This window comes from Candidatus Magnetaquiglobus chichijimensis, from assembly GCF_045865675.1.
Taxonomy (GTDB): domain Bacteria; phylum Pseudomonadota; class Magnetococcia; order Magnetococcales; family Magnetaquicoccaceae; genus Magnetaquiglobus; species Magnetaquiglobus chichijimensis.
This window is the reverse complement of the sequence record NZ_BAAFGK010000004.1, coordinates 403,700-461,370: the sequence shown is the minus strand read 5'-3', so window position 1 is coordinate 461,370 and position 57,671 is coordinate 403,700. Positions and strand designations below refer to the sequence as shown.

Genomic DNA, 57,671 nt, shown 5'->3' with positions numbered 1-57,671 from the left:
CGAGTTCGACCTCGCGGCCCGAATGAGCGTCGCAGAGGGCCTATCTCCTCACCCCCTTTTCCACCTTGGCTTAAAGCCGTTCGTGGATTAGCGGACACTACCCGTCTTCCAGCCTCGACCAGGCTCAAACAGGCCATCCTTCATATCCGGCAATCCATGCACGGATTCGTATTCAGCACGACAACCCAAAAATGTAGGGATTTCATGAGATCCGGCGAGGTGTGGCATGGATTTTGTCAAGGGCACGACTGAACTGTCCCTTGCGATTCACGCTGGACCAACCCAGAATGTCTCGCATTCAACCGTTCCATGGCAACGGCGGCATTGTTTCAGACTAACTTGCATGATGGGGGGGAGCCCCCCTCACCCCCCGTACCATGGCCCTCCCTTTGGGAGTTCCACGGTAAAAGAAGCGTCGCCGACCGGAAAGATGTCCGTCAGGGGCTCGCAAAATTGAATGTCTGGCTGAAAAGCCCGCAACGCAACGGGAGTTGCGTCCGTTGAAAGGTGGTCCACAGGCGTCGGATGGCGCGGAGGAGAAGTTCTGATGGCCATTTGGGTACATCACCAAAATCCATGATCAAAATCATCACCACCGCCGACGACTACGGCCTGACCACCAGCATGAACCAGGCCATGCACGACCTGTTCGAGAAGGACGCGCTCTGTCGCGCCTCGGCCATGGCCACCGGCGAGGCGCTCGAAGCGGGGCTGGCGCAAATCGCACCCGCATACCGCTCCAGGCTCGGCGCCCATCTCTGCCTGATCGAAGAGCCCCCGGTTTCCCCACCCGAACACATCCCCACCCTGGTCACCGACGCAGGACGGTTGATGCCCCGATGGGGATTGATCCGCGCCCTGCTGCTCGGCCAGATCGATCCGGAACAGGTCGCCCGTGAAATCCGGGCCCAGATGGGGCGACTGCGCGACCTGGGGCTATCCATCGGCCATGTGGACAGTCATGCCCACCTGCATGTCTGGCCCACCCTGGCACCCATCATCCGCTCGGTCTGCCTGGAGTTCGGGGTCTCCGCTTTCCGCCTCCCCATCGAAAGCCTCTCCCTCTCCTGGCCGGGCGCGCTGCCACCCGGCAGGGTGCCGATCGCCCTGGCGATCTCGGCCTGTGCCCGGTCATGCCGCCGACACTACGCCACCCCGCCGGCTCGGGTCACGGACCGCTTTCTGGGCCTGCTGCACAGCGGACACATGAATGAACAGGTGGTCGAAAGCTGGCTGATCGCACTCAAACGGCAAGGAAACGACAACCTGACCGTGGAGATCATCTTTCATCCCGCCTACCCCGAAGCCCTCCCCAAACGCATCCGGCTCGATCCCCAGCACGGCCAGTATGACTTCCTGGCCGAAACCCGCGCCCTGGAACGGTTGCCCGCGCTGCTGGCCGAAATCAACGCCCGCGAACCGGGTCCGGAGTTGCGCCTCGACCTTCCGGACACCCTGGATTGACCCTTCCGCGCGCCACTTCCCCTTGGGATCGCGCCCCGATTCAGGAATGCGATTGCACTGACCGGGAAGAGCCGGCTATACTGACGGCGGCGCAAGCGCGATAATGGCATGAAATCCTAAAGAGAACGTTTTCCAAGGCATGACACATCCATCCGACATGACCGCATCCGTCTCCCCGCCCCTGCTTTCGATCGTTGTGCCGCTCTACAACGAAGAGCAGAACATCGAGCCCCTCTATCAGCGCTTGAAAGCCGCCTTGTCGCCTCTGGATCTCCGCCACGAATTGATCCTGGTGGACAACGGCAGCCGCGATCACACCCTCGCCATCCTGAAACAACTGGCCAGCCTCGATCCGTGCGTCACCTACCTGACCCTCTCGCGCAACTTCGGTCACCAGGGGGGGCTGGTCGCCGGTCTGGAGCATGCCCGTGGCGAGGTCGTGGTCTCCCTGGATGGCGATCTCCAGCATCCGCCCGAGTTCATCCCCTCCATGATCGCCCAGTGGCGGCTCGGCTTCGACGTGGTTTACACCCTCAAACGCGATGACCGTTCGATCTCCTTTTTGCGCAAGCAGACCAACATCCTCTTCTATCGTCTCATGAGCCGTCTGTCGGGGTTGAACATCACCGTCGGACAGTCCGATTTCCGCCTCATGAACCGCGCCGCCCTCGACGCCATGCTCGCCCTGCCGGAGAGAACCCGCTTCCTGCGTGGTCTGGCCCAGTGGATCGGCTTTCGTCAGATCGGGCTGGAGTTCCAGGTGGAACGACGCCACGCCGGCAACTCCAAATACCGCTTCAAGGATCTGGTCAACTTCGCCATCAACGGCATTTTCTCCTTTTCCATCCTGCCGCTGCGTCTGTTCACCCTGATCGGCTCCGGGGTATCCCTGCTGGCTCTGGGCTATGCGGCCTACAATCTGCTGATCACCTGGTACAAACAGTTCATGGACATCCCCACCGTGGCCGGCTACCCCACGCTGTCGGTCGGGATCTTCTTTCTGGGCGGAGTGCAACTGATCGGCATCGGACTGTTGGGTGAGTATCTGGGCAAGGTGTACGACGAGGTGAAACAACGACCCACCTACATCCTCCGCGAACGCTCGACCCCCCGGGAAGCCCCCGAAGAGAGGCCCGCATGAGTCTGGAACACGCCGATAACGCCCTGGAGGTGGTGATCCTGTGCGGAGGTCGGGGGGTCCGGCTGCGTCCCATGACCGATCACGTCCCCAAGGCGCTGGTGCCGGTGCATGGTCAACCGATGCTCGACCACATCATCCAGTTCCACCGCCGCCACGGAATGACCCGCTTCACCCTGTGCGTGGGTTACCTGGCCGAGCGGATCCGACAGCACTTCGACCAGCGCGCCGATGCCGACTCCATCCGCTTTTCGGATGCCGGGGAATCGGCCAGCATGCTCGCCCGTCTGCTGGCGGTGCGCGACATCACCCGCGAACGGCTCCTGGTGGTCTACGGGGATACCTTCATCAACCTGGATCCCCAGCGACTTCTGGATCATCACCGCCAAAGCGGCGCCCTGGCCACCCTGGTCACCGCGCCCATCCAGAACCCGTTTGGCGTGGTGACCTTCGACGCGCGCCAGCGGGTGCTCTCCTTCGTGGAAAAACCCATCCAGAACCACTACATCGGCTGCATGATCATGGAACGGTCGGCCTTCGACCTGATGGACGCGACCATGCTGGCCCAACCGGACGGATCCGGCTTCGTGGCGTTCGTGCAGCACCTGACGCAACGGCAACTTCTCTCCGCGTTCGTGCATGACGGCCTGCAAATCACCTTCAACACCGAGGGCGAATGGCAGCGGGCCGAACGGGATCTTGGACTCTACTACACCTTTCCGGAGCAGACATGACCTCTCTTTCTCGGCAACGCGTCCTGATCACCGGCGGATCGGGTTTCATCTTCTCCCATCTGACCCGCCGACTGGTGGCCATGGGGGCGGAAGTGGCCGTGCTGGTCCGCTATGGGAGCGTCATCGACAACGTGCGCATCGCCGATGTCTGGGATGACGTGCATGTGATCGAGGCGGACATCCGCGATCTGGATGCCCTGCGCGCCATCCGCGCCTTCGCGCCCCAGGTGGTCTATCACGCTGCGGCATACAACCATGTGGGGGGCAGCTTCGGCAAGTTCAACGAGGTGTTGGACGTCAACGCCAAGGGAACCGCCAATGTGCTGGAGAGTTGCGAGAATTTCGAGCGGTTCATTTACATCTCCACCTCCGAAGTCTACGGCCATCAGACCGAACCGATCTTCGCGGAGAGCATGGAACCCCATCCGGTCTCGCCCTATTCGGTGGGAAAGTTCGCCGGTGAGCTTTACTGCCGCATGAAGATGGAGCGGATGGATCAGCCGATCGTGGTGTTGCGTCCGTTCAACGCCTTTGGCCCCTATCAGACGGTGCGGGCGGTGATTCCGGAGATGATCGAGGCCTGTCTGTTGGGCCGGACGGTCCGTTCCACCGAGGGACGGCAGACCCGTGAGTTCAACTTCGTGGAGAATCTGGTCGATGGTTTCGTGCTGGCCGCAGAAAAAGAGGCCGCCATCGGTCAGGTGATCAATCTGGGCTCCGGCGAAGAGATCGCCATCCGCGATCTGATCACCCGCATCCACGCCGAAACCGGCTCGACCTCCAAACTCGAGATCGGCGCCCTGCCCAACCGTCCCACGGAGATCTGGCGCATGAGCGCGAGCAACGACCGGGCCCGCGAACGGCTCGGCTGGAGCCCTCGGGTCTCCTTCAACGACGGGCTCACCCGTACCATCGCCTGGTATCGGGAGTATCTGGCCCAGTTCAAGGATCGCGACTCCCGGCTATGCCGGTTGTGCCGGATCTGAAGCGTGTTCTTCCAGGCAACCGGCGATCCCCTGCTCCAGGGTGATCGCCGGCGACCAGCCCAACGCCTGTCGGATGCGGTCGATGGCGGCGATGGCCTGATCGGTCGCGGGAACGATCGACTCCGGTTGAACGATCTGCAAGGGGGTGGCGAGCCGTTTTTGCAGCGCGGCAACCACATCCAGAACCGAACGCGCCACACCCGATCCGACATTGCAGATCTCGACCCCCGCCAAAGGGGTGAGCGCCGCCAGAAGGATCGCCCGACGCACATCCGCCAGATGGACGAAATCCCGACGCGCCTGGGGGGTCAGCAGCCGGATGGTCGCGCCATTCATGGCCTGTCGGACCAGATAGCCGATCAAAAACCGCTCCGACTGGCCGGGTCCGTAGACATTGAACAGCCGCAAGATCCGCACCGGAACCCCATGCGTGTCGGACCAGGCGCGACACGAAAGCTCCTCCTGCCATTTGCATTGACCATACGGATGGGGCGGATCGATCCTGCCGGACTCCTCATCCAGAACCCCCGTCGCATCCCGAGCGTAGACGCCTGAAGTGGAGATGAAGACCAGCCGCGCCCGGTTGCGCGCTGCGGCATGCAGGGCGTTGCCGATCCCGGCCCGGTGCATGGCGACGGAGGCCTCGGGATCGGCCAGGAAGGCCTCCCGGCTGGCCGAGGCCAGATGGATCAGCACATCGAACGCCGCGTCGAAGCTCTCCGGCGTGCGCATGTCGCCATCCAGAACCAGCGGATCGGCCCCGTGCGCCTCAAGCATGGGCGCCAGGCCGGCTCCGATCCAGCCTCTCGCCCCGGTCAGGGCAACGCGGATTTTCATGGGAATCGTCGCCTCACCAACGGATCGGGTGGTCTCTCATGGATCGATCGCCCCGACGATGCGCAGCGCCTCACGGCCCATCGACTGTCGCAAGGGGAGTTGCTCGCGGGCGAGCAAGAACAGATGCACGGCCACGGCCCAGACAGGTTTGCCATCCCGCTCCACCCACCCCACATACCAGCCGTGCATCTCCCCCTTTTCGGGAGCGAAGCCGGTCTTGCCCAGCAAGCGCGCCGCGCCGAAACTCTCGGTGGGCAGCAGCCGTTTCAAGGCGGCGCGGGTCTGATCCGAGAAGGGCGCCTGACCCGACGCCACGCGCCCGAGAAACGCGACCTGCTCGATGGGGGAGATCTTCAGCGGGCCATCCAGCCAGAAACGATCCACCTGGGAGCCGATTTCACGATTGCCGTAGTCGATCCGGGTCAACCACTCGGCCATGCGCTCCGACCCGATGCGCCGGGCGATCTCCTGGTAAACCGGCACCGCCGACACCGCCATCGCCTCCTGGAGGTTCAGATCCTTCTCCCAGGTCGGCAGATGGCGCGGCTTGCGGTCCCAGGGAAAAATCTCCGTTTCGCTGGTCACGCCGATCTCCAGGGCGATGAGGGCGTTGGGAATCTTGAAGGTCGAGGCCGGCAGGTGGCGTTGGCCACACGCGGCCTCGTTGGAGTGGATGCGGGTGTGATCGGCCAGATTCAGCACCACCACGCACCCTTGCAGATTCTCGGCCTCCAGCAGGCGCGCCAGACGCGCATCATCCCCGGCCCAGGCCAACGAACCACTCAAGAGCAGCCCAAACACAAGCCAGAATTGACAAAAAAAACGCAACGACATGATCCAAACCCCGCGACACGATGACCGGTTGGTTGAAGAGGATTGACCAGGGAGCAAGAATAGCTTATTTTTTCAATCGTTGCAGCGATTGTTTCTCTCTGCGCACCGTTTTTGACCTTAAATTCTCCACCGCCACGGTCAACCTGTGTCCAATCCGAGGCGTCCACGTTGTCAATGGATACGCATGGCCACGGCAGTTTGTCATGATGCGCTGTTGGCCAGCCTGGATCAGCCACTTCATCACCACCCGGACTTGGCTGGACGCTTGATCCCCAGCAAGGAGAGCCTCGTGATGTCCGCCCCCCCTACACCTTCCACGTCTGGTTGACAAAAAAATGTGTCTGGCCATTCCCATGCAGGTAAGCGCCATCCAGGAGGATGGATTCGGCATCGTCGAAATCGACGGGGTGCGGCGTCTGGTCGGGCTGACGCTGGTGGATGAACCCCAGGTTGGCGATTATGTGATCGTGCATGCCGGTTTCGCCATCGAGATCCTGAAAGAGGCGGATGCCCTGGAGCGGATCGCCCTGTTCCGGGAGATGGCCCGGCTGTGGGACGAACAACAAGGGGGGGGCTCGGGTCTGGAGCCTGCTGCGCCATGAAGGGATTGAGCGATCCCACCCTGGCGGGCGCGGCGCGCCGGCTCAGCCAAGCCATCCAGGATTTGGCCGCGCGCCTGGCCAGCGACGGACGCACCGTGCGCATCATGGAGGTATGCGGCACCCATACCATGGCCATCGCCCGATCCGGCTTGCGTCATCTGCTCCCCGCCAACGTCATCCTGACCAGCGGACCGGGCTGTCCGGTCTGCGTCACCGGTCCCGGTTACATTGATGCCGCGCAGGCATTGGCCGAACAGGGGGCGGTCATCGTCACCTTCGGGGATCTGCTCCGCGTGCCGGGTTCGCGGCTCAATCTGGCCGAGACGCGGGCGCGCGGCGGGGAGGTCCACGTCTGCTACTCCCCCATGGAGGCGTTGAAACGCGCCCAGGCGTCACCGGATCGCCAGGTGGTCTTTCTGGCCATCGGCTTCGAAACCACCGCCGCGCCGATCATCGCCATGCTCGATCTGGCGCTGCGCGCCGGCGTCGAAAACCTCTCCCTGTTGACCGCCTTCAAGTGCGTTCCGCCCGCCTTGACCGCCCTGATCGCGGATCCCGAAATCCGCATCGATGCCTTTTTGTGTCCCGGTCATGTCAGCGCCATCATCGGCGCGGATGCCTACCGCTTTGTGGCCGAAACCCACCGCATCCCCTGCGTGGTGGCCGGATTCGAACCCCTGGACATCCTGCTGGCCATCGAAGGGATCCTGAACCAGCTGGTGACCGGAGAGTCCCGCGTGGAGAACCAATACCAGCGCGTGGTCCGTCCGGAAGGCAACCTGAAAATCCAGCGTCTCATGGATCGCCATCTGACCCCGGCGGATGTGGATTGGCGCGGCATCGGGGTGATTCCGCACAGCGGTCTGGCGTTGCGACCCGAATTCCGGACCTTCGACGCCGAGGCGCGCTTCGATCGGGTGGTGCAACCGGGCAGAATCCATCCGGATTGCCAGTGCGGAGAGGTGCTCAAGGGAAAGATCACCCCGCCCGAGTGCCGGCTGTTCCGACGCGGCTGCCATCCGGATCACCCCATCGGTCCCTGCATGGTCAGCTCCGAGGGGAGCTGCGCGGCCTGGTTCCATTACGACCCGCCCGGCCAAACGGAGGACAACCATGGATGACGAACGGCGCGTGCTGCTGGCCCACGGCGGCGGCGGGCGTCTGTCGCGGGAGTTGATCGACCGGGAGATCGTGCCGCGCTTCGGTCGCGAGGCGTTGCAAGGGCTGCCGGATGCCGCCACCCTGGCGATGGATGGCACGGCGCTCCGCTTCACCACCGACAGCTTCGTGGTTCAGCCGCTCTTCTTCCCCGGCGGCTGCATCGGCGATCTGGCGGTGCGCGGCACCCTCAACGACCTGGCGGTGAGCGGCGGTCGCCCGCTCTACCTGAGCCTGGGGATGATCCTGGAGGAGGGACTGCCCTTGTCCACCCTGCGCCGGGTGCTCGACGCCATCCGCGCGGCGACGCGCCAGGCCGGCGTGTCGATCGTCACCGGAGATACCAAGGTGGTGCGACGCGGGCAGTGCGACGGGATGTATCTGGCCATGGCCGGCATCGGCGCCGGGTTGCCGGAGTTCGCGCTTTCGGCCTCTTTCATCCGCCCCGGCGATGTCGTTCTGGTGAGTGGCACCCTCGGCGATCACGGCATGGCGGTGCTGGCCGCCCGCGAAAAACTGTTTCTGGAGAGCGCGCTGGTCAGCGATACCGCCTCGGTCTTTCCGCTGGTCGAGGCGATCCTTCCCTGGGCGTCCGGCGTTCGGTTCATGCGCGATCCCACCCGTGGCGGAATCGCCGCCTCGCTGCACGAGGCTGCCGTGGCCTGCGGCTTCGCGATCGACGAGGCATCCCTGCCCTTCGCGCCCGCGGCCATGACCATCGCCGAACTGTTGGGCATCTCCCTGTTGCACGCCCCCTGCGAAGGGCGCATCATGGCGGTGGTGGACGAAACGGTGGCCGAGCCGATCCTGACCGCCTGGCGCACCCTGCCCGAGGGGGTCGGCGCCGGTCGCATCGGACGGGCCGAAGGCGCGGCGGACCGGGTGACGCTCAAGACCCGCATCGGCGGGGTGACCCTTCTGGACATGCCCCACGGCGAACTTCTGCCCAGGATCTGTTGAACACGCCATGCATGAACTCTCCATCGCCCTCTCCCTGGTGGATCAGGTGCGCCGCATCGCCGAAAGAGAGTCCGCGACACGCGTCGTGTCGGTGCGGGTGCGCGTGGGGACGATGAGCGGAGTGGATGGAGAGTCACTCACCTTCTGCTTTCCCATGGCCGCGCGGGAGTTCCCGATCCTGGAGGGGGCGCGGCTCGAGATCGTGGCCGAACCCATGCAATGGTTCTGTCTGACCTGCCGGAAGATCTTTGCCGGCGAATCGACCCAAGAGCGCGCCTGTCCCCAGTGTGGTGGCCTGGAGCACCATCTGACCGGCAGCGACGTCCTGACATTGGAATCCCTGGAGGTGACCTGATGTGTGAAACCTGCGGTTGCGCCGAAGCCCTGAATCACGCCCATCCTCCTCATCCGGAGCATGATCACCCCCATGCCCATCCGGATCACGCGCATGGCGACCCTTTCCACGGCGAACACACCCACGATGGCCATACCCACACCCACCCGCCATCCCCGGCGCGTACCGTGCGGGTGGAAAACGACCTGCTGGCCGTCAACCATGCCCTGGCCGAGGCCAACCGCCGCTGGCTGCACCACTATCGCATCCACGCCATCAATCTTATTTCATCCCCGGGTTCCGGAAAAACACTGCTGCTGGAGAAAACCCTGCGCCGCCTGCAAGGTCGCATTCCCACGGCGGTGATCGTCGGCGATCTGCAAACCGATCTCGACGCCCAACGGTTGCAAGGGTTGGGAGCGCGGGTCAAACAGATCGAAACCGTCAACGCCTGCCATCTGGATGCCGAACGGGTCAGTCAGGCCCTGCCGGGGGTGATCGACGCAACCACCCGGCTGTTGTTCATCGAAAACGTCGGCAACCTGGTCTGTCCGGCGGCTTTCGATCTGGGCGAGTCGGAACGGGTGGTGCTGCTCTCCACCCCCGAGGGCGAGGACAAACCGTTGAAATACCCGGTGCCGTTCGTCAAGGCGTCGCTGGTGCTGGTGACCAAGACCGATCTGACCCCGCACCTGACCTGGAAGCGCGATGTCTGCCTGGATGCCCTGCGCCGGGTCAACCCGGCGGCCTCGGTGCTGGAGTTGAGCGCCCTGACCGGAGACGGGATGGAGGGCTGGATCCACCATCTCGAACGAATGGTGCAAAAAAACGGATGAACGACCCGGAGACTCCCGTCCGCTGGCACCTGCTCATCACCGGCGTGGTCCAGGGGGTTGGATTCCGGCCCGCGCTCCATCGCCTGGCCACGGCGGCGCACCTGGGCGGCTGGGTGGAAAACCGCTCCGGCGGGGTCCATCTGGCGTTGATCGGCGCCGAATCCGCCCTGCAAGCCTTCCTGACCACCCTGCCCGAACGCATCCCCGCCCAGGCGCGCATCGACTCGATCGACCTCCTCGCCCAGGAACCGGCAGATCCCGACGCCGCGCCCGAACCGTTCCTCATCCGCCCGAGCCAGGCATCCGCCGCGCCGCGCATCTCCATCCCGCCGGATCTGGCGGTCTGCCCGGAGTGCCTGGCGGAGATCATGGATCCGGCCAACCGGCGTCACGGTTACCCCTTCACCAGCTGCACCGCCTGCGGGCCGCGTCATACCGTTCTGGAACGTCTGCCCTATGATCGGGCCAACACCTCGCTGCGCCATTTTCCCCTCTGTCCGGCCTGTCAGGCCGAGTATGACGACCCCGCCGACCGCCGCTTTCATGCCGAAAGCACCGCCTGTCCGCGCTGCGGTCCGCGCCTCAACCTGACCGATGACCACGGACACCCCCTGCCCGATCCGCCCCTGTCCGCCGCGCGTCGCGCCCTGGCCGAGGGCAAGATCCTCGCCGTGCGCGGTCTGGGCGGGTATCAACTCATGGTCGATCCCTTCAACCGCTCGGCCATCGATCGTTTGCGGGCCCGCAAGAACCGTCCGGACAAACCGTTGGCGGTGATGGCCGCCTCCCTGGAAATCATCGCACGATACGCTCACCTAAGCCCCGCCGAGGCCGACCTGCTGCGCCATCCCAGCCAGCCGGTCGTGATTCTGGATACCCGCGCCGAGGCCACCGGTCTCCCCCTGGACCGCCTCTCCCCGGACACCGCCACCCTTGGGGTGATGCTGCCCACCACCCCCTTGCATCATCTCCTCTTCCACCCCCTGCCCGAGGATCCCACCCCGCCCTTCGATCTGCTGGTCGCCACCAGCGGCAACCCCTCGGGAGAGCCGCTCTGCATCGACAACGACGAAGCCGTGACCCGCCTCGGAGAGGTCGCGGATCTCTTCTTGCAGCACGATCGCGACATCATCCGCCGCAACGACGACTCGGTGGCCGTGGCGCTGGAATCCGCGCCACAAATCTGGCGGCGTGCGCGCGGCTTCGTGCCCGACACCGTGCGTCTGGCCTCCCCCCTGGGTTGCGACGTGTTGGCCATGGGCGCGGATCTGAAAAACACCTTTGCCCTGGGATTCGACGACCGGATCCTGCTCTCGCCCCACATCGGCGATCTGCGCGCCGCCAGAAGCGTCGATGCACTGGAATCCACCCTGCGTTCGCTGCTGGCCCTGTGGGGACGCCGACCGGACGTGGTCGCCATCGATCTCCATCCGGACATGCAGTCGAGCCGATTGGGGGAGCGGCTGGCCGATGCGTTCTCCGTTCCTCTGGTCCGGGTGCAGCATCACCACGCCCATGCCCTGGCCTGCATGGTCGAACACGGGGTGGAAGCGGGGCTGGCGCTGGTCTTCGATGGGGTGGGACTGGGCACGGACGGGTTGGCCTGGGGCGCGGAGCTGTTGCACGTCACGCCGGTTGATTTCAAACGTCTGGCCACCTTCGCGCCCGCCCCGCTGCCCGGCGGGGATCAGGCGGTCTCCAGACCGGTCCGGCAGTTGATCGGACGTCTGGCAAGCGCTCATCCGGAGTTGTCCCCCGAACGTCTGGCCGCGCTCGGCATCCGTCCCGAGGAGGCCGGGATCTGGACCGAGCAGGTCCAGCGCGGACTGAACGCCCCCCTGTCTCATGCCGCCGGACGGTTGTTCGACGCCTTTGCCGCGTTGCTCGGAGTGGCCCCGGAGCGGATCACCCACGAAGGGCAGGCCGCGATTCGGCTCGAATCCCTGGCGCGCACCTGGCGGGATGAAACGGAAAGCGCGCCGTATCGCGTCAGGCTTCGTTCCGAGGGGCTGATGTTGGTGGATTGGGCGGAAAGTTTCAAATGGGGAATCGACGCGCTGGCCATGGGCGCACCACCGGCGCGGCTCGCCCTGGGTCTGCATCGTGGCGTGGCCGAGGCGGCCTGTCGCATGGCCGAGCATGGCGCGGCGACAACCGGGGAGAGGACGATTTATTTAAGCGGCGGAGTATTCATGAACCGGCTGCTGAATGCGCTGTTGCTACCCCTGTTGCGTCGGGCGGGTTTAAGCCCGCGCGTCCATGGGCGCATTCCGCCCAACGACAACGGTGTTTCGCTCGGACAGGCGTTGGTGGCAGGGAGAGGGTGACGCGATCCAGCCCCCCACTGTCGCAAGGGTCCGGGAACCGCGACGATCCCCGGCTTAAAGTGCGCAACAGGCCGCCGAAGGCGGTCTGTTGCTGATGGACCCCGCCTGTTGGAATCCGGTTCTCCCCACCGAGGAGCATGCCTACCCGTCGTAACCCGTGGCCAGTTTGATCATCTCAAGCCGCTCCAACAACAGCTTCACCGCCTGCTGCTGAATCTTGACGAGGATCTCCGGAGGAAGATCGGAGTAGTGCTTCTCCTCGATCTGAAACACCAACGACTCCTCCAGGGCGATGACGCTGGTGGAACGTACCTGACGGGAGACGAATTCGATCTCGCCAAAGATCGTGCCCGGTTTCAACAGGGCCAACACCTTCTCCGGCGCAAACCGTCGGATCACCTTGGCCGCGCCGGTGATCAACACGAACATGGTTCGATCCACGTTCCCCTCGCGGATGATGGTTTCACCAGCCTTGCAGATCTCGAAATGACCGTTATGATAGACATGCGCCATTTCGGCATCGGTGAAATCGCGAAAGAAATCGATGCCGGCAACCGCTTTTTTCAAGGATTGCAGCGCGTCCAACGCCTCCATCGTCCATCACCCCACGCCCGACTTGATTGTTGAAGGAACCGCTCTTGGAAAACGACTGGATTGCCCTGCCTCGGGAACGACGCGCCATTCACCGTCCGACCGGATTGATTTTGGAATTCAAGGCCAACACCGATGGTTCCGGGAGTATGCGCGTCGATAGCCCCAATCCGCAAGTACTGCCGGAGTCGTGGCTGGCGAATGCCGAAGCGTTGGTGCGGGAAGGATGGCTGGCGTATGCATCGGCATCGGAGGTGGCCCTGACGGAAGAGTGGGCCGCCGAAGCCGAACAAACCTCAAAGCCGGTCACTCCGGCTTGACATAGGCGGGACAGGATACCTGGGTGATCGGCAGATCCGGGTGATCGACCCGCATGGCGGTGAGTTTTCCACCGTAGACGCAGCCGGAATCCAACCCGATGAAACGCCCGTTCCGGCTCAATCCCGCGATCGCCCAATGGCCGTAAACGATCCGCTCGCTCCCCGGCCAGTCAAGCAGGGCATGCCAGGGACGATACGGGGAGTCCGGCTCCAGCTTGAAGGCCGCGCCACCCGAGGCGCCCGGAATCGACCAGACCACCCGGCCATCCGGCTGACAAATCCGCAACCGGGTCATCACCGCCATGGCAAAATGCAACCGGGCGGTCTCGTCCATGTCCGAGGATTCGATTTCGGGGAGATTGGCCGGATAACGGGCCAGAAACGCACGCAGGGTCGCCTCATCGCGAAGGATCACGCCCAGGCGACAGGCGTAGTCCATGGCCTGGTCCAGGCTCCATCCCGAATGAAAACCGGCATGCACCAGGCGCAGGTTCAGCTCCGGTTCGTGATGCACCAACGGGCGCTGCCGCATCCAGTCCAGAATGTCGTCCCGTTCCGGACAGGTGGTCAAGAACCCGAGATGTTTCAAAAACCCCTTCTCCGGAAACCCGAGAAGACCGTTGATGGCGCGCAACTCGTGGTTGCCCATCAAGGCAACGGCGCGCTCCCCCTGATCGCGCACGAAACGGATGGTGCCCAACGAATCCGGACCGCGACTGATGAGGTCGCCGACAAAAAGCAGACGATCCCTGCCTGGCCGGAAGCGAACCGCTTCGAGCAGGGTCAAAAGCTGCGGCAGACACCCATGGACATCGCCAATGGCATAAACAGCCATGCCACCACCCTCGAGATCAACGGGTCAATCGAACATATCGGGGCTGCCCCAGAGCGAAAACGGGGTGTGCACCAGATTGGCGTTGAAAAAGCGCGCATCGGTGGAGACCTCCCGACCGATCCAGTCGGGCAGATCGACCACCTGGTTTTCGTCGTGCAGCTCCACCTCGGCCATGATCAACCCCTGGTTGGCCCCGCGGAACTCATCCACCTCCCACACCACATCCCCGATCGGGATGCGATGGCGGGTCTTTTCGATCCAGGGACGCTCGCAGAGGTTGTCGAGGATCGACCGGGCCTCCTCCCTGGGGATGACGTATTCGAACTCCAGACGGGAGATCCCCTCGGAGATTCCCTTGATGGTGAGGGTGGCCTTGGGACCGGCGACACGCACCCGCACCACCCGTTCCTTGACCGTGGACAAAAACCCCTGCTGAAAATCCACGCCCTCGCCCAGTCCGCGCCAGCCGTCGCCCTTGACCAGAAAACGGCGTTCGATCTCCTTGCCCATGCTCTTTTGCGCCCCTTGATATCAAACCATATCGTAACGGCTCAGGCGTCCCATGGTTGGCGGGAGCCCCCTGTCGTTCCCAACCCGGCCAACCGTCAGGCGAGCAGATGGAAAAAGCCTTCTTCTGCGGCCCGTTGGCCAAATACCAGTTGTTCCCAACCCGGCCAACCGTCAGGCGAGCAGATCCTCGCTCCACGGATCATCCATGCCCATCACCGGATCCTCGCCGCGCAACACCGAGGCAAAGGCGAGCATCGCCTTGCGGGCCGAGCCGATCGGGTAGTAACAGGCATCCCAGTTGTCGTTGCCCTCGCCGTCGTGCAGGGTGATCACATGATCGAACTTCCAGGCCTCGCGCATGTCGGTGAGGGCGCTGGCGCACCGTTTTTCGATCTCCTCCAGGTCACGCAGCGACAGGTGCATCTTCTGGCGGACGGCGCGATGCAGCAGCTTGCGGCGCTGCACCTCGGAGATGAACTTGTTCATATCCACGCCCAGAGGCAGGGATTTGAGATAGAGGATTTCATCCCGCGAGAGCGGGGAGAGAAAAACCGAAACCGCTGGGAATTGATCCAGCAACCCCACCTCGCGCAGGCGGGCCGGCAGGAAGGGGTTGCCTTCGAAAAAGGGGATCTGGCCGGCATCGAAGATGCGTTGCACCTGGGCGATTTCGAGTGCCTGCAACTCGCCGCGCACGTCGGCGACGATGTAGCCGTCCTTGCCGCGCAGGGCTTCGATCTCGCCACGGGGACGGAAGAAGCAATCGACCCCCTCCTCCTCGCCGGGACGGGGGGTGCGATCGTTGAAGAGCACCAGTTGCTTGAAGCGGCCCATCAATTCCGGGTAGAACATCCGCATGCCGCGGATCAGGGGGGCCTTGCCGACACACGAAGGGCCGGCGAGCAAGACGATACGCTGCATCTTGGGTCAGAACTCCTTTTCTCGATACGACTCCAGCCGGTCGAGGATGACCGACCGGACCTGTCGGGCGCACCGGAAGGGTCCGACACGCACGACATGACAAACGCGCCATGATCCGCCATCCGGACAGGCGACCGGGCATGCGCCACGGACCGCGATCCGGATCAAGGCCAACCGGGCGGTTTTCGGCAAACGCTACAGATTGAGTTCGCGCTTGAAGATCGCCTTGTGGATATCGCCCAGGCTGACGATGCCCACCAGTTTATCGCCATCCTCGACCACCGGGATGCGGCGGAAGCGGTGCAGGTCCATTTGCGAGGCGGCCATGAGGATCGGATCCTTGGGCGACACGGAGAAGACCCGCGCGGTCATGAGATCCTCGACCTTCTTGGAGAGGATCTCTTCGTAGGACTCTTCCATGGACTCGAAATCGCGCTGTTTGAGCGGATCGTGCAGGAAGGTGCGATAGCCGGGCAGAAGACCGTTCAGGATATCCTTTTCGGAGATGATCCCCACCAGTTTGTTGTCTTCCTCGACCACCGGCAGGCCGCTGATCTTGTTGGTGCAGAGGATGACGGCGACCGAGCGAACGGAGTCGGTTCTTTTGGCGGTACGCAGATTGCGGGTCATGACGTCTTCGACAAGCATGGCGATTCCCCTCGTTGAATAGTTCTCGGGTTGTCGGGATGGCATACTCCCGGTACGGCCTCAAGCGTTGCCCATAATCTGAAATTTGTCAAGCAAGAATTAATTTTTCCAAGACAATACCGGGTTTTATCTCGCATCGCAACATGCCATCACCAGCGCATCCTCGGGGCCACAGGGGCCATGACGGTAATAACCGCGCCGGACCCCGATACAGGTGAATCCCAGGCTCTCGTAGAGCCGGCGGGCCGGGACATTCGAGGCCCGCACCTCCAGCAACACCGTTCCGCCGGTTCGGGCTCGCGCCTCCCCGAGCAGATCCGCGACCAGAGCACGCCCCAACCCGCGCCGCCAGAACTTCGGCGCGACGCCGAGGATCAACAGGTGCCATTCATCATAAATCAAGCGCGCCACCGCATAACCGACCACGGTCCGTTCCGGGGTGAGCAGCACCTTGCGCCAACCCTCCAGGGTCAACTCCTCGGCGAGCATTCCGACGCTCCATGGCGCGGGAGCGATCTCCGCTTCGAGTGCCGCCACGGCAGCCAGATGATCGGGCAAAAAAGCCTCCAGCCACAACCCGGCCATTTCAGCTGGGGTCAATGACCGGGCTCCCTGGCGTCGGCCTTGCGCACATAGACCGGTTCCAGGGACTCCACCAGCCCGATCGCCCCGACGGGGAGACAGGCGCCCATTTCGGCCAACCGTCCCACATCCAGAGACCAGCTTTCCGGCGGAAGGATGACGACCCCCTCGGTTTCGAGGCTGCGCCACGCCTCCGCGTGATGTTCCAGGGCGTTGCCGGTCAGGTGCAGAGGACCGTCGCACATCGGCATCCAGGCCCGCAAGCGCGCCAACAGCGTCTCCGGGTCGCACACCAGCAACTCGGAGCGCAACCGGGGTGCGGTCTGCTCCTGAATTTCATAAAGCGCAGCATACACCTCTCCCCGCCGTGCGTCGAGCGTTGCCGCCACCCACCCCGAACAATTCGACCCGGCTGCCACCACCTCCAGGGTGGAGAAACCGGCCACCGGCACCCCAAGAGCCGCCGCCATCCCCTTGGCCACCCCCAGGGCGATGCGCGCGCCGGAAAAACTGCCCGGACCCAGGGTCACGGCGATCCGATCCAGATCGCCCACCCGCCAACCAAGCCGCGCCAGTTCCGCTTCGAGGGCGCGCGGCAACGACACCACATGCCCTTCCGTCCCCTCGAACCCAACCTTGCCCACCACCCGCCCCTCCGCGAACAGCGCCAGGCCACCACGCGGAAAGCAGGTATCCATTGCCAGGATTTTCATGCAAAAAAGCGGCGCACCGCCTCCAGATCGTGGGTCACGGGAGCCGCCGGCAGGCTCTCCAGAAAAAACCGTCCATACCACTTGCCGGTCAAACGGCGATCCAGCACCACCATCACCCCCCGATCGGCGCTGGTGCGCAGCAGGCGACCCAACCCCTGTTTCAACGTCAGAATCGCCTGGGGCAGAGAAAGTTCCCGAAAAGCGTTGCGACCGTTGGTTTCCAGCCAACGTTGCCGGGCCGCCACCATCGGTTCGCCGGGAGAGGCGAAGGGCAACCGGTCCACCACCACCAGGGAGAGGGTTTCGCCGGGAGCGTCCACCCCCTCCCAAAAGCTCGACACCCCGAGCAGCACCGAGGAGGTCTCCTTCTTGAAGGCATCCAGCAGCGCCCCCTTGGCCGCCTCGCCCTGGGTGAGCAGACGGTAGGGAATCCGCCCCTCCAGACCGGTGCGGGCCAACTCCAGCATGCGGAAGCTGGTGAACAGACAGAGCGCCCGTCCGGAACTCACCGTCAACAGGGTGATCAGTTCATCGACCACGGCGCTGGCATACTCCACGTCCACCGGATCCGGGAGATGGCGCGGGAGATAAAGAAGGGTGCGATTCGGGTAGTCGAACACCGGCGGCAGACGACAGGTCTCGACCCCGCTGTTCATCAGGCCGAGCTGCTCCATGAAAAAGACGAACCCCTGCTCCCCCGGTCCCGAGGTCAGGGTCGCGGAGGTGAACACCGCCGTCTTGATGCGCGGATAGAGCAGTCCGTTGAGGATCGGACCGGTTTCCAGGGGGGCCGCGGAGAGGAAGATCCCCCGGTTGCGGGTTTCGTACCAGTAGACCCGCGCCGGATCGTCCAGGGCGCGGATGGTTTTCACGGCGTCGAGCATCTCTTCGACACGCCGTCCGCAGTTGGCCAGGGCCACGGAGCGGGGCCGATGGGGTTCCAGGGCGTCGCGCAGCCCATGCACCGCCCATTCGACCTGATAAAGCGCCTGGCCGGCCTCCCCTTGCAGATCCTCGGGGGTGAACGCGGCGCGCAGATCGTCGAAGGGAAAGGCGTTGCGCAGGCGAAAGGTCGCCTCTTCCATGCCGACCAGCGCCGCCAACACCGCGTCATCGCCACCGCCCACCTCCTCGAATTCGCGGCGGATGTCGCGGGTCACGTCCCGCAGCTTGTAGTTGCTCACCTCGATGGCGAAGAATCGGGTGGCCACATCCGGAATGCGGTGCGCCTCGTCGAAAACCAGGGCATCGTACTCCGGCAGGATCTCCCCGAACCCTCCCTCCTTGACCGCCAGATCGGCAAAGAAGAGGTGATGGTTCACGACCACCAGATCCACCTTGCGCGCCCGCTCCCGCGCCAGATTCAAGAAACAGGCCTGATAATCCTCGCACTTGCGGCCCAGGCAGAAATCCCCGCCCGCGTGGACCCCCTGCCACAACCCCAGGCTCTCCGGCATGTCGCGCAACTCGTCCTTCTCGCCGGTCCCGGTCTCCCGCGCCCAGTTCTCGAGCCGTGCCACCCACGCCCGTTCCCGCTCGGGCACCGCCACCCCCCCATGCCGGAACCCCTTCCAGCGGTACAAACAGAGGTAATTGGCCCGTCCTTTCAAGGCCGTGGCGGTGAATTCGCGTTCCGTGGCGCGCCGCACCAGGGCCAGATCCTTTTCCATGATCTGATCCTGCAACGCCTTGGTGGCCGTGGAGACGATCACCTTGCGTCCGAGGCTCAACAGCGGCAGCAGATAGGCCAGGGTCTTGCCGGTCCCGGTCGGAGCCTCGATCAGCAGCAGGCCATCCTGGGCAGTGGCGGCAAGGATCCGTCCGGCCATTTCGGTCTGGGCCGGGCGCGCCTCGTAGCCGGGCAGGGTGGCGGCCAGGCGGCTCTTGGCCCCCAGCAGCCCCTCGACCATTTTTTCCACCTCGGCAGACGTCATCGCGTATCCAGAGTCAAATGGGCAGGATCAATCGATATCCAGTTTACTCCCGATCACGAACACCTCGCAAGCATTGCCGCCCGAGGCTCGAGTTTGATAGGATGGATGGATCATGAAAATCGCCCGAGCCTTCACCTTCGACGCAGCCCACCGCCTCGTGCACCACGACGGCAAATGCCGGCGCATGCACGGTCACGGCTACCGGCTGGAACTGGTCTTCACCGGTCATCCGCGCCTGCCCGCGCCCCACGAACCCCAATCCGGCTTTCTGGTCGATTTCGGCCACCTGGATCGCCTCGTGCGCCAGGAACTGATCGAACCCCTCCTCGACCACCACCTGCTCAACGACACCCTGCCGCAACTCCCCTACCACTCCGCCGAATACCTGGCAGCCTGGATCGTCGGCTGGTGCATGCACCATCTGGATGGTCGCGCCGAACTGGGCGACACCCGCATCGCCCACGCCCGCCTCTGGGAGAGCGACAAATCCTGGGCCGAGGCCACCACGGACGACGCCATCGCCCTGGGCTTCGCCCCGCGATGAACCCGACCACCCCGCTCGTGTATCCGATCTGCGAGATCTTCGCCTCGATCCAGGGCGAGGCCACCTGGAGCGGTCGCCCGATGCTCTTCGTGCGCGCCTGGGGGTGTCCCCTCGCCTGCCCGTGGTGCGACGAACCCCTGCACCGGGATCCCGCCGCCAAACGCCTGCTCCCGGCAGAGGCGATCCTGGCCGAAATGAACCGCCTCGCCCCCGGCCTGCGCGCCGTGGTGCTGACCGGCGGGGAACCCCTGGCCCTGCCGAATCTCCCAACGCTGATCCAACGGTTGAAAAAGGCCGGCTACTGGATCGCCATGGAGTCGAGCGGGGTCGGCGGCCCGCTGCCCGACCCCATGGTGGACTGGCTCACCCTGTCGCCCAAAACCCCGGTGGATCCCGAACTCCTGCTGGCCGCCGACGAAATCAAGTTCGTGCTGGGCGCAACGGGTGGCGATCCGGATGCCATCCTCGCCCTGACCAAACACCACCTCAACATCTGGGTACAGCCGCGCGCCAACGGAACGACGCCGGATCCCAAGGCCGTGGCCCGCTGCCTGGAACTGGTCATGGCCGCCCGGGGACGGCTGCGCCTCTCCACCCAGATTCACAAATTCCTCGGCGTCCGCTGAAGGGACGGCTGCGCCTCTCCACCCGGATTCACAAATTCCTCGGCGTCCGCTGAAAAGCCGTTTGGCATTTGCCAAACCGTTTCCAAGAAAAAATCGTGCCTGGATGGTGATTTTCGTGGCGTGACGCTTTGTCTGGGGGCTTCGTTCGTGGTATATGTTTCAGTTTGGCCGAATCAGAACCCCAAACGCTCCCAAGCGTTCTTCAGCCAATCTTGAAATCGAACATCATCAAGGCAACAGCACGGATTGAGCTTCAATGAAACCTAGCCATTGGTTGGTCGTCGGCGCCGTCACCCTGGTCACCCTGAGCCTTTGGGCCTGGTTCAACCGCCCGCTGGAGGAACCCCTCTGGCCGGACCGGGTGATGGGCTTCGCCTTCGCACCCTATCGCGCCGATCAGGATCCGCAAAAAGGGGTCCACCCCTCCGAAGCCCAAATCGACGAGGATCTGGCCCTGCTCTCCGGAAAAACCCACGCCGTGCGTTCCTACACGGTCGAAGGGGTGATGGCCTCGATCCCCAAACTGGCCCACAAACACAACATCAACGTCATGGTGGGTGGCTGGATCGACTCCGACGACGCCAAAAACGAAGCCGAAGTCAACCGCCTCATCAAAACCGTCAACGCCAATGCCCAAAACGTGGTGCGGGTGATCGTCGGCAACGAATCGATCCTCCACGACCGGCTGCCGGTGGAAAAACTGATCGGTTATCTCAAAAAAGTCCGCTCCTCGGTCAATGCGCCGGTCTCCACCGCCGAACCCTGGCACATCTGGCTCAAATACCCGGAACTGGTCAAACACACCGACTTCATCGCGGTCCACATGCTCCCCTACTGGGAAGGAATCGCCCAGGAAAAGGCCATCGACTACATCGTCATGCGCATGAACGAACTGCGCGAGGCCTATCCCAAAAAACCGATCGTCATCGGCGAAGTCGGCTGGCCCAGCGACGGTCGCACCCGCATCGACGCCAAGGCCACCCAGGCCGATCAGGCCACCTTCCTCAGACGCTTCCTGGCCCGGGCCAACAAGGAAAAATACGTCTACTACGTCATCGAAGCCTTCGACCAACCCTGGAAAGCCAACTCCCTGGAACGGGGCGTCGGCTCCTACTGGGGGGTCTACAACGCCGATCGCCAACCCAAATTCCCCTTCCACGCGCCCATCGTCTCCATTCCCCAATGGTATGTCCTGGCCGGGGCGTCGATGTTCGTGGGATTGCTGGCCATCACCCTGTTGTTCCTCGACAGCCACGGCATGCGCAAACGGGGACGGTTCTTTCTGGCGATCCTCTCCTACGGCATCGCCTCGCTGGCGGTCTACGTGGTCTACGACTACAGCCAGCAATATCTCACCGGCGGGGCGATGATCTTCGGCCTGTTGCTGGGATTGGGCATGATCGGGGTGATCGTGGTGCTCCTCGCCGAGGCCCACGAGTGGGCCGAAGCGGCCTGGGTGCAGGCCCGGCGCCGCGATCTCAAACGCCCCGAGGTCGAGGACGAATCCCAACTCCCGTGGGTGTCGATCCATGTCCCGGCCTACAACGAACCCCCGGACATGATGATCCACACCCTCGACTCCCTGGCCCGGCTCAACTATCCGAACTTCGAAGTCCTGGTCATCGACAACAACACCAAGGATCCGGCCATCTGGCAACCGGTGCGCGACCACTGCGCCAAACTCGGCGACCGGTTCCGCTTCTTCCACGAGGATCCCCTGGCCGGCTTCAAGGCCGGCGCCCTGAACTTCGCCATGCACCAGACCGATCCCCGCGCCGAGGTGATCGCGGTGATCGACAGCGACTACCTGGTGAACGGCGACTGGCTGTACGAACTGGCGCCCCACTTCCAAAAACCGGAAATCGCCATCGTCCAGGCCCCCCAGGACTACCACGACCAGGAAGAGAGCCTCTTCAAGTCCATGTGCTATGCCGAGTATCGCGGTTTCTTCTACATCGGCATGGTCACCCGCAACGAACGCAACGCCATCATCCAGCACGGCACCATGACCATGGTGCGTCGTTCGGTGCTCGAAGATGTGGGCGGTTGGGCGGAGTGGTGCATCACCGAAGACGCCGAATTGGGACTGCGCATCTTCGAAAAAGGCTATCAGGCCCTCTACGTGCCCAAAAGCTACGGGCGCGGGGTGATGCCCGACACCTTCATCGACTTCAAGAAACAGCGCTTCCGCTGGGCCTACGGCGCGGTGCGCATCATGCGCGCCCACATCAAGGAACTTCTGGGCGTGCGCGAAACCAGCCTCAGCTGGGGACAACGCTACCACTTCCTGGCCGGCTGGATGCCCTGGGTGGCCGATGGCCTGAACTTCGGCTTCAACATCATCGCCCTGGCCTGGTCCCTGGCCATGATCATCGGCCCGCAGTTCGCCGATGCGCCGTCCGTGGTGTTCAGCATTCTGCCGTTGATCCTGTTCGCCTTCAAGATCCTCAAACACCTGCATCTCTACTACACCAACGTCGGCATCCGACCCATGCAGTCCCTGGCCGCGGCCATCGCCGGACTGTCGTTGACCCACACCATCTCCATGGCGATCATGCAGGGGTTCTTCGGCGGCGAAAAACCCTTCTTCCGCACCCCCAAAAAGGCCGAAGGACACCGCTTCTGGCACGCCCTCTCCGAGGCGCGCACCGAAACCATCCTGATGCTCTCCTTCTGGATCGCAGCCTTTGGCATCAAGCTTCGGGTCGGCTTCGACTTCTTCGATACCCGCGTCTGGGTGGGCGTACTGCTGGTGCAATCCATGCCCTATGCCATCACCCTGCTCATGGCGGCCATCAGCGGTCTGCCGGCCAAACGCCTGCCGGTTCCAGAACCCCATGCCACCTCGGCGGATAACTACCCAACCCCGGCATCCGAGTCGAACGCGACATGATCCCCCATTCGCCCCCTCCGCCCGTCAAGTCGGCGCCATCATGAATACCACCCTCATCCAAAGGCTGCTGGTGAATCGCCACACCCTCTTCGTGGCCGGCCTGTGCCTTTATCTGTTCGCCACGGATGAGCTGATCGAATGGACACGCGGGGTCTGGCGCATGGAGATACCGTTGTTCGTGTATCTCTACTGGCTGATGAACGGCTTCATCCGCCCCTCCCGACTGCAACCGGTGATCGCGGCCATCCCCCTGCTCACCCTCTACCTCATCCACGACTATTACTTCCTGCGCTTCTTCCGCATCCCCAAAATCAACGACATCGACCAACTGCCGGAGCTGATCGGCGTGCTTGGGGTGACCGGCAACCTGGTGCTGTTCGGTCTGCTCGCGCTGCTCGTCCACCTGATGTACCGGTTCATCCGCTTCACCCGGAACGCCCTGCTCCAGTCGATTCCGGCCATCCTGATCCTGGGCATGCCGTTCGTTTTCCCCGTGGGCTACATTCAACTCTTCACCGGACTCTCCTACGAGTTGATCCACTACGCCACCCTCGTCAACGTCGAAAAAAACGGACGCCTGGTCACCGCCCTCTACAACGAAGCCAAACGCCGCGACACCTACAGCCACATCGATCAATACCGCGACATCGACAAACTGGCCATGCGCCTGCCCCCGGAGTGGGAAACCCCGGACAAGAACAACGGTCGCAACGTCCACATGATCGTCATGGAGGGGTTCCTCGATCCCACCCTCCTGGCCAACCTCCCGAAAACGATCCAGCCGGTCCATCCGGATCTGACCGCCCTGTTGGGCAAACGGCAGGGACTCTCCATCTCGCCGGTGTTCGGCGGCTACACCTCCCAGGCTGAATTCGAGGTGTTGTGCGGCGTTCCGGCCTTCCAGGAGTTCGACGAGATCGAGTTCAACGTCTTCTCCGGCGCCGAAACCTACTGCCTGCCGCGCGTCCTGCATCGACTCGGACTGCACACCATGGCCTCCAACGGCTTCAAGCCGGACTTCTTCAACACCATCCCGGCCTATCGCGGCATCGGGTTCGACGCGGTTTACTTCTCCAAGGAGTACACCCCCACCGAAAACACCTATCTGACCCGTGGCGGGGAAGAGGCGGAGAACAAATATTTCTTCGACGCGGATCTTTATGAACAGAACCTGGCTTTCGTCAAACAACGTATGGCCGACAAGAAACCCTTCTTCAACTACGTCCTGACCGTATACGGTCACTTCCCCTTCGAACCGGGCAGCCGCATGGGCCCGGCGCTCTTCAAGGATACCGGCCTGCCGTGGGATCTGGAGCGGATCGTCAACCAGCACTACTACCGGAGCAAGGCGCTGGCCGACTATCTCAAGCAGCTTCTCACCCTGGATCCCGACTCCCTGATCGTGCTGGTCAGCGACCATCTCCCGCCCCTGGAGGGAGGATTCGAAACCTATGACAAGCTCGGTTACCTGAAATCCGGACCCAAGGATCGTTTTCACCGCAACCGTTTCATCGTGTTGCGGGACGGCAAGGCCGAAACCCATCCGATTTTCCATCACTACAACATCTATCGGCTGATCCTGGATTATGTGACCAACGGCCAATACTGCAAGCTCAAGCCCTGCAATTTCACCTATCCGCTCTCCAACGAGGCGTTGCGCGACGACTACCGCATCATCATGGGGCTGGCTTCGCGCCAGTGAACCCATGACCACCGGTCGCCAACCTTCCGCTTCCGGATCGACCATCCCGCCGCTGGCGGACCGCATGCGTCCGCTGGATCTTTCCGAACTGCTCGGCCAGGAGCACCTCACCGCGCCGGGCAAACTGATCTATCAGGCCATGGCCGTGGATCGTCTCCCGTCGTTGATCCTCTGGGGACCCCCAGGGAGCGGCAAGACCACCCTGGCGCGCATCATCGCCGCGCGCACCGCGCAACGGTTCGAAGCGCTCTCGGCGGTGCTCGACGGGGTGCGCGAGGTGCGCGCCGTGGTGGAGCGGGCCAAGGCGGCCCAACCGCAAGGGACGATCCTGTTCGTCGATGAGATCCACCGTTTCAACCGTGCCCAGCAGGATGCCTTTCTGCCGTTCGTCGAACAGGGGACGATCATCCTGATCGGCGCCACCACGGAAAATCCCTCCTTTGCCTTGAACGGCGCACTGCTCTCCCGCTGTCGGGTGGCGGTGTTGAATCCTCTGAATGCCGACACGATCCGACGGCTCCTGGAACGGGCGGTCGAGGACGCGGAACGGGGGCTGGGCGGTCTGCATCTCCATCTGGAAGCGGGCATCCTGCCCGCCATCGCCGACCTGGCCGATGGGGATGCCCGCTATGCGTTGAACCTGCTGGAAGTGCTCACCGGGCTGTATCGCGCGGAGATCGCGGCAGGTCAACCCCTCACCCTGGAGGGATTGCGGCAGGCGTTGGAACGTCGGGCGCTGCTGCACGACCGGGTGGGCGAGGCCCATTACAACCTCATCTCCGCGTTGCACAAATCGTTGCGCGGCTCGGACGTGGATGCCGCCCTCTACTGGCTGGCGCGCATGGTCCAGGGTGGCGAGGACGGGTTGTACATCGCCCGACGTCTGATCCGGTTCGCCTCCGAGGATATCGGCAACGCCGATCCCCAGGCATTGACCATCGCCCTGGCGGCCAAGGAGAGCTACCACTTTCTCGGCTCGCCGGAGGGGGAGCTGGCCCTGGCGCAGGCAGTGGTCTATCTGGCCACCGCGCCCAAGAGCAACAGCGTCTACACCGCCTTCGGACGGGCCACGGAGTGCGCCGCTTCCTCCGGTTCCCTCGCTCCGCCGCTGCACATCCGCAACGCCCCCACCCGTCTGATGCGCGAGTTGGGCTACGGCAAGGATTACCGCTATCCCCACGATCACGAAGAGGGGTATGTGGCCGAGGAGTATCTGCCCGAGCCGCTGCGCGGTACGCGCTTCTATCAGCCGGTCGAACGGGGCTTCGAACGCGAGATCGCCAGGCGTCTGGCCTATTGGCAGAGGCTCAAAAGCCGGGCGCGGTCGTGAGGAGCGCCGCTGCTCGGGTAACGTGCATGCGGGGGGAACCCCCTCACCCCCGTACCCACGTCGCCAGCCGCTCGTGCCACCAGAACCGCCCTACCCCCAGTTGAGCGACAACTGACCGGCCATGGGTTTGCTTTTGCGCGGGGCTCCGACGCGACCCTTGCGCCGTTCGATCCACCCCTCCTCCAGCGCCTCGAGAAAGGGGGAGATGGTCCGGGTTTGCACCGCGCCACGCCAGAATCGCTTGCGGGACCAACTCACGAACAGGGTCTCCTTCGCGCGGGTCATGGCCACGAACAGCAGTCGCCGCTCCTCTTCCACCGTCTTCGCCGTCTCCTCGTCCCCGTCTCCGAAACGCCACGGAACCATCCCGTCCTCGCAGCCGATCACGAACACCACCCGGTATTCGAGTCCCTTGGAGCCGTGCATGGTCAGCAGGGCTACCCGTTCGGCGCGCGGGTCGAGCCAGTCCACCTCGGCACCCAGGGCGATCTCGGCCAGGAACGCCTCCAGATCGCTCCCATGCCGTTCGGCCATCGGCATGAGCCAGGCCAAGGCCTGGGCCACGTCCGGATCGCCCGGTGCGGTGAGTGACGCAACCGCATTCAACCGTTCGACCAGGACACCCGATCCGCCACGTTTGGCGAGCGCCTCCGACAGGCTCTTGACCCCGGCATGTTCACGCAGGCGGGCGTGGGAGCGTTTCTGATAGGGGATTCCGGAGCGTTCCAGCGCCTGGCAGAGGGGGGCGGCCAGGGCATCGGAGCGGTAAAGCACCGCGAAATCGGCAAAGGCGTACTCGCCCGAGGCGTGGCCATCCGCCTGACCGCTGGAGAGGGACTGGAAGCCGTGTCCACCCATCAAACCCTCGATGGTGGAAACCACGAACTCCGCCTCGGACTGATCCGAGGCGGCGGCGTGCAGCACGATGCGGCGCGCGTCGGGAAGCATCGGCATCAGATCGCGTTCGCGTTGATCGTTGGCGCGCGCCATCACCGCCAGGGCGCCACGCACGATCGCCTGACCCGAACGGTAGTTGCGTGTCAACCTCACGGTGGCAAGGGTGGGGAAGTCACGGGCCAGACTGTCGAAATAAACCGGACTTCCGCCGCGAAAGCCGTAGATGGACTGATCCGGATCGCCGATGGCGCACAGATCCCCGTCCGGTGCGACCAGATGACGCAGAAGGGCATACTGGCTGGCGTCGATATCCTGGAACTCATCGACGAAGATGGCCCGATGTCGCGCGCGCAACTCGGCGACCAGATCCGGCGCGCCATCCAGCCACGCGACCGGCAGGGCGACCAGATCCTCGAGTTCCACCAGGCCCCGTTTGCGCAGGGCGGCGCGGTGAAAGGCCAGAGCCGTGGTCAGCTCCCCGGCCTTCGGATCCCCGGCTTCGATCCCCTCCCGGCGCAACCTGGAGAACTGTTCCAGCCGTTTGCCGGCCTCGGCGCGGGTCACCCCCAGATCCTCCATCAGCCGTCGTGCCGCCTCGGCCTCGGCGGCGATCGTCACTCCTGGCGAAGCGTCGAAGCGGGCGGCGTGGCGGCGAATCAGCGACCAGCCGAGGGCATGAAAGGTCATCACCGGGATGCGTCGGGCCACCGTCTCATCCATCAGATGGCCGAGCCGTTCGCGCATCTCTTCGGCGGCCCGGCGGGTGAAGGTGACCGCCAGGCCGCTCTCCGGCACGCCGCCGGCGCGGACCCAGCCGGCCAGGCGGTGGGTCAGGGTGCGGGTCTTGCCGGTGCCCGGTCCGGCCAGGATCAACAAAGGCCCGCGACCGTGGCCGGCGGCCAGGGCCTGGGCCTCGTCCAGGCCGTCCACGGTCGTGGCGGGGGCGGCGGTTCCGGTCGGGCGCGGATTTTTTTCTTCCATGCGCGCCGGGATCATTTTTTCCGGACTCTTGCGCGGGGGAGTCGGTTTTTCGGGCGCGCGCTCCTCGATCTCGCCAGGCACGAACAATCCTGCCGCGCTCCGACTCGTGCGTTTCTCCTCGGAGAAGACCCGGATCACGCCGAATTCGCCGTCGTAGCCACCGGAGCGGATCACCTCGCCGCGCCGTACCCGTGCGATCGCCTCGGCCAGGCGCACCGATCCGTGGGTACGAATCTCTTCGACCGGCACCTCCTCCAGAATGGAGAGTTCCGGACCCAGGCGGCGCAGCAGTTCGTCGTAGGCGCGGTTGACCCGGTTGGAGGTCACCCCCATCCCTTCGACCTCGGCGATGATCTCCGGCAGGGGGATCATGGACAGAAACGGCGCGGCGGTGGCCGGGCGCTCCCCCCCTTCGGGACGTACCGCCAACTCCTCGACCCGGTTCAAAACCCCGACCGTCACCCCCTTGCCGCACACCGGGCAGAGTCCGTTCAACCGTTTCGTCTCCACCGGATCCAGGCAGACCCGGCAATCCCGATGGCCATCGAGGTGGTATTTCCCCTCCTCGGGGAAGAACTCCACGGTGCCGGCGTACCCGTCGCCGGTTTTCAGGGCCCGAACCATGGCGAAATAGTCCATGGCCGAGGTGAACACGGTCGCCTCGCGAGCCACCTTGGACGGGGAGTGGGCATCCGAATTCGACACCAGGCGATAGCGATCCAGGCTGGCGATGCGCCAGTTCATCGGCGGGTCCGAGGAGAGGCCGGTCTCCACGGCAAAGATGTGGTCGGCCAGATCGCCATAGCACTCCTGGATCGAATCAAAGCCGGATTTCGACCCCAGGGCCGAGAACCACGGGGTCCAGATATGCGCCGGGATCAAGAAGGCATCCGGATCGGCCTCCAGGGTGATCTCGAGCAGGTTTCTCGAGTCCAGTCCCAGGATCGGGCGTCCATCGGAGTTGAGGTTGCCGATCCGGCCCAGACGTTGATTGAGCCGTTTGGCCGCCTCCAGCGACGGCACGCCGATGACGTGATGGACCTTGCGGGTGAAGTCGCCTTTTTTGTAGATGGTCGAGATTTCGACGGTCAGCATGAAGCGTGTCGATTCGCCCGCGCGTGGCATGGCGTTCGGCTGGTCGAGTCCTTCGTTCACCCGGCGTTCGAGTTCCGGGGTGAGGCGTCGGAGGCCGGGTTCGGCCTCGATGGTCTCCTCCGCGATGGCGGCCAGCCAGGCCGGGTGGGTAAAATCCCCGCTGCCGAGCACCGCGATCCCCTTGCGGCGCGCCCAGAGGGCGAGGTGTGTCAGGTCGCAATCGCGGCTGGTGGCGCGGGAGTATTTGGAGTGGATGTGCAGGTCCGCGAAAAAGCGCATGCGTTGGGCTCTCTTCTGACAGTTTCAAATTCACGGTGACGGGTTTGGTCCGGGTGGGTTATTCTCGCGGACGGTCGAGAACAAAGATACCAGTCAACGGGGTCCAGTGACCAATGGTCCCTGCCGGTGCAGGGCGGAGCCCTGCGACACAAAATCAACACCTCGGAGGCGCTGCCTCCGAACTTGCATGATGGGGGGAGCCCCCGTACCGTATCTCCCTTCAGGAGTTCCACGGTAACCTCCGCCGGGGAGCTTCGATCCCCCGTGACAGTTGCAGACCGGAATCGTTCCCTTTACCCTTTCAGGAGCACCCCGCACCATGTCCCACTTCTCGCTCGACCACGAGGCCGACTACCAGGCCTGGAAAACGCAGAAACTCACCGATTACCCCACCCGGCTCGCCGATCTGGTCGTCGAGGTGCGCGACCCGTTCGACCTGAGCCGCGGCGAGGTCGAAGCGATCCTGTCACGCTGCGCCAAAACCAACATGGCCCTCTTCTGTCTCACCCACCCGGAACGAATCCACCAGAACCCACTGCCCGCCATGACCGCGCGACTGGGAATCTCGGAGATCGATCACAACCTGGGCGCCGACGGCGAAGGACTCTCCTCCCTCACCCCCGGTGGTTCGAAACACGCCCCGTTCGCCCACTACATCCCCTATCGCGAGGCGGCCATCGGCTGGCACACCGATGGCTATTACAACCCCGCCAACCACCCGGTTCAGGCCCTGTGTCTGTACTGCGAACGCCCGGCCCACGAAGGGGGCGAAAACGACCTGTTGGACCACGATCTGGTCTATATCCAACTGCGCGATCACCACCCCGAGGCCCTCGACGCCCTCATGCGCCCGGATGCCATGACCATCCCGGCCCGCCTGGAGAACGATGGCGCCATCGCCCGTCCGGAACGAAGCGGACCGGTCTTCTCATACACCCTCTCGGGCCTGCACATGCGCTTCACCAACCGCGTCAAAAGCATCCGCTGGCGCGACGACGACGCCACCCGCCAGGCGGTGGAGATCGTGCGCGGCCTGTTCGCGGCCAAGGAACCCATCCAGTTCCGGGGACGGCTGGAAAAAGGCTGGGGACTGATCAGCAACAACGTGCTGCACACCCGCGCCGCCTTCTCCGATCCGCCCGAAGCCGAAAAACGGGTGCTGTACCGCGCCCGCTTCTTCGACCGGTTGCCAAGAACGCCCTGATCCGGTCCGGATACGGTCACAACACGCCCGACGGTGCGGTGTCATCCCCCCCTTCTGCCGCACCGCCGGAGTGATCAAAATTTGGCATGGCGTGGAATTTGCGTGTTGTCGTTCATCCCAAACCATCAGTATGTCAGGTGACGACGATGACAACCACTCCCATCACCATGCCGGATCTCTCCCTCCAGGCCACCAGCACGCGGGACAACCGCCCGCGCGCCTTCTCCACGAACGGCAGCCCGTTCAACGAACTGCTCATGCAGGCCGTGGGAGAACGCGCCAGCGCCAACGGCAACAACAAACTCACCACCGCCTCGGTGAATGCCCTCGTGGAGGCGGTCATGGCCTCGCTGCGCCAGGCCAAGGATTCGATCGGCGGCCTGCCGACCTCCCTGTCCGGCGGCAATACGCTTGCCAGCGGCGACGACGAGGTGCTGATGAGCCGCGGCATCCCCAGCTCTCTGCCGCAAGGATACGCCACCGGCACCATCCGGCATGCCAAAACCCGCGCACCGGCGGATCCGACCCAAAAGATCCAACCCAAACTCGAAGGCGGGAATTACGAACAGATCATCCAACGCGCCTCGGAACGCTACGGCGTGGACGCGGATCTGATCCGCTCGGTGATCAAGGTGGAGAGCAACTTCAATCCCAAGGCGGTCTCCCACGCCGGCGCCCAGGGGATGATGCAGCTCATGCCCGGCACCGCCACCGAACTCGGGGTGAAGGACTCCTTCAACGCCGAAGAGAACATCATGGGCGGGACGCTCTACTTGAGCCGCCTGCTCGACCGCTACGACGGCAACGTCCGCTCCGCGCTGGCCGCCTACAACTGGGGCATGGGCAATCTGGAACGGCAGCCCGCCTCGGCCATGCCGGGCGAAACCCGCCGCTATGTGGCACGCATCATGGGCATGGTCGAAGGCGACACGCCGGCGACCTGAACCGGCCCGTCATCCACATCGGCCTGGGCTGGACAATCGTCCACATCGACCTGAACCGGCCCGTCATCCACATCGGCCTGGGCTGGACAATCGTCCACATCGACCTGAACCGGCCCGTCATCCACATCGGCCTGGGCTGGACAATCGTCCACATCGACCTGAACCGGCCCGTCATCCACGGTCACGGTTGGAAACCGGGGGCTCACCCCCGGTTCCGACCGGGACAAGATCACCGCCCCTCGCCGCCCGCCGGGGCCAACCGCGGCGCGAGAAGCGCCCCCTCGCCGCCCGCCGGGGCCAACACCGTCTCGCCCGGTCCACCCACCGCCATGTCCGCCTTGATCGACGCCGATCCCCCGGACAACAGTTGATAGACCGCCATGCCGGTCAACACCCGCTTGACGTAGGTGCGCGTCTCGGTGATCGGAATCCCCTCGATGAAGGTCATGGGGTCCAGCCGCGCCCGCTCCTCCTGCCACTGCCTGGCGCGACCCGGACCGGCGTTGTATCCCGAGAGGGCCAACACCACGTCGCCATTGAACTGCCTGAGCATGCGCCTCATGTAGGCCTGCCCCAGGGCGAGATTGTAGGCGGGGATCTGCAAACGCATGCGCGTGGCCTCGGGAAACTGGGACTGTCTGGCCTCCCCCTTGGCGGTCTCGGGCATCAACTGCATCACCCCGAAGGCCTTGGCGGAAGACTCGGCACGCGGAAAGAACCGGCTCTCCTGACGCGACGTACCCCAGATCAACGCCTGGGAGACCGTCCAGCCCCCATCCGGCACCCAACGGGGCGTCGGGAACAGACCGCGCCAGAAAATCCGCTCCTTGCGCTGCAACTCGTGGGCGAGCTTCAAGGCCAACTCGGCGGCGCCATACCGCAACGCCAGACACAACCGTTCCTCGGCGCTCAAGCCGAACCGGTCGCCAAGGCGCTGAATCTCCGGACCCGCATACCAGTCGCGCCCCACCTTGCCCAGCCACGCCAGACCCACCAACTCCGTGGCGGTCACCTTGGGCTTCTCCCCCTGATCCGGACAGGCCGGTTCGGCCTCGGGCAGGGTCGGCAGGGAGCCGGTCAACTCCTCCTTGGCGGCCAGACCATGGATGTTGTCCAGATGCCGCGCCGCCACCTCCAGCCAATGGCTCTTCCGCTCCGCCTCGTTGGTCAGACGCGCGGCCCAGTACCCCCCCTGGGAACGCCCCTCCGGCGTCACGCCCTCGGCGGCCTGACGCTCGAAATGACCCAACGCCCGTACCGGATCGCCGAGCTTCAAGGCGCTCCAACCGGCCAGCCACGCCGAATCCTCCAGGGTGCCGCCCTTCTCGCGCACATTCTCTTCAAGAACGTTCAGCGCCGCCGCATACTCCTTCTTGGCGTGAACCAACTGCCTGCCCAGCCAATAGCGGAATTTGCGCCGATCGTCATCGGCCAACCGCGCCCCCTCGCGCCCCTCGAGCATCTCCCGCATGCGGGCGACGCCCCCCTGTTTCTGAACGGATTCGAACAGCTCGCGCCACAATTCGCGGCTCTCGGCGGGTTTCAGCTCCAAACCGGTCAGCAGTTGCACAAAAGCCCCATCCCCCTTGCGGGCCAGCTCCAGGGCCTGGAAAAATTGGCGCCGCGGCTCAGGCAGACGACTCAGGGTGATCGCCAGTCCGGCGCCATCCTTGCCGGCCTGGGCGCGGGCACGCGCCTCGTGATCCGCCGGTTGCGGACGGGACCAGAACGGATGATCGAGCGGGGTCTTGGAGAGCAGATCCACCCCCTCGCGATACAGCTCGCGCCACACCACGAAGGCATCCTCGCCCTTGCCCTGCCGCAACAACCCGCCCACCTGCGCCAGTCGTGCCGGCGCGCTCTTGCCGGGATGGACCATGAACCAGTTCTCAGCCACCTCGCCGCCGCTCTCGAGCATGCGCTTTTCCAGAAGCTTCACCACCCGGTCCACCTGGGGATGGTTCGGCCACCGCTCCAGAAAATCCCGCAACCGACCCGTGGCCGCCGGCAGATCCGGATGCATCAGGATCTCGAGTTCCAGGTAGGAAGCCAGGAACTCGTTTTGCGGCCAGGTGGTGCGATCCAGCAGGGTATCCAGGGGGCCATCCTGCTCGAGCACCGCGAAATGGCGTCGAAAAAGCTCCACCGACGCCTCGTCGGCAGCCCGGGCGGGGACGGCGGATGCCAGCAGCATCACCCCCGACATCATGAGTAGAGAAATTCGAAGCAACACGAAACAACTCCTTGTCACGGGAGGGTTGAACAGCCTCAAAACAACGCATCCACGAACTGACGCGCGTCAAAGGGACGCAGATCCTCCAACCCCTCCCCCACGCCGATGTAACGGACCGGCAGTTTGAACTGCTCGCTCAACCCCACCACCACCCCACCCTTGGCGGTGCCGTCGAGCTTGGTGATCACCAGTCCGGTGATGCCGATCGCCTCGTGGAACTTGCTCACCTGACTGACCGCGTTCTGACCGGTGGTGCCGTCGAGCACCAGCAGGGTCTCGTGGGGAGCGTCGGGATCGAGACGCCCGAGCACCCGTTTGATTTTTTTCAGCTCCTCCATCAGGTTGCTCTTGGTGTGCAACCGTCCGGCGGTATCGGCGATCAGCACGTCGTAACTCCGTGCCCGCGCGGCGGCCAAGGCGTCGTGAACCACGGAGGCGGAATCCGCGTCCTGACCCTGGGAGATCACCGGACAGCCGCACCTCTCCCCCCACTTCTGCAACTGCGCCACCGCCGCGGCGCGGTAGGTATCCCCGGCGGCAAGCAGCACCCGATCCCCGTTCGACTGGCAATAGGCGGCCAGCTTGCCGATGGTGGTGGTCTTGCCCACGCCGTTCACCCCCACCACCAGCACCACCCACGGGGTGACGCGCGGCGGCATGGGACTGGCCCGTTGCACCGCCTCCAGATGGTCGAAGATGGTGTCGCGCAGCGCCTCGCGCATGGCGTCGGCATCCTTGCGCTGCTTGCGGTCCAGACGCTCCCTGGCCTCCGACACGATGCGCGCGGCGGTCTCGACGCCGAAATCGGCCATGACCAGATGGTCTTCCAGCTCCTCCAGCAACCCCTCATCGACCTTGCCACCGGTGAACAACTCGTCGATCGGGGTGGTGAGAATCTGTCGGGTCTTGGCCAGACCCTCCTTCAAACGGGCAAAGAACGACATGTTTTTTCGTCACCCCCTCGCGGTGTGAATGTGCAATGGTCAGAGTTTCTCCGCACGTTTGACGATCGTTTCGAGTTCGCTCCAGAACGACTCCTCGCCACGATACCCCCGAAACCGACCCAACTCCCGCCCCTGACCGTCGAGCAGCAGAAAGGTCGGATAGAAACGGATCTCCCACACCCGCGCCTCCCACTCCTTGGGGGGTGAGAAGTTGTCCACCCTCTCCATGGGATAGCGTCTGCCCACCTCGGTCTTGGCGTAGACCGGACCGACGGTGCGCATGAACTCCTGACAATAGGAACAGAACTCGGTGGTGAACACGATCAGCCGACCCGAAACGCCAGGCGTCTCCGCCGACACGCGGGAAGGGGAGATCACGAACAGGGCCATCCCCATCACCAGCAGAGAAATCCAACGGGCCAGGGTGGTCAACGACGCATCATCCTTTGGAAAAAGGTTGGCTGGCGGTTATCCTTGAGCCACCATACCCAATTTTTCCGATTTACAAAAGGTCGAGCATGTCCCTTCCCCGTCTCTCGGTCATCATCCCCACCGTGAACGAAGCCCGAACGCTCCCATCCCTGCTGGATCAACTCCAGGCCCAACGTGGGGTGTCGCTCGAACTCCTCATCGCCGATGGCAACTCCAGCGACGACACCGCAGAGATCGCCCGGAGACATGGCGCACGGGTGATCCCGGTGGCGCGACGCGGACGCGGAACGCAGATGAACCAGGCGGCGCGTCACGCACTGGGGGAGGTGTTGTTGTTTCTGCACGCGGATTCGGGGTTGCCGGATGCGGACCTGTTGCAAAACGCCCTGGCGCGGTTCGATGCCGCCCGTGCCCGTTCGGGAGAGCGCATCGCCGGACACTTCAGCGTCCATTTCGTGGATCCCCCCTTCCGCCCACCGAGGATCCTGGCCTGGTTCGAGGCCAAAAGCCGTCTGGACCGTCCGGAGTGCCTTTTCGGGGATCGGGGCATGCTCCTCTCCAAACGGTTTTTCGAGGCATTGGGAGGCTTCTCCGAGGAACGGCCCTTTCTGGAAGATGTGGATCTCGCCGCGCGGGTGGCCGGGAACGGCCTGTGGATCACCCTGCCCGGCCAACTGGAAACCTCGGCACGGCGCTTTCGGAAAGAGGGTCATGTCAAACGCGCGCTGCTCAACGGACTGATCCTCGCCGCCTGGCATGCCGATTTCTCCCCCTTTCTGACCGCCACCCCGGCCCTCTACCGCGCCCAGGATGCCACCCGCCCCCTGCGATTGTTGCCGTTCGTGCGCCTCATCCACCAGCTCGACGCACACGAACGGCCCTGGATCGTCTGGCGGCGCTGGTATCGCATGACCCGTTTCATGCGTCGCTCGCTGCTCTGGCAAACCTTCTACCTGGTCGATCTGCTCGCCACGCCGCTGCGCCCCGCCGGCATCCACCCCCTGTTGATCCTGAACGACCGCCTGCTCTCCCCCCTCCTGGATCTCACCCCCTTAGACCTGCTGTTAACACCTTGTCTGCGTGGAACAAGCTGGATTGTGACAAGACAACTTGCAAAAGTTGAAAATGGATGGTAATATATGAAAAAATACCTGTATTGAAACATATCTTTACACAACCACGAACAAGGATTTCACCCATGCGCCTCACCGATATCCCCATGCGCCCGAAACTGATGGGACTCTTTCTGTTGGTCGGACTCGTTCCCCTGGCCATCACCGGCTGGTTTGCCGCCAGTCGGGTCGAACAGGCCATGATGCAGCAGGCTTTCAATCAATTGAACGCCGTGCAGGCCATCAAGAAGGGACAAATCGAAAAATTCATGGCCGAACGGTTTGGAGATCTGAACGTGCTGGCCGCTTCCGGTGACGTGGGACGGGCCGTGGCCAGTCTGGAGGATGCCTTCGAGGCGGATGGCAAAAAGATCGGCGGACCCAAATGGAACGAGGCGGTCAAGATCTACACGCAATGGCTCGACCACTTCACCAAGGAGTACGGCTATTACGATCTTTTCCTGATTGCCAAAGACGGCGACGTCACCTACTCGTTCGCCAAGGAGCCGGATCTGGGACAAAACCTGATCACCGGATCCCTGAAGAGCAGCAATCTGGGCAAGGCGTTCGACAAGGCCATGAAATCCAACGCCACCTCGTTCGGAGACTACGAACCCTATGCCCCCTCCAATGGCGATCCGGCGGCCTTCATGGTCACGCCGATCCGACAGAACAACGAGGTGATCGGCGCGGTGGGTCTGCAACTCTCCCTGGAAACGGTCAATGCCGTCATGCAACAACGGGACGGCATGGGCAAGAGCGGCGAGACCTACCTGGTCGGCGCGGACAAACGGATGCGTTCCGACTCCTTCATCGACAAGCAGGGCCACTCGGTGAAAGCCTCCTTCGCCGGGACAGTGGAAAAAAACGGCGTGGACACCGAAGGATCGCGCGAAGCCCTGGCCGGCAAGAACGGCTCGAAGGTGATCATCGACTACAACGGCAATCCGGTGCTCTCGAGTTACGCACCGATCAAGGTGGTGGATACCGTGTGGGCCGTGCTGGCGGAGATCGATCTGGCCGAGGTGCATGAACCGATCAACGGTTTGATCATCGCCATCGTCTCCCTGGCGCTCGGCATTGCCGTGCTGGTGGGCCTGATGTCGCTGATGATCGCCAACGGCATCGCCACCCCGCTCGTCAAGGGGGTGGAACTGGCACGCGCGGTCGCCAACGGGGATCTCAACGCCTCGATCGATCTGCATCAAAAAGATGAGATCGGCATGCTGGCTCAGGCGCTCTCCGAGATGATGGCCAAACTGCGCCAGGTGATCGGCGAGGTCTCCAGCGCCGCCCAGCAGGTGGCCGCCAGCAGCCAGGAACTCTCCAACTCGGCTCAAAACCTCTCCCAGGGCGCGACCGAACAGGCCGCCTCGGTGGAAGAGACCTCCTCGGCCATGGAAGAGATGACCTCCTCGATCCTGCAAAACACCGACAACTCCAACACCACCCGCACCATCGCCCAAAAGGCCGCACAGGATGCCGCCCAGGGCGGCGCGGCAGTGATTCGCTCGGTGGATGCCATGAAAGAGATCGCCACCAAGATCGGCATCATCGAGGAGATCGCCCGTCAAACCAACCTGTTGGCCCTGAACGCCGCCATCGAGGCGGCACGGGCCGGCGAACATGGCAAAGGGTTCGCGGTGGTGGCCGCCGAGGTGCGCAAACTGGCGGAACGGAGCCAGGTGGCGGCAGGCGAAATCAGCCATCTCTCCACCTCGAGCGTCGCCATCTCCGAGGAGACGGGACGGATCATCAACCAACTGGTGCCCGACATCCAGAAAACCGCGGAGCTGATCCAGGAGATCGCCGCCTCCAGCCAGGAGCAGAATCAGGGCGCCTCACAGATCAATCAGGCGATCCAGCAGCTCGATCAGGTGATCCAACGCAACGCCGGTTCCTCCGAGGAGATGGCGGCAACCGCCGAGGAGTTGAATGCCCAGGCCGATCTGATGCGCGACTCCATCGGCTTCTTCCGTCTCGGCCCGACCCGCGGCACCCCGATTCGCGCATCGACCAAACCCACCGTCGCGACCCAATCCGCCGCCCGTCCAGCCGCCCATCACATCCAGCCTCGTGCACTGCCCGCCCCTTCCAGGCACGCCTCCAGCGCGAACCCGAACCGCTCCACCGGACAGGCCACGGATGACGAATTCGAACAATTCTGAAGATTTGCCAAGCCGGTCTGGTGGGACCAACCACACCCCACCAGACCTGAAACAGGCGTTTCTCTCCCGCAATCAAACCCGGTTCGTCGAGGCGGTCAACCGTTTCAACCGCACCCACGATGCCGGTCCGGCGGGAATCTTCGCCGCGCTCTTCGCCCAGCAGTGGCTTGAGCGGGAGATCCATCCCGCCTGGCGCGGAGCCGTGCTCGCCGTCTCCCGCAACCCGGAGCATCAGTGGCTGGCCCGACTCCTCGCGGAAAGTTCCTCTCCGAGCGCCCTCGTCGCCGCCTTCCTGGACCACTGGACACAACAGCCGGTCGAAAACCCCAAGGCCCAGGCCATCGCCGCCTGGCGCGCCGCCCATCCCGCCGACCCGCAAGGGGCGGTTCTGGATGACTGGCGCGCGCTCGGGATCGTCCATACGCCACTTCAGCAGAGAATCCGCCACATTCAGTTGGCCCAGAAAGAGACCTCGCAGGAGATGGGCGGAAGCGCGGATCGGGAACGAATCGCCCGGATCGATACCCTGCCCACCCCTGACGACCTCCCTCCATGGTCCAAGGTGGGGTTCATCCCGCGCATGGCCTGTTCGCAATCCTGCCGCCACTGCCAGTTCGTCTGGCGCGATCCGATGAAAAACCTGCCCGATCCCATGCCCACACTGCACTGGATCGACCAGACGACCCAAAGCCTTCTGTTCACCGGCGGGGAGTTGCACGATCAACTGCCGCTCTTTGAACGGACGATCCGGGAACTCCCCCACATCCGCGCCTTCGCCATCCTCTTGAACGGCGCCACAACCACCACGCTCGAGGAGGCCGAGTCCATCTTTCACGCGCTGGACGAGGCACGCCGCGTCCGGCCCAAGCAGTCCGCGCCCCCCGAAGTGATCCTGCAGGTCAGTTTCGATGAATACCACCAGGAGATCCTCGTCAACCGCGACGGAACGTTGCACGAACGCATCCCGGTGGCCAACATCGCCAATCTGCTCCAGATCGCCCCCCGCCATCCCAAGATCCGGCTGGTTCTCCTGCACAAGCAGACCCGTCTGAACCTCTCCGGAGCGATCCTGGAAAAGGGGGTCATCGCCCGGTTGCAGCAGGAGCTCCTCGCGCGCGGCCTGACCCTCCACCCCCTGCGTCACGCCGTCTCACCGCGCCACAAACAGGATCCGGTCGATCCGACCCGCACCATGCCGGTGATCCGGGATCTGATGTTCGTGCTCTCCAGCCACCCGGAACAGCCCATCCACCTGATGAGTTCCACCATCGATGCCTTCGGACGGGCCTCCCTGCTCGATCGCAGCGAATTCATCCAGGAACGGGGACTTCTGAATGATCTTCTGCAACACGGTCAGACCCACGGGGAACGGTTCGACATCGATCCGATGATCCGCGCCGACGGGATCGTCACCTGTTTCGGGGCGACCCATCTGTGGATGGGAGATCTGAGCCGCGAACCCCGCGAAACCGTGCGGGCGCGTTTCGTCAAGGATCCGCTGCTCGCGGCCTTGGCCCGGTTCGATCGACGCCTGATCGACCTTCATCGCGAAATCGCCACGGATACCGACCGGATCCTCGCCACAGCCAGCGGACCGCACCATGTGTTTCACCAACTGACGGAAACCGCCGACGCGCGTCGGCATCTGACCCAGAGACTGCTTGCCACCCTGTAACTTGCCTGATGAGGGGAGATCCCCCTCCCCCCCATCAGGCAAGTTCAAGAGGCGCCCGCAATCCAAGCCCGAAACCGTGCAACGAAAAGCGCAAAAAAAACCTCCACGACAGAGCGTCGCGGAGGTTTTTTTTCTGAGGCGATGTCAGGCATTAAGCCATTGACTTTCCTCAGAATCGCACGATGTCAATCATGTTGAAATTCTCCTTTACCTTGAGCAAACGATGTTGGAAGGATACACTTCTTGATCGGATTTTGCAACATAAGCATGAGCGCATTTTTACTGGATGGCAAGATTTCTCTTGCAACGCACAACAGATTGACCATCAACCATAGGTCAACCACTGAGGGTCCATGATCAACTCCGTATGGATTCTTTGACGGATCAGACTCCTCGTAACGAACACCCCTTCATTCTCCCCCTTGATCCAAACCTGCCGGCAATATATGCGCGCCGTGCGCAGGGTATTATCCATATCCCGATACAACTCCTTGAACTCAGGCCTCAGGCGCCCCCAGAGATCAATATTCAATTTTTCCTTAAATTCCAAGCATTTAATCCAGGTCTGGAAGAGGAACCAAGCTGCCGTATCGTACTCATTGCTGGTAATTTTGTCCTCCCCAGAGGTTGCCGGCCTGCTTGATTTACCGGTATTTTTATCCTCCCCCGAGGTTGCCGGCCTGCCTGAATGGCTGGGGTTCTTGTCCTCCCCCGAGGTTTCCAAACCGTCTGGATTGCTGGATTTTTTATCCTCCCCCGAGGTTGCCGGCCTGCTTGAATGGAGCTTCCTCAACAATGGCTCAAGTGTATCGAAGCATTTACCATGCCAGCAAAGATTCTCCTCTTCATCATCGTCACCGGCTGAACTTTCCACCGACCGCACGGGCAGTGAGCGAAATTTTTCAACCTGCAACCATCCAGCATTGTTGCGAATGCGGATCATGCTGGGCTTGATGGCAGAACCGTCCGGAATACGGTCAAGCAACGCCATACTCAATTCCGAGAGGCGCATGCAATAATCCAGATACTCATCCGAGCCGATCAACTCATAAACCGACACCACCTTGTTCAGGATTGCAGCCCCAACCCGATAGTGCATCGGATCAACCGAGGAATCGTTGGCGCTCACAGTCTTCTCCACCAAACGGATCGCCTTATCGAACTCCTGCAATGCCTTTTTGAAGTAATCATCACTTTCCTTCCTTTTGTCTTTATCTTTTTCGACAATCCGATGCAACACAAAAGCAACTTCAGCAAACCGAAAATGAGGGACTGGGCGATCCTTGTATCTGGAGGTCTCGCTGATCATCAGCTCATAATCATGATAAACCTCCTGCAAACTTACTTTATCCTTTTTGAGGAATTTTAAATAATTTTTCTCCATCAGTAAATGATACTTTATTTTGTCTGAGCACATCTGTTGCATTGCGCAATTCTCAAACTGTGATTCTGCCGTGTTTACAAAGCCTCCAGCCTTTAAAATATATTCCTGCTCGTCAATTTTTTTATCGGAAAAATCCTTTGAGCATTTCAACAAATCTCTAACCGTATTTCGAAATGGTGTAACCTTGGGTGATCGCATCTGATCAAGGATGAATTCAGGATCCCAATCCTGCTCATACCCCAAAAACAGGTAGGGGCCGGCCTCCTGAATCGACAAACTGTCCACGGCGTTGTGTCTGGATTTAAGCGTATTCAATTCTGCGAGTCGTTTCCCCATGGTCCGCAAATCATCCTTGAAGTGGGCGAAACTCGAAACAATCTGTGGATTGGCCATACCCTGTTTGTAGGCCAACCGATGTTCCATCTCGCCCCACACATCATCCAGCAAGGAACGCAGTTGCAATTCCAACAAAAAATGATCCTTTGCTTCACCCTTATCCTTATAGGAATCGCCCACGCCCTCAATCTGCCTGGCAAACAGCAGATGAATGGATCGATAGCCGGTCCCTTTGTTGAGGCTCTTGATGACCAGACTGGTCTGATCCGTCAACGGAATGGTTTGAGGATTCTTGTCCACATCCAGGTGGACACCAGCAGGAACAAACTCCACCAATTCTTTGGAAGTAATGATCTGCCGCATCATATCCGGCATATTGAACACCGTGACTTCACGCAACATGGGGGGCCGGATCAAGGTCCGCAACAAGGCTTTGAACGTTTCGAGCAACTCTTCATCGAACATCACCAACACCCGCAACCCGACATAATCGGTTTGCTCGTTCAAAGGCTTCATCTTTCTCCTGGATTTCAGAAAAATACTGATCTCAGACTTGACCCGGCCTTTTGTCGAATAGATCGGACACCCTTCGGTGCGCAAATGGACGATTGTTTCTTCGATCTTACCAATCTCTTTTTCAAGCAACTCTTTTAAACTGTTTCCTTGATATTTTTTTGTTATCTTGCCAACAACCTCTGAAAAATCAGGAACGTTCGGAAAATTCAATGGGTTCGACATTGCTGACCTCCAGTTTGATCAAATTATAACAACAATAACAATAGGACAGAAATCAAACCTATCAGAACCAACAAGGATCGTCAAGAAGGATCATTCCAAAATGACTGAAAACGGAGTTTTGGCCTGTCCGTTCCACAACCCATCAAAATGAAAGTCCGGTTGACCTCTGGGAATCCAGAAATCACCCACCAATCGTCACGTGTCCGGAAAAACTGGAAACCAAGATTGACCGACGCGAGGCGTCGCATGAGAAGAGAGACTACTTGCCACCCTGTGAGAGGGTTGTCTGCAACGCCGCCAGGGCATCGTCGCGCAGTTTGCGGGTATACTGTTCGAGCACCATCGCCTCGCGTTTGGGCGGTCCGGCAAAAACCACCCGCACCGCCATGGAGCCACCAATCCGCGCAACATCGAGGATGTTGCCCTCCAGGTTGATCGGCACCGGACCGAGAACGATGGTGTCGTCGAGTTCGACGTATTTGAGGGGAATGGAGAACGAAAGCGCCACCGGTTCGAAAAGCAACACCTCGGGCAGACGGCTCTCTTTTTCCAGAAGGATGCGCGTGCCGCCCCCGGAAAGATTGAGCATCGTGCCGCGAAAAAGACGCTTGCCGAGTTTCATCTGCGCGAGCAAAGGTTTTTCCGAAGCCACCCGGGGATAGCGACGACAGCCCACCGCGCCATCGGTAAGCCGCATGTTCACCAGCGTGGCGAACCCCTGTTCGGTATCCACCTCGCGGATGAGCGCCTTGATCCCCTGGGGCAGATGCGGCAGGGAGAGAAAGGTCTGCTTCTCCAGCTTCATGGGCAGCAACTGCGCGGGCGGCACCTGCACCAGCACCTCGTCCTTGGAATAACGCAGCACCAGACCGAGGTCCGAGACCGGAACCCCCTGGAAGGCGTTGTAGAAGGTGATCTCGGAGATGCGACTCTGCGCCAGGCCGAACTCCCGTTCCACATCCACGTAACGCAGGAAATAAGGGTCGTCGAGAAAGACCGAAAGCCGGCACAACGGCGCCTCCTGGAGCATGCAGACATGCTCCTTGAAAGCGATCGGCTCCTGGAAGAACTGGCCGAGTCCACGCACGATCCCCTTGAGCAGCGGGCAGAGTTTGCGGCGAGACACATAGGCCACCGCCACTTCGCCGTGCTTGAGGCGATAGGTGCGGATATCCGGAGGCATGACGCCGGCCTCGATGTTGGAAAAAGGCGCCAGGATGTCGCTTTGCAGATGTTCGAGGATGTCGAGGGTCTTCCACTCCTTATGAACGATGCCCATGGAGCGTCCCATGGTCACCAGACCCGGACTCATGTGTTGTCCGAACAGCTCCAGCACCTGTGGGAGAGGTTGTTTGAGCAGGATGGCCGAAACGTCGAAGAGTCGTTGGGCGATCTCATCCGGGTAGTAGCGATCCGGCTCGAAGGCCTGATCCGAAAGATTGGCCGCCTGGAGCGCGCGCGACCACACCCCTTCGCCCAGACGGGCGTCGAGAAAATCTTCCAGAGCCAGGAACAAAATACCGTGCATAACGATCGCACCCTGTCATGAATGCGTGAAAGGCCAGATTCCGGAGCGTGGCCGGGCCTGGAGTCCCATGCACACCATACGCCAAAACAGGGCAACACGAAATGGTTGATTCATGCGACTTGAGGGAAGCCGACCTTCCCCGACAGCCTGGTTGGCAAGTTGCACGCACCCTGTCATCCAACCCGGATCCGCCGGAACGCGATTCCACGACAAACAGCTGGTCGGGAAGTTTTTTTCCTTGTCCGGGCCTGGCGCGAAGCGGCATTATTCCCCCTGGCTTACCTTTTTTTCAACATCTTTTTGCAAGCGACACGCGGAGTCTCGACCTATGGCGAAGGAAACCCATCATCGACTGATCATTCTCGGTTCCGGACCAGCCGGCTACACGGCGGCCATCTACGCGGGCCGCGCCAATCTGAAACCGATTCTCATTCAAGGCATGCAACCCGGCGGACAACTCACCACCACCACCGAAGTGGACAACTTTCCCGGCTTCGAGCATGGCATTCAGGGACCGGAGCTGATGGAAAAGATGCGCGCCCAGGCGGAACGGTTCGATGCCACCATGGTCTACGACACCATCGTGGCCACGGATCTCAAAACCCGTCCGATGCGTCTGACCGCCGACTCCGGGGATCTCTACACCTGCGACGCCCTGATCATCGCCACCGGAGCCTCGGCCCGCTGGCTGGGTCTGGAGTCGGAACAAAAACTCAAGGGGTTCGGGGTTTCGGCCTGCGCCACCTGTGACGGTTTCTTCTTCCGCGGCCAGGAGATCGCCGTGGTCGGGGGTGGCAACACCGCCGCCGAGGAGGCGATCTTTTTGACCCATTTCGCCAGCAAGGTCTATCTGGTCCATCGGCGCGACCAGCTGCGCGCCGAAAAAGTGATGCAGGACAAGGTGCGCGACAATCCGAAGATCGTTCCGGTGTGGGACTCGGTGATCGAAGAGATTCTCGGCGAACCGGGTCAGGGAGGGGTGAGCGGCATCCGCGTCAAAAACGTGAAAACCGGCCAATCCAGCGAACTGCCCCTGACCGGGGTCTTCATCGCCATCGGCCATTCACCCAATACCGCCATCTTCGGCGATCAGCTCGAAACCATCGATGGCGGCTATCTGGTCACCAGGCCGGACTCCACCGCCACCGCGATTCCCGGTGTCTTCGCGGCGGGCGACGTGCAGGACCGTCACTACCGCCAGGCGGTCACAGCCGCCGGCACCGGCTGCATGGCCGCACTGGAAGCGGAACGGTTCCTGGCTGAATAAAACCGTTCTTCAAGCCTCTCCTCAACCGGTTCCCGTGGCAAAAAATCGCTCCTGGAACCGGTTGTCATCCACCCACCCGCGCGGAACACGCGCCCAGACGGCCTCTCTTCAAAGAAGACCCGACACGATCAACCCGGCCAATCCGCCCGCATGCACGCAAAGATCATGACGTATCCAGGTGTTCCTGATATCCTCACGCCATGAACGAAATCACCCAACCTCATGACCGCTTTCTCAAATCACTGCTCTCCGATCCGGAAAAAGCGGGAACACTCTTGCGGGAACGTCTGCCGGAAGCGATATCCGAACTCTTGAGTTCCGATCCGCCGGAACTGGTGGAAGGCTCTTTCGTGGATGAGGAGCTGCGCGGACTGATGACCGATCGACTTTTTCGCGTCCGCACCATTCACGATCGGGTGGCCCTGCTCTACGTTCTGATTGATCACAAAAGCCACCCGGATCCGTTTATCGGCTTCCAACTGCTCAAATACCAAATCGAAGCGTGGAAACAGTGGGCAAGAGAAAATCCGGATTGGAAACGCTTGCCTGCCATCGTGCCATTCGTATTCTATCATGGGGAGACCGAATGGCGAATTCCAAACGAGTTCATGGCATTGGTGGATGCCGAGGCCGGATGGCGTCCCTTCTTGCTGAATTTTCAGTTCCCGATTTTTGACCTGGGCAAAGTACAGGACGATCAGCTTTCTCAACATGCCCGATTGCGCGCTTGGCTGGTCGCCGCCAAATATGCAACCCGTTCCGGAAAACAGACGCGGATCAAAAAGCATCTGATCGAGGTGCTGGGCGACTCCGGAGTGGACTTTCCGGTCATTATGCGATATATTGTCGAAACCTATGATGAATACAATGAATCCATTGTCCAGGAAATCATCCACGCCGTCCGTCCGGAGGAGGAACACGCCATGATGTCCCAGTTTGCGCGGGATATTATCGCCAAGGGAAAACCCGAGTGGTTGAACCAGGGCCGCATGGAAGGTCGGCAGGAAGAGGCCGCTTCCCTGCTCCTCAAGCTGATCCGGCATAAATTTGGCCCAACCCCGGACTGGATGATCGAGCAGATCAAGACTGCGCATCTGGAGCAGATCGAGGCCTGGAGCGACAACTTCGTGTTCGCCAACTCCGTGGAGGAGGTGTTCGCCTCGTGAGCGAGCACGCCATGATGTCCCAGTTTGCACGGGATGTTATCGCCAGGGAAAAACCCGAGTGGTTGAACCAGGGCCGCATGGAAGGCCGCATGGAAGGCCGCATGGAAGGCCGGCAGGAAGAGGCCGCTTCCCTGCTCCTCAAGCTGATCCGGCATAAGTTTGGCCCAGCCCCGGACTGGGTGATCAAGCAGATCAAGACTGCGCATCTGAAGCGGATCGAGGCCTGGAGCGACAACTTTGTGTTCGCCACCTCCGTGGAGGAGGTGTTCGCCCCGCAACCCGTTGTATCGGGTGATTCGATGGATGGGGAATCACCCGGAAAAGTCTCTTGAATGGATGACGGGATCCCTCCGTGATGCTGGAATCGCGTTTCAAACCGTGACTTCGATCAGGGCGATATCATCCTCGAACACCTCCCGCGCGCCAAAGCCCCTCAAAAGCGGCAACAAATCCTCCAGCGCCCCGCCACGGGCCGTCACCTCCTCAAGGAACGCCAGCAACCGCTCCCCGCCGAACCGCTCCCCGCCCGGCGCCGCCGCTTCGACGATCCCATCCGTGTGGAGACAGATCCGATCGCCGCTGATCAGCCTCAGCGGCTCCTCCATGACCGGGGGATCGGCCATGCGGGTGACGCCCAATGGGGTGAATCGGGAGTGGATCCGCCGCATCAACACCCCATCCCGAAGGATGTAGCACTCCGGCATGGCGGCATTCAAGATCATCACGCTTCCCCGCGTGGCATCCACCTCGACCAGGGTGGCGGCCAGAAAAGTGTCCACCGGCAACCGGACATGCAGTTGATTGTTGATCTCGCGGAACAACGACGCTCCCGACTCGCCACGGGCGAGCAGGGACTGAAAGATATAGTAAACCAATGGCCCGCCAATGGCGGCCTTGAGACCGTGGCCGGTGAAATCCCCCAGCAGCACGATGCGCCGTCCATCCGGTGTCATCCCGGAGAGGAGCAGATCGCCGGAGGTCTGCTCCACCGGATGGTAGAGATGACGAACCCGGTCCATGACGAACGAATCCGCCTCGCGCATGCGCAAGACGATGCTCTCGATCATCTCGCGCTCCTCCCTCAACCAGGCGTTCTGCGCCTCGATGGTCTGGACCGCCTCGCGCAAGGCCAACTGGGTTTTGACGCGCGCCCGCACGATGGCCGGGCGCACCGGCTTGGTGATGTAATCGACCGCACCCAGTTCCAACCCCAGGATCTCATCGGCATCATCGCTCAACCCGGTCACGAAGATGACCGGAATCTCACGGGTGCGAGGATCGGCGCGCAACTGCCGGCACACCTCGTAACCATCCATCTCCGGCATCATGACATCAAGCAGGATCAGATCGGGAATCGGCTCCACCAGCGCGGCACGCAACGCGGCCCGGCCATGGATCGCCGGGCGGATCCGGTACAGATTGCCCAGCACCCCCTTCAAGATGGTGATGTTTTCCGGTGCGTCATCGACGATCAACAACGTCTTGGGTTGGGAATCCGCGGTGTTCTCCATGTCACGCCTCCAAACCGATGCCCAACTCGCCGGCCCACTGTTCCAACATCTCCAGGCTCCCTTCGTAATCGTATCCTTCCAGTCGCTGACGCATCCGACGCAACCGTTCGCGCTCCTGGTCGTTGCGCAGGCACCCTTCCAACTCCGCGATCACCGCCTCGGCGTCGGAATCGAAATGGTACAACAGCATCCGCGCCCGCCGGAACAGAGGAGCGGCCACCTCCGGATCCAGACGCGCCTCCGGATCCAGACGCGCCTCCGGATCCGCATCCGCCGTCCCCTCTTCCGGCGCGGGAGGCTCCATGTCGAATGCCTGGGAGATGGTCGTGACCACCTCAGCCAGGCCGACGGCGGCAGTGGCGATCAACGGGCGCAGACGTTCGGCCTCCAGACCGGCATGGACCGCCTGTTCCAACTCCCTGGCGGCATCGCGCACCATCAGCGCCCCGATGCTGGCCGCCACCCCCTTGAGGGTATGAGCCGCCCGTTCCAACCCCTCCCGGTCCGCTTCGGCCAACCGCTCGGCCATGACCCGTCCGGCCTGGCCCTGATTGTGGACGAATTTGGTGAGAATGGAACGATAGAGTTCCACGTTGCCCCCCATGGTTTTCAATCCCAGGCGGGTATCCACGCCCGGCAGGGGTGGCCAGCCCGGAATCGTCCCCACCGACCCGTCGCGTCCGGGATCCCTCCTCGTCTCCCGGACCGGTTTCTCGAACCGCTCGTCGCTCCCGACCACCGGAGCCACGGATTCGACCTCCGGTTGCACGATGGCCATGCGCGCCTCCTCGGGCAACCACTTGAGCAGCGCGGCATACAACAGACGCGGCTCGATCGGCTTGGAGATGTAATCGTTCATGCCCGCAGCCAGACACACCTCTCGATCTCCGCTCATGGCGTTGGCGGTCATGGCGAGGATCGGCAGGCCGACCCAGCGCGCATCGCCACGAATGCGCCGCGTCGCCTCGTAGCCGTCCATGACCGGCATCTGCACATCCATGAGCACCAGGTCGAACCCGCCGGTCTGCACCTTTTCGATCGCCTCGACCCCGTTGTTGGCCACCTCCACCCGACACCCCACCAGGCCGAGAATCCCCCTGGCCACCTCCTGGTTGAGTTCGTTGTCGTCCACCAGCAGGATATGTCCGCCGATCATCGGTTTCTCGTCGAGAAGCACCTGACGCGGCACCTCCCGTCCGCCGAGGGCCTGGGCGATGATCTCCAGGAGGGCGGCAGATCCGAACGGCTTCATGAGCAGCCAGGGAACCTCCTCGCGACTGGCGGCGGAGACCACCTCCTCGCGACCGTAGGCGGTCACCAGGACCATCGGCGGGGCCTTCTCGCCCAACAGGTCACGTACCCGCCGCATCGCCTCCAGACCGTCCATGCCCGGCATGCGCCAGTCGATGACCACCAGGTCGAAGGGATCGCCGGCGGCACGCAGGATGCGATCCACGGCCTGCAAGCCGTTTTCCGCCTCCTCGATGCGGCACGGATAGGGGGCGAGCATGTCGCGACAGACGCGCCGGGCCATGGGATGGTCATCGACGAGCAGGATGCGCGAGGCGGCCAGACGGATCGGACCCTCGGCGCCATCCGGCAGAACTTCCCCTTCGCCGGCGCGCGAAAAACACAACCGGAAGGCGAACTGACTCCCCTTGTCCGGCTCGCTGGTCAACTCGATGTGCCCGCCCATACGCTCCACCAGATGGCGGCAGATCGCCAACCCCAGACCCGTGCCTCCGAAACGCCGGGTGGTCGAAGCATCGGCCTGGGTGAAGGCGGTGAAGAGGCGCGACATCTGCTCCCCGGTCATGCCGATGCCGGTATCGCGCACACGGAAATCGAGAGTGGCCGAGGTATCGTTGCTCTCGACCAGCATGATCTCCAGGCACACCTCCCCCTCTTCGGTGAACTTCACCGCGTTGCTGACCAGATTGAGCAGGATCTGTCCGAGGCGCACCGGATCGCCCATCAACACCGGCGGGATGTGGTGATCGACGAACACGATCAGTTCCAACGCCTTGTCCTGGGTCTTCGGGGCGACCATGCTGCTCATGCGATCCGCCACCTTTTCGATGGAAAAGGGAATGCTCTCCAGGGTGAGCCTGCCGGCCTCGATCTTGGAAAAGTCCAGGATGTCGTTGATGATGTGCAGCAGGGTCCGTCCGGCCTCCTCGACGCGGGTGAGATAATGGCGTTGCTGACTGGTGAGCGAGGTCTGGAGCGCCAGATGGATCATGCCGAGCACCGCGTTGATCGGGGTGCGGATTTCGTGGCTCATGTTAGCCAGAAAGAACGATTTGGTCTGACTGGCGTTTTCGGCCATTTTGCGGGCCGCGTGCAGCACCGTGGTTTCGCGATGCAAGATCCCGTAATAGGAGAGCATCAGGATGCTGACCAGCAGCGCGATCAGAATTCCCAGCATGCGGTTGACGCGGGTGGTGTTTTCGGATTTGACCAGCAGCACCGACCAGCCGGTATCGTCGATGGCCACCCGCCCCACCAGGTGACGGGCCCGCTCCAGCATGATGGTCATGCCATCACGCAGTTCGTGTTTGAAGATCGGTTCGTGTTCGGCCAACGGTCCGAACTGCCTGCTCTCCTCCAGACGCCGCATCACCGCCGGCTCGATCGCCCACAGCGGATGCGGCGGGAACGCATCGCGACCGGAGAGCAGGGCCACCCCTTCCGGATTGAGCAGATAGGCGTGAGAGAACATCGTGAAGCCCATCTCCCTGGAAACCAGGGTTTTCTTGATCACCGCCACGGCGATGATCTCCTCGCCGCCCGTCCCGAGGAGGGAGGAGGCATTTCCCCCACCATCCGGCATTTTCGCCCGAATCGGCGCGCCGGCATAATAACCCGGCTCGCCGGAGGTCATCCCATAGGCGTAATAATGGCCGATCCGCCCCTCCATGGCTTCCAGGAAGTAGGGACGGAAGCGATAGTTCTGGCCCACGAAACTGTTGGGGGTGTTGCGATTGGAGGCCGCGAGCACCTTGCCATCCGGCCCCATCAGATAGGCCACCCCCTTGACCGAGGCGGCCAACTGATCCAGGGTGCCCTCGATTTCGGCACGATGTTCCTCATCCGGGTGGTGATGCTGGAACAAGGGCTGAAGGATCCCGGCCAGGGCGATGGCGCTGCCGTCGATGGAGAAGGTCTCGCGACTCAGGCGGTTCACCAGGCCATCCAGATCGTTGCGCATCGCCTGGGTCTGGTCGGCCTGGAAGAGTCTGCCCAGGTGATCGGTCAGCCACCATCCCGCGCCAAGCAGCATGCAGAATCCGCCGATGAACAGGACGAAGTAGCGTTTCCTGTGGTGGAAGAGCGGCGTGGCGTCGGAGTTGCCGGTCACGGCGAACCCCCACACCGAAATGGTCATCAGCAGGGCAGCCGACGCGCGGAACAGTTGAATCGGCACCCCGACCGCGCCGTGGAAGGTCTGGGCGTTGAGGAGCGAGGCGGGCCAGAAGTCGCTCGGCTTGACCACCAGGCCGCTGGCGAGCCCATGGAGCGCCATGGCCAGGGCGCCGATGGCCAGCCAGAAGATACGATTCGGAATGGGGGCCACCCCGCGGGCGCGCCAGAAAAGCCAGGCACCAACCATGCAGGCAGGAAAAGCGAGGGTGTAGCGGATCAGGATCGGGAAGCGTTCGATGCCAAGACTCCAGGCCAACGCACCGGTCAAGGCGAGCGGCGCCAGCGAGAGTCCCAGCAGTTTCGGCAGCCTGAACCGGGCGAACAGCCCGGTCAGGGCGAACTCGGCCAGAAACAGGAACGAAACCGCGTGGATCAAAAAACGCAGCGCATTGAACTCCGGAGTATCGCCGGTGAACATCTCCACGAGTTCCAGCCACTCGACCAGACCATGGGTCAGCCCGAATCCGGCCAACAGTCGCCAGGAGAGTCCCGATGGATCCTCACGGGGAAGAAAGAGACATACCACCCCCAGAATCAGGAAACTCAGCCCGTAGACAAAATAGATGTAGTCCATCTGCTGGGTGAACCATTCGGACATGCGCTTTCCCTGGCATACAAGGGGTTGACTGTATTTGCATTTATTGCTAATTTTGCCAAAACATGTCAAGATACAAAAGTGGGCATATCGTCATGTGCGCACATCCATCCATGCCCCAACAGAGTTTCGTGGCGTCTCATGGCCACCCCGACCCCATCCGGCAACCTTCGACCAGACCGCCCGCATGAACCCGCTCCCACGCCCCCGCATCCTGATCGTCGATGACAAACCGGCCAATCTGACCGCCTTGCGCGCGTTGTTGTCACGGGTGAACGCCGAAATCCATCCCGCCCTCTCGGGCCACGAAGCCCTGGCCCTGCTGGTCGAGCACGACTTCGCGCTGATGCTCCTGGATGTGGACATGCCCGGCATGGACGGTTTCGAGGTGGCACGTACCGCCTTCAAGCTGGAACAAACCCGGAATCTGCCGATCCTGTTTCTGACCGCGGCCTACAAGGATGATTTCCACCGTTTGCAGGGGTACAAAAGCGGCGCGGTGGATTATATCGAAAAGCCGATCGATGACGTCATTTTGCTGTCAAAGGTGCGGCTGTTCTTGAATCTGTATAACGCCCGCAACGAATCCGAACAGTTGCGCCAGGAGCTGCATCTCTCCGAAGAGCGGTTCAAGTTCGCCCTCGAGGGCAGCACCGACGGGTTGTGGGATTGGAACATCGCCACAGGATCGGTCTATTTCAGTCCGCGCTGGTGCGCCATGCTCGGCTACGAACCTGGCGAGATCGAACCCAACGTCGGATCCTGGGCCCGTCTGGTCCACCCGGCGGACAAGGCCGCGGTCATGGCGCGACTCGACGACCATCTGGCCGGAAGGATCCCCCTCTATCAGACCGAACACCGCCTGCGCACCAAGATTGGCGAGTGGATGTGGGTTCTGGACCGCGGCAAGGTGGTGGCCCGCGCGCGCAACGGCACCCCCTTGCGGGCGGTGGGCACCCATCAGGACATCTCGCCGCGCAAAATCATGGAAGAGGAGCTGCGTCGCAGTCGCGAAAATTACGAAAAACTGACCACGCGCATTCCGGTCGGAGTCTACAAGTTCCGCTGTACCGCGCAAAACGGAATCTCCTTCGATTACGTGAGCGAACCCTTTTGCGCCCTGTTCGGGCTGGATCGGGAGACGTTGAGCCGGGATGTGATGCAGATTTTTCGCGTCGCCCATCCCGAAGAGCAGGAGGAGTTCCTGCGCCTGACCCTGGAGATCGCCAAAAAGCGGGAGCCGTTCTTGTGGATCGGTCGTTTCACGGTGGCGGGCCAGGTGCGCTGGTTGCACATCCAGTCCACGCCGAACATCGAATTGATCGGGGATACCACCTGGGATGGGGTGGTGATCGACATCACCGAACGCAAGGCTCTGGAAGAGGCGATGCTCAAGGCCAAACAGGAGGCCGATACCGCCAATCGGGCCAAGAGCCGCTTCTTGGCCACGATGAGCCACGAAATCCGCACCCCGATGAACACCATTCTCGGGATGGGCGAGATGCTCCGGGAGTCGCCACGCCTGAGCCCACGGGAACGACAGATGGTGCAGATCGCCAACCGGGCCGGCGAATCGCTCATGGCCCTGGTGCACGACATCCTGGATCTTTCCAAGATCGAAGCCGGGCAGATGCAGCTGGAGTCGATCCCCTTCGTGCTCGAGGTGGAACTCAACCAGACCCTGGCGATCATCCGCGAAAGCGCCACGGCCAAGGGGATCGAGGCGGCGCTCTCCCTGGAACCGGGTCTGCCGCGCCAGGTGCGCGGCGATCCGCAACGGTTGCGTCAGGTTCTGTTGAATCTCCTCGGCAATGCGATCAAGTTCACCCATCAGGGAGGGATCGCGCTGCGCGCCCGCCAGGTGGATGGCGGCATGATCCAGTTTCTGGTCCAGGATACCGGCATCGGCATCCCCGAGGATCGCCTGAAGGAGATCTTTCAACCCTTCACCCAGGGCGACGCCTCCACCCCGCGCCGTTTCGGCGGCACCGGACTGGGACTCAACATCTGCCATCAACTGGTCACCCTGATGGGGGGCCGGATCTGGGTGGAGAGCCGCATGGGATCGGGAAGCATCTTTTATGTGCAACTCCCCTTGGGCGAGGAACAAACCATGCCGGAACCGGTCATCCTGTCCACCCCCCCGGAGGAGATTCCCCTCCACACGAGTGACGCCCCGCGCCTGCTGGTGGTCGACGACACGGAAGACAACCGCCAGGTGATCCTGGCCTTTCTCGAGGGGGGCAACCAGGTGATCGTCGAGGCGGCCAGCGGCACCGAAGCCTTGGAACGGTTCCTGGCCGAACCGTTCGATCTGGTCTTCATGGATATCATGATGCCGGGCATGGACGGCCTGGAGACCACGCGACGAATCCGCGCCGCCGAGACCGAGACAGGTCGCCGGCGCACGCCAGTGATCGCGGTGACCGCCCATGCCATGAAAGAGGACATGGAGCGCTCCCTGGCCGCCGGGTGCGATCTGCACCTTTCCAAACCTCTGCGCCGAGGGGAGGTTCTGGAGGTGCTCAACCGCTTCCTGGCACGGGGTCAACACATCCCGGAACCGACTCAACCCGACAAATCCCCTCCCCAGGTGATTGATCCCGTGCTGCTCGAGCAACTGAAAAACGAGACCGGCAGCGGTTTTGCGCGCATCCTCGAAATGTTTCTGAAAAACTTTCCGGGCCGGCTGGATGCCCTGCGCGCCGCCTGGGAGACCCACGATGCGGAAGGGTTGCGTCAGGTCGCCCACAAGCTCAAGGGCACCTCCAGCACCTTCGGCGCCACCCGTTTCGCCCAGGCCTGCGCCGAGCTTGAACAACTCGCCGTGCGCCAGGCATCCCTGACCCTGCTTCAGGATGCGCTCGACACGGTGTTGAACGAAGCCGGCCTGATGCAACGGCGACTGGAGATTCTGGCGATCGAAACACATGATGATTGAATTTTCTTATTATTAATAAAATTTGTTAATGGATTAATCATTTTATTTTATAATCAACTCGTTAACAAATAACCGTGCACCCGATTCTGTTCTATGTCATCATAAGGAATCCTTTTGCATTTCGAGGAATGATCGACTCCAGACTCCGGGATACGTCGCATGCACCCCAACAGCCCAGCACCGCACGGCCTGCTGACCGGCCTGTTTCGAACCCGTTTCCTGAGGTTCAGCTTTTTTCTCTCCGTGCTGTTCGTGATTCTGATCCCCCTGCATGCCTGGTGGATCGGCAATCCCGCTTTCCGCGACGTGCTCATCCGCTTCACCGAAGAAGACGCGGTACGACTGGCCGACCACCTGGCCGGCGACATCCCCTTCGATCCCGCCACCAACCAGCCGCAAGTCACCGACGAGCTGCGCAAGGAGCTGGCGAAAGTCGCGGTTGGATTCAAGCTCTACAAATACCGACTGTTCGACGCCTCCGGACGCATCATCCACTCATCGATCCCCCAGGAGATCGGAAAAATCAACGAACACGCCTATTTCCACGACATCGTGGCCAAGGGGAATCCCTACAGCCAGGTGGTCCAGAAAAACGGCAAAAACCGCGAAGACGAAACCATTCTCCTCGACGTGGTGGAGACCTATGTTCCGATCATGCGGGCCAACGCTTTCCAGGGCGCCTTTGAGATCTACTCGGACATCACCGCCTGGCGCACGCGGATCGACCGCATCGTCGCCACCAGTTCGCTGGTCCTGGATCTGATGGCCCTCACCCTCCTGACGGTGATCATCGCCACCCGCATCCGCATTCAACGCCGCATCCACGCCTTCATGGAAGCGATCGTCGCCACCTCCCGAGGAATCTTCCCCCGCGCTCTCCCCCTGGAGGGGCGCGACGAGTTGACCGACATGGCGGCGAACTTCAACCGCATGAGCAGCGAACTGCACAAGCTCCACCACGGGTTGCAGAACGAAAAGAACAAGCTCACCACCATCATCTTGAGTGCCCGTGAAGGGATCGTCGTCACCAACGACGCAGGGGAAGTGGTGCTGGTCAATCCGGCAGCGGAACGGCTGTTGGGCAAATCCGCGGAGCGGATCCAGCGGGAGGGATTCCTCAAGGTGGTCGATGATCCGGAGTTCGTGGCGCGGTTCGTGGCCGACGAAGGGGTGGACATGCCGGAGACCCTGGTTTACAACCAGCATGTATTGCAGTTCTACGCCTCGACCATCCACGACCGCAACGGGAGCACCATGGGATCCGCCGCCCTGCTGCGGGATGTCACCGAGGAGAAGAAGCTCGAGGAGAAGTTGCGCAGTCAGTCGATCACCGATCCGTTGACCGGCCTGTTCAACCGCCGTCACTCCGAGGAGAACCTGCACGCCGAGATGCAACGTTTCCAGCGTAGCGGTCATGGTTTTGCCGTGGCGCTCCTGGATGTGGACCATTTCAAGCGTTTCAACGACGAACACGGTCACGATCAGGGGGACCGGGTGTTGCAGGCCGTGGCCCGAAATCTCCATCTGCACTACCGGCAAATCGACATCTGCTGCCGTTTCGGCGGAGAGGAGTTCTGCATCATCATGCCCGGAACGTCGCTCTCCGGGGCCCTGCTCGCCGCGCAACGCCTGCGCGAGGGCATCGAGGAGATGCGCGTGGATGGTCTGAAGGTGACGGTGAGCATCGGCGTGGTCGTCTGTGACCGGACGATGCGCACCCAGGATGAGTTGATCAAACGGGCCGATCAGGCCCTGTACGCGGCCAAGCATCTGGGACGCAACCGGGTGGTCGAGTGGCGCGAGACGTTGCTGGAGCAGGCGGATTCGTGAAAGATCGGAGGGAGAAAAAACTGGCGGGGGCCAGGGGCCCCTGGTGGGATTCGGGTCGAAGCTCTGAGGTTTTATCTTTATTTTTCGCGCGCTTTGCACACGAAAAATCTTTATTTAAATGCGCCACAGTCGAAAACGAAAATAAAAAACCTGGAAAAGGGATCTCCAGGCGCTCTTTTTTAAACGGGGAAAACCACACATTCCAAACCAGACGCGGTTTAGCGTGGAACTCCCGCCAGGGAGGTCCACGGTACGGGGGGTGAGGGAGTTCTCTCCCCATCATGCAAGTTAGCGTCACCCCCCATCCAGGGGCTCCGAAGACTCCGCCCATCACGCCAAGTCAGGCGGTGATCCGTTCCACCCCGCGCCGACCCCGTTGCTGGGAAAAGAGGGCTTCCATCACCACCACCTTCAACCGTTCGTAGGGGGTGGGTTTGTGAAGCACCTCGACATCTTCGGGAACCCCCCCCTTGGCGGCGATCTGCACCTCATCCATGGCGGTGACCACCAGGATGTGGCTGCGGCTGAGTTCCGCGGACTCGCGCAGGGCGCGGATCATCTGGAAACCATCCATGGCAGGCATCATCAGATCGGCGATGATGACGCCGGGTTTGTGCAAACCGGCC

At 62.4% G+C, this 57,671-nt stretch carries 46 protein-coding genes (1 of these 46 cut by a window edge); 26 read left to right on the top strand and 20 right to left on the bottom strand.

Features of this window, described 5'->3' with window-relative positions; all coding sequences use genetic code 11:
• The first annotated feature begins 576 nt into the window (after positions 1-576).
• From ACOY6C_RS06395 to ACOY6C_RS06380, 4 genes are all read left to right on the top strand, one after another.
• On the top strand, positions 577-1,464 hold the full coding sequence (locus tag ACOY6C_RS06395) for a carbohydrate deacetylase (RefSeq protein WP_420904660.1): 888 nt from the start codon (positions 577-579) through the stop codon (positions 1,462-1,464).
• Between the two features lie 139 nt (positions 1,465-1,603).
• Positions 1,604-2,605: a glycosyltransferase family 2 protein gene (locus ACOY6C_RS06390; RefSeq protein WP_420904659.1), complete on the top strand. Its 1,002-nt coding sequence runs from the start codon at positions 1,604-1,606 to the stop codon at positions 2,603-2,605.
• Complete coding sequence (locus ACOY6C_RS06385) at positions 2,602-3,336, top strand: nucleotidyltransferase family protein (RefSeq protein WP_420904658.1); 735 nt, start codon at positions 2,602-2,604, stop codon at positions 3,334-3,336. Before ACOY6C_RS06390 ends, ACOY6C_RS06385 begins: the two co-directional genes overlap by 4 nt.
• The gene (locus ACOY6C_RS06380; RefSeq protein WP_420904657.1) at positions 3,333-4,322 is read left to right on the top strand and encodes an NAD-dependent epimerase/dehydratase family protein; all 990 of its coding nucleotides are present in this window, start codon (positions 3,333-3,335) and stop codon (positions 4,320-4,322) included. Before ACOY6C_RS06385 ends, ACOY6C_RS06380 begins: the two co-directional genes overlap by 4 nt.
• Here the strand turns inward: ACOY6C_RS06380 and ACOY6C_RS06375 are convergent.
• A complete protein-coding gene (locus ACOY6C_RS06375) occupies positions 4,299-5,159 on the bottom strand; it encodes an NAD-dependent epimerase/dehydratase family protein (RefSeq protein WP_420904656.1) in 861 nt (286 codons plus the stop codon). The two genes, ACOY6C_RS06380 and ACOY6C_RS06375, sit on opposite strands and share 24 nt — an antisense overlap.
• 36 nt (positions 5,160-5,195) lie before the next feature.
• Positions 5,196-5,993: a penicillin-binding transpeptidase domain-containing protein gene (locus tag ACOY6C_RS06370; RefSeq protein ID WP_420904655.1), complete on the bottom strand. Its 798-nt coding sequence runs from the start codon at positions 5,991-5,993 to the stop codon at positions 5,196-5,198.
• A gap of 335 nt (positions 5,994-6,328) precedes the next feature.
• On the opposite strand from ACOY6C_RS06370, the gene ACOY6C_RS06365 reads away from it, so the two are divergent.
• From ACOY6C_RS06365 to hypF, 6 genes are read left to right on the top strand one after another with little or no spacing between them, the layout of a single operon-like run.
• Positions 6,329-6,595, top strand: a complete 267-nt coding sequence (locus ACOY6C_RS06365) for a HypC/HybG/HupF family hydrogenase formation chaperone (RefSeq protein WP_420904654.1) — start codon at positions 6,329-6,331, stop codon at positions 6,593-6,595.
• Positions 6,592-7,716: a hydrogenase formation protein HypD gene (gene hypD, locus ACOY6C_RS06360; RefSeq protein WP_420904653.1), complete on the top strand. Its 1,125-nt coding sequence runs from the start codon at positions 6,592-6,594 to the stop codon at positions 7,714-7,716. Before ACOY6C_RS06365 ends, hypD begins: the two co-directional genes overlap by 4 nt.
• On the top strand, positions 7,709-8,713 hold the full coding sequence (gene hypE, locus ACOY6C_RS06355) for a hydrogenase expression/formation protein HypE (protein WP_420904652.1): 1,005 nt from the start codon (positions 7,709-7,711) through the stop codon (positions 8,711-8,713). Before hypD ends, hypE begins: the two co-directional genes overlap by 8 nt.
• Before the next feature lie 7 nt (positions 8,714-8,720).
• Entirely contained in the window at positions 8,721-9,068 is a 348-nt protein-coding gene (locus ACOY6C_RS06350) for a hydrogenase maturation nickel metallochaperone HypA (RefSeq protein WP_420904651.1), read from the top strand.
• The gene (hypB, locus tag ACOY6C_RS06345; RefSeq protein WP_420904650.1) at positions 9,068-9,883 is read left to right on the top strand and encodes a hydrogenase nickel incorporation protein HypB; all 816 of its coding nucleotides are present in this window, start codon (positions 9,068-9,070) and stop codon (positions 9,881-9,883) included. The genes ACOY6C_RS06350 and hypB overlap by 1 nt, the downstream gene beginning before the upstream one ends.
• Positions 9,880-12,210 (top strand): carbamoyltransferase HypF, encoded by a 2,331-nt coding sequence (gene hypF / locus ACOY6C_RS06340; RefSeq protein WP_420904649.1) that lies wholly within the window; start codon positions 9,880-9,882, stop codon positions 12,208-12,210. The genes hypB and hypF overlap by 4 nt, the downstream gene beginning before the upstream one ends.
• A 141-nt stretch (positions 12,211-12,351) precedes the next feature.
• On the opposite strand, the gene ACOY6C_RS06335 is transcribed toward hypF, so the two are convergent.
• Positions 12,352-12,804 (bottom strand): cyclic nucleotide-binding domain-containing protein, encoded by a 453-nt coding sequence (locus tag ACOY6C_RS06335; RefSeq protein WP_420904648.1) that lies wholly within the window; start codon positions 12,802-12,804, stop codon positions 12,352-12,354.
• Between the two features lie 44 nt (positions 12,805-12,848).
• Between ACOY6C_RS06335 and ACOY6C_RS06330 the strand changes: the two genes are divergently transcribed.
• Positions 12,849-13,121: a hypothetical protein gene (locus ACOY6C_RS06330; RefSeq protein ID WP_420904647.1), complete on the top strand. Its 273-nt coding sequence runs from the start codon at positions 12,849-12,851 to the stop codon at positions 13,119-13,121.
• Here ACOY6C_RS06330 and ACOY6C_RS06325 read toward each other — a convergent pair.
• The 7 genes from ACOY6C_RS06325 to ACOY6C_RS06295 form a co-directional block, all read right to left on the bottom strand.
• Entirely contained in the window at positions 13,108-13,956 is an 849-nt protein-coding gene (locus ACOY6C_RS06325) for a symmetrical bis(5'-nucleosyl)-tetraphosphatase (RefSeq protein ID WP_420904646.1), read from the bottom strand. The two genes, ACOY6C_RS06330 and ACOY6C_RS06325, sit on opposite strands and share 14 nt — an antisense overlap.
• A gap of 24 nt (positions 13,957-13,980) precedes the next feature.
• The gene (locus tag ACOY6C_RS06320; protein ID WP_420904645.1) at positions 13,981-14,466 is read right to left on the bottom strand and encodes a CYTH domain-containing protein; all 486 of its coding nucleotides are present in this window, start codon (positions 14,464-14,466) and stop codon (positions 13,981-13,983) included.
• A gap of 171 nt (positions 14,467-14,637) precedes the next feature.
• The gene (locus ACOY6C_RS06315) at positions 14,638-15,387 is read right to left on the bottom strand and encodes a hypothetical protein (protein ID WP_420904644.1); all 750 of its coding nucleotides are present in this window, start codon (positions 15,385-15,387) and stop codon (positions 14,638-14,640) included.
• A gap of 195 nt (positions 15,388-15,582) precedes the next feature.
• Positions 15,583-16,035, bottom strand: coding sequence for a CBS domain-containing protein (locus ACOY6C_RS06310; protein ID WP_420904643.1), 453 nt, complete (start codon positions 16,033-16,035; stop codon positions 15,583-15,585).
• Positions 16,036-16,161: 126 nt separating this feature from the next.
• The gene (gene rimI, locus ACOY6C_RS06305; RefSeq protein WP_420904642.1) at positions 16,162-16,635 is read right to left on the bottom strand and encodes a ribosomal protein S18-alanine N-acetyltransferase; all 474 of its coding nucleotides are present in this window, start codon (positions 16,633-16,635) and stop codon (positions 16,162-16,164) included.
• Entirely contained in the window at positions 16,632-17,330 is a 699-nt protein-coding gene (gene tsaB / locus ACOY6C_RS06300) for a tRNA (adenosine(37)-N6)-threonylcarbamoyltransferase complex dimerization subunit type 1 TsaB (protein ID WP_420904641.1), read from the bottom strand. The genes rimI and tsaB overlap by 4 nt, the downstream gene beginning before the upstream one ends.
• Positions 17,327-19,264 carry an ATP-dependent DNA helicase gene (locus ACOY6C_RS06295; RefSeq protein ID WP_420904640.1) on the bottom strand — a complete coding sequence of 646 codons (1,938 nt, stop codon included), beginning with the start codon at positions 19,262-19,264 and terminating at the stop codon, positions 17,327-17,329. Before ACOY6C_RS06295 ends, tsaB begins: the two co-directional genes overlap by 4 nt.
• Before the next feature lie 112 nt (positions 19,265-19,376).
• Between ACOY6C_RS06295 and ACOY6C_RS06290 the strand changes: the two genes are divergently transcribed.
• The 5 genes from ACOY6C_RS06290 to ACOY6C_RS06270 all read left to right on the top strand — a co-directional run bounded on the left by ACOY6C_RS06290 (position 19,377) and on the right by ACOY6C_RS06270 (position 26,359).
• Positions 19,377-19,808 carry a 6-pyruvoyl trahydropterin synthase family protein gene (locus ACOY6C_RS06290; protein ID WP_420904639.1) on the top strand — a complete coding sequence of 144 codons (432 nt, stop codon included), beginning with the start codon at positions 19,377-19,379 and terminating at the stop codon, positions 19,806-19,808.
• Positions 19,805-20,434 carry a 7-carboxy-7-deazaguanine synthase QueE gene (locus tag ACOY6C_RS06285; RefSeq protein WP_420904638.1) on the top strand — a complete coding sequence of 210 codons (630 nt, stop codon included), beginning with the start codon at positions 19,805-19,807 and terminating at the stop codon, positions 20,432-20,434. Before ACOY6C_RS06290 ends, ACOY6C_RS06285 begins: the two co-directional genes overlap by 4 nt.
• Positions 20,435-20,690: 256 nt before the next feature.
• Entirely contained in the window at positions 20,691-23,327 is a 2,637-nt protein-coding gene (locus ACOY6C_RS06280) for a glycosyltransferase family 2 protein (protein WP_420904637.1), read from the top strand.
• Between the two features lie 40 nt (positions 23,328-23,367).
• Entirely contained in the window at positions 23,368-25,029 is a 1,662-nt protein-coding gene (locus ACOY6C_RS06275) for an LTA synthase family protein (protein ID WP_420904636.1), read from the top strand.
• 4 nt (positions 25,030-25,033) lie between these two features.
• Complete coding sequence (locus tag ACOY6C_RS06270; protein WP_420904635.1) at positions 25,034-26,359, top strand: replication-associated recombination protein A; 1,326 nt, start codon at positions 25,034-25,036, stop codon at positions 26,357-26,359.
• A 90-nt stretch (positions 26,360-26,449) separates the two neighbouring features.
• On the opposite strand, the gene ACOY6C_RS06265 is transcribed toward ACOY6C_RS06270, so the two are convergent.
• Positions 26,450-29,611, bottom strand: coding sequence for a UvrD-helicase domain-containing protein (locus ACOY6C_RS06265; protein ID WP_420904634.1), 3,162 nt, complete (start codon positions 29,609-29,611; stop codon positions 26,450-26,452).
• Positions 29,612-29,930: 319 nt separating this feature from the next.
• Between ACOY6C_RS06265 and ACOY6C_RS06260 the strand changes: the two genes are divergently transcribed.
• Positions 29,931-30,815 (top strand): TauD/TfdA family dioxygenase, encoded by an 885-nt coding sequence (locus ACOY6C_RS06260; RefSeq protein WP_420904633.1) that lies wholly within the window; start codon positions 29,931-29,933, stop codon positions 30,813-30,815.
• Positions 30,816-30,961: 146 nt separating this feature from the next.
• Positions 30,962-31,759: a lytic transglycosylase domain-containing protein gene (locus tag ACOY6C_RS06255; RefSeq protein ID WP_420904632.1), complete on the top strand. Its 798-nt coding sequence runs from the start codon at positions 30,962-30,964 to the stop codon at positions 31,757-31,759.
• Here ACOY6C_RS06255 and ACOY6C_RS06250 read toward each other — a convergent pair.
• The 4 genes from ACOY6C_RS06250 to ACOY6C_RS06235 are packed head-to-tail and all read right to left on the bottom strand — an operon-like array spanning position 31,708 to position 35,368.
• Positions 31,708-31,965 (bottom strand): hypothetical protein, encoded by a 258-nt coding sequence (locus tag ACOY6C_RS06250; protein WP_420904631.1) that lies wholly within the window; start codon positions 31,963-31,965, stop codon positions 31,708-31,710. The genes ACOY6C_RS06255 and ACOY6C_RS06250 overlap by 52 nt on opposite strands.
• 23 nt (positions 31,966-31,988) lie before the next feature.
• The gene (locus tag ACOY6C_RS06245; RefSeq protein ID WP_420904630.1) at positions 31,989-33,992 is read right to left on the bottom strand and encodes a lytic transglycosylase domain-containing protein; all 2,004 of its coding nucleotides are present in this window, start codon (positions 33,990-33,992) and stop codon (positions 31,989-31,991) included.
• A gap of 35 nt (positions 33,993-34,027) precedes the next feature.
• Entirely contained in the window at positions 34,028-34,936 is a 909-nt protein-coding gene (gene ftsY / locus ACOY6C_RS06240) for a signal recognition particle-docking protein FtsY (RefSeq protein WP_420904629.1), read from the bottom strand.
• 39 nt (positions 34,937-34,975) lie between these two features.
• Positions 34,976-35,368, bottom strand: a complete 393-nt coding sequence (locus ACOY6C_RS06235; protein WP_420904628.1) for a thioredoxin fold domain-containing protein — start codon at positions 35,366-35,368, stop codon at positions 34,976-34,978.
• Positions 35,369-35,454: 86 nt separating this feature from the next.
• On the opposite strand from ACOY6C_RS06235, the gene ACOY6C_RS06230 reads away from it, so the two are divergent.
• The 3 genes from ACOY6C_RS06230 to ACOY6C_RS06220 all read left to right on the top strand — a co-directional run bounded on the left by ACOY6C_RS06230 (position 35,455) and on the right by ACOY6C_RS06220 (position 40,323).
• Positions 35,455-36,504: a TIGR04283 family arsenosugar biosynthesis glycosyltransferase gene (locus ACOY6C_RS06230; RefSeq protein WP_420904627.1), complete on the top strand. Its 1,050-nt coding sequence runs from the start codon at positions 35,455-35,457 to the stop codon at positions 36,502-36,504.
• Positions 36,505-36,566: 62 nt separating this feature from the next.
• Positions 36,567-38,648: a methyl-accepting chemotaxis protein gene (locus ACOY6C_RS06225; protein ID WP_420904626.1), complete on the top strand. Its 2,082-nt coding sequence runs from the start codon at positions 36,567-36,569 to the stop codon at positions 38,646-38,648.
• The gene (locus ACOY6C_RS06220; RefSeq protein ID WP_420904625.1) at positions 38,626-40,323 is read left to right on the top strand and encodes a radical SAM family protein; all 1,698 of its coding nucleotides are present in this window, start codon (positions 38,626-38,628) and stop codon (positions 40,321-40,323) included. Before ACOY6C_RS06225 ends, ACOY6C_RS06220 begins: the two co-directional genes overlap by 23 nt.
• 325 nt (positions 40,324-40,648) lie before the next feature.
• Here ACOY6C_RS06220 and ACOY6C_RS06215 read toward each other — a convergent pair whose 3' ends face one another.
• Together ACOY6C_RS06215 and ACOY6C_RS06210 are read right to left on the bottom strand one after the other, a co-directional pair.
• Positions 40,649-42,781, bottom strand: coding sequence for a hypothetical protein (locus ACOY6C_RS06215; RefSeq protein ID WP_420904624.1), 2,133 nt, complete (start codon positions 42,779-42,781; stop codon positions 40,649-40,651).
• A gap of 259 nt (positions 42,782-43,040) precedes the next feature.
• Positions 43,041-44,309: a heme NO-binding domain-containing protein gene (locus ACOY6C_RS06210; RefSeq protein WP_420904623.1), complete on the bottom strand. Its 1,269-nt coding sequence runs from the start codon at positions 44,307-44,309 to the stop codon at positions 43,041-43,043.
• A gap of 328 nt (positions 44,310-44,637) precedes the next feature.
• On the opposite strand from ACOY6C_RS06210, the gene trxB reads away from it, so the two are divergent.
• From trxB to ACOY6C_RS06195, 3 genes are all read left to right on the top strand, one after another.
• Entirely contained in the window at positions 44,638-45,576 is a 939-nt protein-coding gene (gene trxB / locus ACOY6C_RS06205; protein ID WP_420904622.1) for a thioredoxin-disulfide reductase, read from the top strand.
• Positions 45,577-45,776: 200 nt separating this feature from the next.
• Positions 45,777-46,742, top strand: coding sequence for an Rpn family recombination-promoting nuclease/putative transposase (locus ACOY6C_RS06200; RefSeq protein ID WP_420904621.1), 966 nt, complete (start codon positions 45,777-45,779; stop codon positions 46,740-46,742).
• On the top strand, positions 46,739-47,074 hold the full coding sequence (locus tag ACOY6C_RS06195; RefSeq protein ID WP_420904620.1) for a DUF4351 domain-containing protein: 336 nt from the start codon (positions 46,739-46,741) through the stop codon (positions 47,072-47,074). Before ACOY6C_RS06200 ends, ACOY6C_RS06195 begins: the two co-directional genes overlap by 4 nt.
• A 39-nt stretch (positions 47,075-47,113) precedes the next feature.
• Here ACOY6C_RS06195 and ACOY6C_RS06190 read toward each other — a convergent pair whose 3' ends face one another.
• Positions 47,114-48,253, bottom strand: a complete 1,140-nt coding sequence (locus ACOY6C_RS06190; RefSeq protein WP_420904619.1) for a SpoIIE family protein phosphatase — start codon at positions 48,251-48,253, stop codon at positions 47,114-47,116.
• A gap of 1 nt (position 48,254) precedes the next feature.
• The gene (locus tag ACOY6C_RS06185) at positions 48,255-52,277 is read right to left on the bottom strand and encodes a response regulator (RefSeq protein ID WP_420904618.1); all 4,023 of its coding nucleotides are present in this window, start codon (positions 52,275-52,277) and stop codon (positions 48,255-48,257) included.
• Between the two features lie 184 nt (positions 52,278-52,461).
• Here ACOY6C_RS06185 and ACOY6C_RS06180 point away from each other — a divergent pair, with 184 nt between their 5' ends.
• Positions 52,462-55,215 carry a response regulator gene (locus ACOY6C_RS06180; protein WP_420904617.1) on the top strand — a complete coding sequence of 918 codons (2,754 nt, stop codon included), beginning with the start codon at positions 52,462-52,464 and terminating at the stop codon, positions 55,213-55,215.
• 159 nt (positions 55,216-55,374) lie between these two features.
• Positions 55,375-57,045, top strand: coding sequence for a sensor domain-containing diguanylate cyclase (locus ACOY6C_RS06175; protein WP_420904616.1), 1,671 nt, complete (start codon positions 55,375-55,377; stop codon positions 57,043-57,045).
• A 340-nt stretch (positions 57,046-57,385) separates the two neighbouring features.
• Here the strand turns inward: ACOY6C_RS06175 and ACOY6C_RS06170 are convergent, their stop codons facing one another.
• Positions 57,386-57,671: the 3' portion of a response regulator gene (locus tag ACOY6C_RS06170; protein WP_420904615.1), read on the bottom strand. It continues 344 nt past the right edge of the window; 286 of the gene's 630 nt are visible here — the last part of the coding sequence; its start codon lies off the right edge, out of view; it ends in the stop codon at positions 57,386-57,388.

Excerpts from the sequence above, each read along its gene's own strand:
- ACOY6C_RS06220 (WP_420904625.1), top strand. The coding sequence starts at position 38,626 with ATGACGAATTCGAACAATTCTGAAGATTTGCCAAGCCGGTCTGGTGGG.
- ACOY6C_RS06290 (WP_420904639.1), top strand. The coding sequence starts at position 19,377 with ATGAAAATCGCCCGAGCCTTCACCTTCGACGCAGCCCACCGCCTCGTG.
- trxB (WP_420904622.1), top strand. The coding sequence starts at position 44,638 with ATGGCGAAGGAAACCCATCATCGACTGATCATTCTCGGTTCCGGACCA.
- ACOY6C_RS06265 (WP_420904634.1), bottom strand. The coding sequence starts at position 29,611 with ATGCGCTTTTTCGCGGACCTGCACATCCACTCCAAATACTCCCGCGCC.
- ACOY6C_RS06200 (WP_420904621.1), top strand. The coding sequence starts at position 45,777 with ATGAACGAAATCACCCAACCTCATGACCGCTTTCTCAAATCACTGCTC.
- ACOY6C_RS06275 (WP_420904636.1), top strand. The coding sequence starts at position 23,368 with ATGAATACCACCCTCATCCAAAGGCTGCTGGTGAATCGCCACACCCTC.
- hypB (WP_420904650.1), top strand. The coding sequence starts at position 9,068 with ATGTGTGAAACCTGCGGTTGCGCCGAAGCCCTGAATCACGCCCATCCT.
- ACOY6C_RS06395 (WP_420904660.1), top strand. The coding sequence starts at position 577 with ATGATCAAAATCATCACCACCGCCGACGACTACGGCCTGACCACCAGC.
- ACOY6C_RS06190 (WP_420904619.1), bottom strand. The coding sequence starts at position 48,253 with ATGGAGAACACCGCGGATTCCCAACCCAAGACGTTGTTGATCGTCGAT.
- tsaB (WP_420904641.1), bottom strand. The coding sequence starts at position 17,330 with ATGAAAATCCTGGCAATGGATACCTGCTTTCCGCGTGGTGGCCTGGCG.
- ACOY6C_RS06380 (WP_420904657.1), top strand. The coding sequence starts at position 3,333 with ATGACCTCTCTTTCTCGGCAACGCGTCCTGATCACCGGCGGATCGGGT.
- ACOY6C_RS06260 (WP_420904633.1), top strand. The coding sequence starts at position 29,931 with ATGTCCCACTTCTCGCTCGACCACGAGGCCGACTACCAGGCCTGGAAA.
- ACOY6C_RS06375 (WP_420904656.1), bottom strand. The coding sequence starts at position 5,159 with ATGAAAATCCGCGTTGCCCTGACCGGGGCGAGAGGCTGGATCGGAGCC.
- ACOY6C_RS06325 (WP_420904646.1), bottom strand. The coding sequence starts at position 13,956 with ATGGCTGTTTATGCCATTGGCGATGTCCATGGGTGTCTGCCGCAGCTT.
- ACOY6C_RS06215 (WP_420904624.1), bottom strand. The coding sequence starts at position 42,781 with ATGTCGAACCCATTGAATTTTCCGAACGTTCCTGATTTTTCAGAGGTT.
- ACOY6C_RS06210 (WP_420904623.1), bottom strand. The coding sequence starts at position 44,309 with ATGCACGGTATTTTGTTCCTGGCTCTGGAAGATTTTCTCGACGCCCGT.
- ACOY6C_RS06280 (WP_420904637.1), top strand. The coding sequence starts at position 20,691 with ATGAAACCTAGCCATTGGTTGGTCGTCGGCGCCGTCACCCTGGTCACC.
- ACOY6C_RS06390 (WP_420904659.1), top strand. The coding sequence starts at position 1,604 with ATGACACATCCATCCGACATGACCGCATCCGTCTCCCCGCCCCTGCTT.
- ACOY6C_RS06295 (WP_420904640.1), bottom strand. The coding sequence starts at position 19,264 with ATGACGTCTGCCGAGGTGGAAAAAATGGTCGAGGGGCTGCTGGGGGCC.
- ACOY6C_RS06175 (WP_420904616.1), top strand. The coding sequence starts at position 55,375 with ATGCACCCCAACAGCCCAGCACCGCACGGCCTGCTGACCGGCCTGTTT.
- hypE (WP_420904652.1), top strand. The coding sequence starts at position 7,709 with ATGGATGACGAACGGCGCGTGCTGCTGGCCCACGGCGGCGGCGGGCGT.
- ACOY6C_RS06385 (WP_420904658.1), top strand. The coding sequence starts at position 2,602 with ATGAGTCTGGAACACGCCGATAACGCCCTGGAGGTGGTGATCCTGTGC.
- ACOY6C_RS06285 (WP_420904638.1), top strand. The coding sequence starts at position 19,805 with ATGAACCCGACCACCCCGCTCGTGTATCCGATCTGCGAGATCTTCGCC.
- ACOY6C_RS06225 (WP_420904626.1), top strand. The coding sequence starts at position 36,567 with ATGCGCCTCACCGATATCCCCATGCGCCCGAAACTGATGGGACTCTTT.
- ACOY6C_RS06180 (WP_420904617.1), top strand. The coding sequence starts at position 52,462 with ATGAACCCGCTCCCACGCCCCCGCATCCTGATCGTCGATGACAAACCG.
- ACOY6C_RS06320 (WP_420904645.1), bottom strand. The coding sequence starts at position 14,466 with ATGGGCAAGGAGATCGAACGCCGTTTTCTGGTCAAGGGCGACGGCTGG.
- ACOY6C_RS06365 (WP_420904654.1), top strand. The coding sequence starts at position 6,329 with ATGTGTCTGGCCATTCCCATGCAGGTAAGCGCCATCCAGGAGGATGGA.
- ACOY6C_RS06255 (WP_420904632.1), top strand. The coding sequence starts at position 30,962 with ATGACAACCACTCCCATCACCATGCCGGATCTCTCCCTCCAGGCCACC.
- ACOY6C_RS06185 (WP_420904618.1), bottom strand. The coding sequence starts at position 52,277 with ATGTCCGAATGGTTCACCCAGCAGATGGACTACATCTATTTTGTCTAC.
- ACOY6C_RS06310 (WP_420904643.1), bottom strand. The coding sequence starts at position 16,035 with ATGCTTGTCGAAGACGTCATGACCCGCAATCTGCGTACCGCCAAAAGA.
- ACOY6C_RS06230 (WP_420904627.1), top strand. The coding sequence starts at position 35,455 with ATGTCCCTTCCCCGTCTCTCGGTCATCATCCCCACCGTGAACGAAGCC.
- hypD (WP_420904653.1), top strand. The coding sequence starts at position 6,592 with ATGAAGGGATTGAGCGATCCCACCCTGGCGGGCGCGGCGCGCCGGCTC.
- hypF (WP_420904649.1), top strand. The coding sequence starts at position 9,880 with ATGAACGACCCGGAGACTCCCGTCCGCTGGCACCTGCTCATCACCGGC.
- ftsY (WP_420904629.1), bottom strand. The coding sequence starts at position 34,936 with ATGTCGTTCTTTGCCCGTTTGAAGGAGGGTCTGGCCAAGACCCGACAG.
- ACOY6C_RS06370 (WP_420904655.1), bottom strand. The coding sequence starts at position 5,993 with ATGTCGTTGCGTTTTTTTTGTCAATTCTGGCTTGTGTTTGGGCTGCTC.
- ACOY6C_RS06350 (WP_420904651.1), top strand. The coding sequence starts at position 8,721 with ATGCATGAACTCTCCATCGCCCTCTCCCTGGTGGATCAGGTGCGCCGC.
- ACOY6C_RS06270 (WP_420904635.1), top strand. The coding sequence starts at position 25,034 with ATGACCACCGGTCGCCAACCTTCCGCTTCCGGATCGACCATCCCGCCG.
- ACOY6C_RS06335 (WP_420904648.1), bottom strand. The coding sequence starts at position 12,804 with ATGGAGGCGTTGGACGCGCTGCAATCCTTGAAAAAAGCGGTTGCCGGC.
- ACOY6C_RS06315 (WP_420904644.1), bottom strand. The coding sequence starts at position 15,387 with ATGCAGCGTATCGTCTTGCTCGCCGGCCCTTCGTGTGTCGGCAAGGCC.